A 57,671-nucleotide genomic window follows, 5' to 3' on the forward strand; every position below is an offset into this window, starting at 1 on the left:
ACATTCGCGAGCTCGACGCCTGTGCCATCCGGCTTCACGCGGATCTTCACGTTGTAGTCAACCACCCGCTTCACGGGGACGAGAATTTTCATGGGAACCCCTTTTTTGTATTTCCTGTTGCCTCGGGAACTGGTCCTAAGCGCATAACGCCCAGAAGGCGAAGAGCGGTGTGTTTAAGGATCGCATGGCGTGTTTGATGTTCGGGCGATTGTAGAAGGTTCCTCCTTTTCCCGGTGCAAACCAGGCACTGTCCCCCTGTCGGAACTCGCCGTCGGATAAAACGAGATATGTTTCTTCCGGAGCGTGATCGTGGTCCGGATAGCGCACGCCCGGCGCCATCAGAGTGACGCCCAGCCACACGTCGTCGCGGTCCTCCAGCCCGCCGGGGCCGACGATCATTGCGTTGGCGTGGCCATCGACGAAGTTCTCACTCGCATTGCCGTCGTATTTGCTGCGGCGCCTCCATTCAAGGCGCGGCTCGAAGGACTTAAAGCGTCCAAGCATCCGCTGCAGCAAAGGGTCGTCGACCTTCAGAGCCAATGCCTCGGGTAGCCATTCGCAGACGGGCAGCCGGCTGCCGGTCCCGGGCCTCTCAACGCCCTCGCGCTGCAGTAGACCGAAGATTTCGAGGATCGAGCGGCGACCGTCGGGGTCCTCGACCTGCCTGTCGAAGGCCGCGAAGGCCGCATCGATGAAAAGCTGAAGGTGCGCGCTTCTTTCAATCATGCTGTGTTCTGCCTAAGAGGGACAGTCGCCCGAAGGGACCGGCCGATCAGATCAAAGATCCTTCGCGATTCTGAGCCCATCGTAGATCGCAGCATGGGTGTTGCGGGCTGCGACCGCGTCGCCGATCCGGAACAGCTGGAACTGCCCATCGGGATTGCGGACAACCGACTGCGGCTCGCCCGAGAGGAGCTGGTCGTACGACGTCTCGCCAAGATTTTTCGAGAGAGGCTTGAGTTCGAAGTATAACTCGTCCAGCGGAATCGTGCCATGATTGACCACGATCTGGTCGACGACACGCTCCTTGGCAACGCCGCCGTAGTCGCTACCCACCTTGGCGACGATCTGGTTGTCGCTCTTTTGCGCCGATTCCAGGCGGAACGTGACAGTGAATGTCACGTCGAGCTTCTGCAGCGAACGCATGTAGGGTACCAGGTTCATCGCCATGACTTCAGGAGCGAACGATCGGTCGGGCGTCATGATCTCGACCTTCGCGCCCGCCTTGGCCAAGAATTCGGCCGCCTGAAGACCTGCGTGGTCGCCGGCGTCGTCGAAGACGAGGACGTTCGATCCGGGCTTAACATCGCCGGAGATGATGTCCCACGAGGAAACGACGAGTTCGTTCCCTTTCGACAGCACGTCGGTGTGAGGGAGACCGCCTGTCGCGATGATGACGACGTCGGGATTTTCCGCGGTGATCGTGTCGCCCTCGGCCCAGGTGTTGAATTGGAAAGTGACGCCGAGCTTTTCGCACTGGCTCATGCGCCAATCGATGATGCTGATCATCTCCCTGCGACGCTCGCTTTGCGCCGTCAGCCTGATCTGTCCGCCCGCATTGTTCGCGGCCTCGAAGACGACGACCTCATGGCCGCGCTCGGCCGCCACGCGTGCAGCTTCAAGACCGGCCGGGCCCGCGCCGACGATCACGACCTTCTTGCGGACCTCCGCCTTCTGGACAATGTGGGGCATCGTCTGCTCGCGGCCGGTCGCCGCATTATGAATGCAGAACGCCATGCCGCCTTGGTAGATGCGGTCCAGACAGTAGTTCGCCCCGACGCACGGGCGGATGTCCTCTTCGCGCTTCTCGATAATCTTACGGACAATGTGCGGGTCCGTCATGTGGGCTCGCGTCATCCCCACCATGTCCACCTTCCCCGCCGCGATCGCATGACGGGCGGTCGCTACATCGGGAATCTTGGCCGCGTGGAACGTCGGAAAATTCGTCGCCGCGCGAATCTCTCCAGCGAAATCGAGATGCGGCGAGTTGGCCATGCCCTGGATGGGAATAACGTCTGTGAGACCCGCATCGGTGTCGATATGACCGCGGATGACGTTGAGGTAGTCGATCAGACCGCTGTCGCGCAGGCGCTTCGATATCTCGATGCCTTCCGCCTTTCCCGTGCCGCCCGGAAGACATTCATCAGCGGTATAGCGGACGCCCAGAATGAATTCGTCGCCGACCCTCTCCCGTATCGCCTTGAAGACGTCGAGACAGAAGCGCATGCGGTTCTCGATCGATCCGCCGTACGGACCGTCGAGTTCGTTGGTGAGCGGAGACGTGAACTGATCGATCAGATGGCCGTAAGCCTCAAGTTCGATGCCGTCCATGCCACCGGCCTTCATGCGTTCGGCCGCGTCAGCGAAGTCCTTTATGATGCGTTCGATATCCCAGTCTTCGATCTTCTTCGGAAACGCCCTGTGCGACGCTTCGCGATGGTGGGACGGAGCGACGACCGGCAGCCAGTCGCCCTTGTCCCAACGGGTACGCCGGCCAAGATGGGTGAGCTGGATCATGATGGCGGCGCCCTGCTCGTGCACGGCATCGGTCATTTCCCTGACCCACGGAACGATCTCGTCCTTGAAGGCGAGCAGGTTGTTGAAGACCGGTGGGCTGTCTCGCGAAACTGCGGCCGATCCTGCAGTCATCGTCAACGCCACGCCGCCTTTCGCCCTTTCGACCGTATATGCGCGATATCGCTCCTTGGGCATGCCATCCTCCGGATAGGCCGGCTCATGAGAGGTGACGATGATGCGATTGCGCAGTTTGAGATGCTTGAGCTGATAAGGCTGGAGAAGAGGATCGTTCGACATGTGCCGGGCTCCCGATGAGGTATGCAGCGGGACGCTAACCATTAATGTACACACGTGTCAACTGTGCAAAACACTGACGTCATTCCTTTTGACACCAATGTACATTTTTGTTGTGCGAGCTTTAACGATTTGCTAGGAGACATCCATGGATCAGAGTGTGAACGACAGCGGTTGGCGCGGATCACAAGACGGGTGGCTGGAAGCGGCCTACGACTCTCTATTGGAGTCTGGCGTCGATTCCGTGAAGATTCTGCCCCTTGCCAAGAAGCTCAACCTCTCCAGAACGAGCTTCTATTGGTTCTTCAAGGACCGGGAGGAACTATTGAGCGGGCTCGTCTCGCGTTGGCGGGACAAGAACACCGGTGGCATCGTCAAGCAGTCGGAAGCTTATGCGGAGAGCTTGACGGAAGCGATGCTCAACGTCTTCGACTGCTGGCTGGACCAAATGCTTTTCGACAGCAAGTTCGAGTTCGCGGTTCGAAGCTGGGCCCTTCAGTCCGAAGAAATTCAGGCGGAGGTTCACAACGCCGACCGGACGAGAATGGAAGCAATCGCGACCATGTTCAGACGCTTCGGCCTTCCGGCAAATTCCGCGGACGTCAGGGCGCGTACGACGTACTTGGTTCAGATCGGATACATCTCGATGCAGTCGAAGGAATCCATCGCAGTTCGCATGAAACGGATTCCGGAATACATTGCGATCTACACCGGCGAAACACCCGCACGACGCGAACTGGATCGCTTCTACGCGAGACATGGATACAAGCCGGACTAGGAAGGTTGAAATGAGGAGATCGCTGCGTATTGGTGTGATTGGCGGGGCCGGCTGGCTCGGCGGAGCCATTGCCGGTGCAGTCCTCGACGCGGGCGTCGTCAAAGCATCTGATCTCGCCCTATCCTACCGCCGCGAAAAGCCTGGAACCCTTGCGGATGCGTTCTGGACCGCCGACAACCAGGAACTGGCGGACCGATCCGACGTCATCATTGTCTCGGTGCGGCCGGAGGACTGGCGCTCTTTGAAGGTCGATGCAAGTGGGAAGCTTGTCATATCGGTCATGGCGGGCATCAGGCTCGTTTCTCTTTGTAAAAGCCACCTGACTGAAAGAGCGGTCCGTACGCTTCCCAATGCGGCCGCAAAGGTCGGACTTTCCTACACGCCCTGGGTGGCGACTGCCAATGTTCGCGAGGACGATCGCGCGATTGTCCGGGCCATCTTCGAGGCATGCGGTGCCCAGGACGAAGTCGCCAGCGAATCTCAAATAGACTACCTGACCGGCCTCAGTGGCTCCGGACCGGCTTTCCCCGCTCTACTGGCCTCGGCGATGATCGAGCATGCCAAGGGCCAGGGGCTTTCCGCCGAAGTCGCCCATAGGGCCGTGGTGACCGTTCTTAAGGGTGCGGGCCGCCTCATGGAGCGACGGGAAGAGTGTCCGAGCGACATTGTCCGAACGTTTGTCGACTATCGCGGGACGACCGCTGCAGCGATCGAGGAGATGCGCGCATCAGGCTTCAACGACGCAGTCTCAAGGGGATTGTCGGCTGCGTTCCAGAAATCGGTTAGTATGGGAGATGCGTCCTAACGGCCGTGGGGCGGGTTTTCGCGGCAGCCCGCTCGCCAAGTAAATGCCGCAAGAAAAAAGGGAACGAGAATGAAAAAACTATTGGCATCGACGTGCATGATGTTCGGGCTGCTGGGAGTGGCCTCTTATGCGAACGCCGCCGACTGCGGCTCCCTGACGATCGCCAGCATGAACTGGCAGAGCGCCGAGGTTCTTTCCAATCTCGACAAGATCATCCTCAACGAAGGATATGGCTGCCAGGCTGAAATCACCGTCGGCGATACCGTTCCGACGATCACCTCGATGGCCGAGAAGGGTGAACCGGACATAGCTCCGGAAGCCTGGGTCGATCTTCTTCCGGATGTCGTGAAGAAGGGCACTGACGAAGGCCGCATCATCAAGGTCGGGTCGCCTCTCCCCGATGGTGGGATCCAGGGTTGGTGGATCCCGAAATATCTTGCGGACGCGCATCAAGACCTGAAGACAATCCCCGATATGCTCAAGCACCCGGAATTGTTCCCTGATCCGGAAGATTCGTCCAAGGGCGCAATTTACAACGGCCCGCAAGGCTGGGGCGGCACGATTGTCACCTCACAGCTCTACAAAGCCTTCGATGCAGAAAAAGCCGGCTTCAAGCTTGTTGATACAGGTTCGGCCGCCGGCCTCGACGGTTCGATTGCAAAGGCTTACGAGCGCAAGGAAGGCTGGGTTGGATACTATTGGGCACCGACCGCTTTGCTTGGAAAGTATGAGATGGTGAAGCTCGAGGCCGGCGTTCCTGCCGACGCCGCCGAGTGGAAACGCTGCAACACGGTCGCTGATTGCGCAGATCCGAAGCCGAACGCTTGGCCGACCGACACGATCGTGACGCTCGTCGCAAAGCCCTTCGCCGAAAAAGCTGGTCCTGACGTTATGGCTTACCTCGGGAAGCGCGCCTGGAGCAACGAAACCGTCAACAAACTGATGGCCTGGATGACCGATAACCAGGCGAGCGGCGAAGACGGCGCGAAGCACTTCCTGAAGGAGAACAAGGACGTCTGGACGAAGTGGGTGTCGGAGGACGCGGCGAAGAAGATCGAAGCTTCGCTCTAGTTCCGTGCTGAGGCGGTGTGCGCCGTGCGCGCCGCCTCTTAGAGCTCAGAAAATTGAAAAGACGTGTGACGGCTCTTTCAGAGAAAGGGAACCGAATGGAATGGTTTTACAAATTCCCGCATATGAATGACGACAGCCTGCGCGATCTCAAGAAGGCGATCGACGACGGCTTTCGGGCGTTCACGCGAGCGTATGGCGATGCGATCGAAGGCCTCTTCTCCCCTCTGCAGCACTTCCTGCTTGCCGTCGACCGGTTCATGACGCAGACGCCGTGGCCGATCATAACGGTGCTGATCCTCGTGATCGCGTGGCTCGCGAGCCGCAGTCTCAAGATCGTGCTGGGCTGTCTGGTGACGCTCCTTCTGATCGGCTATTTCGATATGTGGGAAGACACGATGCGGACGGTCGCGATGATCTTCGTGTGCACTGTTCTGTCCATCGCGATTGGCCTTCCGATCGGCATCCTGATGGCCCGCTCCGACCGGGTCCAGCGGATCGTCAATCCCATTCTCGACGTCATGCAGACGATGCCTAGCTTCGTCTATCTCATTCCGGTCGTGATGTTGCTGGGGATCGGCCGCGTGCCAGGACTGATTGCCGTCGTCATCTATGCAATCCCACCGATGATCCGCCTGACCGACCTCGGCATCCGGCTCGTGGACAAGGACGTGCTCGAGGCCGCCGACGCCTTCGGAGTCTCCAACTCCCAACGGCTCTTCAAGGTCCAGTTGCCGCTGGCGCTCCCGACCATCATGGCCGGCATCAACCAGACCATCATGATGGCCCTGGCTATGGTGGTCATTGCGTCGATGATCGGTGTGCAGGGTCTCGGCCAGCCGGTGCTCAAGGCGATCGCCAACCAGTACTTCACACTGGGCATCTTCAACGGCCTTGCCATCGTGGGCATCGCAATCATCTTCGACAGAGTCAGCCAGGCGTACGGCAAGCGGCTCCAGAAACACCGGGAGATCGTCCATGGCTGATCATCGTTTCGGCGGCATCAAGATCCGAAATCTTTACAAAGTCTTTGGACCCGAAGCTTCCAAGCACATCGATGCGGTGAAGCAGGGCATGACAAAGTCAGAGCTCAACCGCGCGCATGGACACGTGCTGGGTTTACGTGACATCAACATCGAGATTCCATCGGGCCGCATTCAGGTCATCATGGGTCTGTCCGGCTCGGGAAAATCGACGCTCATCCGTCACATAAATCGCCTGATCGATCCGACAGCTGGCGAGGTTCTGGTCGATGGTGTTGACGTCGTGACGATGAACGAGACCGAGCTCAGACACTTCCGCCGTCATCAGACGGCGATGGTGTTCCAGAAGTTCGCGCTCATGCCTCATCGCATCGTGCTCGACAACACGGTCTTTGGTCTCGAAGTGCAAGGGATCGATCGCGCCAAGGCAGTCGATGTCGCCATGAGATGGTTGGAGCGCGTCGGCCTCAAGGGGTTCGAGCAGAAGTATCCGAACCAGCTCTCTGGTGGCATGCAGCAGCGCGTCGGCCTGGCCCGCGCACTGTCTAACGACGCCCCTGTGCTGCTGATGGACGAAGCCTACTCCGCGCTCGATCCCTTGATCAGAACGGACATGCAGACGGTCCTCCTCGATATCCAGAAGGAGATCAAGAAGACGATCGTATTCATCACCCACGATCTCGACGAGGCTCTTCGACTGGGTGACCAGATTGCCATCCTCCGGGATGGCGAGGTCATCCAGCAAGGAACGAGCCAGGATATCGTCCTGCGACCAGCCGACGAATACGTGGCGAGCTTCGTCAAGGAGGTCAACAGAGGGCGTGTTGTGCAGGTCGAAGCGATCATGCAACCTTGGCCCACCGGCGCGTCGCCAGGCCGGACGACGGTGGCGGCCGGATCCACGGTCGAAGAGGCTGTTCGCAAGCTTGCCTCGGCCCCGGAAGGCGATGTGACCGTCGTATCAGCCTCCGGCCAGCCGGTCGGCGTCGTCACGTTCCGCCAGCTCGCCACCGCAATGGTGAATTCCCATGGCGAAGCCGAAGGGAGCTCCAACCCCCTCGTCGCGGCGCTCTAAACTCCAGGGAAAATGGCCGCAGATGCCGCTCCGATCCGAACATCGTCTGCGCGGGGAACGTCACAACGAGCTCCATGTGCGGCCATCCCTATACTTCGGCCGCGATACCGACGTCTGGCACGTGGCGGTCGTCGGCGAGAACGGTCCACCGCCGATCCCGACAGTGATTACACCGCACGCATCTCGAGGATAGACGATGTCTAAGCTGTTTCCGCGTCTGAATTCGCCCGTCGGACTTCGAGGACGGACGCTGCGAAACCGTATCGTGTTCGGGGCGCATACGGCCAACATGGCCCGTGACGGGATGCCGACAGAACAGCACGTCGCCTACTATGCAGAGCGAGCGATCGGCGGCGCCGCGATGATCGTCGTCGAGCCGATGCCCGTCCACCCGGCCGCAGTGCTGACTCGGGGCAACTTCCGCCCCGGCGACGACGCCGTCATTCCGCACTTCAAGCGCGTGACCGCGGCGATCAAGAACAACGGCGCCGTCGCGATCCAGCAGCTCTACCATGTCGGAGCGCATGGGGACTCCGACAACTCCTACCATGCCCACTGGTCACCGTCAGGTCTTCCGAGCTACCATGACAGCGACGGATCGCACCCGATGAGCGAGGCCGAGATCTGGGAGACCATAAGGGGATTCACCGATGCGGCGAGGCGCTGTCGCGACGCCGGTTTCGATGGCGTCGAGGTCTGGGCGGCCTACCTAGGTCTCGTCGACCAGTTCTGGACGCCCTGGTCGAACCGGAGAGAGGACAAATGGGGCGGCTCACTGGAGAACCGTACGCGGTTCTCGCGCGCGATCATGGAAGGGATCAGAGCCGAATGCGGTTCCGACTTCATCATCGGGCTGGCGATCAGCGATGAACCCGATCATAGCGTCGCCCTATCCCGTGATGAACTCGCCGAGATCGTCGCGCTGCACGACGAGCTTGGTCTGGTGGACTACGTCACATGCGGCTCGGGAGGTTATCTCGACTTCCATAAGCTCATGCCGACCTTCGTCTATCCGGAAAAGCTCGGCGCCGACCTGGCCGCCACGATCAAGCTGTCGGTCAGGCACGCCCTCGTCATAGCGGAGAGCCACATCAGGACGCCGGAGAATGCCGAGACCATCCTTGGCGAAGGGGCGTCCGACCTCGTCTCCATCGTTCGCGGCCAGATCGCCGATCCCCATCTTGCGCGAAAGGCTGGAGACGATCGTCCGCAGGACATCCGTGGCTGCATATCCTGCAATCAGATGTGCTGGGGACGTCGCTCGCGCGACTATTGGATAAGCTGTCTCATCAATCCATCGGCAGGCCGGGAGCATCTTTGGGGCGGCGACCGTTTCACGCCCACCAACGATCCAAAGCGCCTTCTGGTCGTGGGCGCCGGCCCGGCCGGCCTCGAGGCGGCACGAGCCTCGGCAGAGCGAGGTCACCATGTGATCCTGGCGGAGGCCTCCAGTCGGCTGGGCGGCAACTTCCTGCTCGCCGGCATGCAGCCGCGCCGCGCACAGATCCTTGATCTGATCGAATGGTACGACCGGCAGCTCACCAAGCTCCAGGTCGATGTACGATTGAACACTTACGTCGACGCCGCCGACATCGATGATCTGGGCGTCGACGTCGTGATCATGGCGACGGGCTCCTATTCGCCTGAGACCGGATTTCAGAAGGCGCTGCCCGCCGTCGAAGCGCTGCCTGGTATTGAGAAAGGAAATGTCTTCACAGTCGAGGCGGTCATGGCGAGACAGGCAAGACCGGGAAAGCGGGTCTTGCTTTTGGACGAAGGTGGAGGATGGCGCGGCGGCGGCACGGCATGGAAACTCGCTGAAGATGGTCACACCGTCACCATCCTGTCGCCGGACCCGTTGATTGGGAAGGAGTTGCTGCGGACCACGGCCGATGTTCCTCTTCGGAAGGCGCTGAGGAAGCTCGGCGTGACTTGGCACCTCGAAGTCAGCGTGACGGAATGGCACGGCAATGGTGTCACGTTGCTCGATCACAATACAGGAGAGACCCAGTTCGTCGAAGGCGACTGCCTTGTCCTGGCGACCACCAACCTCCCCGCAAATTGGCTCGCTGAAGAGGTTCGCCCCACAGGCCGGCGGATGATCGAGATCGGTGACTGCGCAGCGCCACGGCAGGCTCCGTATGCATTCTACGAAGGCAGGAAGGCGGCTCTCGCACTATGATGCAGGACACCATGACAATGCTTTCGGCAGATGAAGCCGTAAAGCTTACGACCCGCGCCTGCATCGCATGCGGAGCCAGCCCTGCCATGGCGGCTTCGCTCGTCACCGCCACTCTTTCGGCGGCCCGTTTCGGGCACAAAGATCTCGGATTTCCTCACTTGATGGATTACCTGGAGGCCTTAAAGGCTGGCCGCATCAATGGAAACGCGCGACCCAGCATATGGCCGGTCCTCCCCGCGTTCGTTCACGCGGATGCTGATGGCGGCATCGCCCAGCTACCGTTCGACCTTGCCTACGACGACTTCCGTAAGAGGGTATCCACTTTCGGCGTGGCCTTGTACTCCCAGAAAAACAGCTACACCGCCGGCGAACTCGGTTACTACGTCAGGCGACTTGCGCTCGATGGGATCGTGTCAATCGCCGTCGCCAACGGCCCCGCCCTCATGACGACCGCGGGGTCGGGAAAGAGAGTCTACTGCACGAACCCGATCGCGTTTGGCGTGCCGACGGGCGCCGGCCAGGCCCCTGTTGTCATCGACCAGGCATCCAGCGCCACCGCCTTTGTCAGAGTGAAACGCGCGGCCGATCTGCATCAGGAGATTCCGGAAGGGTGGGCAGTCGATCGATCCGGCCAGCCGACGACTGATGCGCGCGAGGCGATCGAGGGCGCGCTTCTCCCCTTCGGCGGCTACAAGGGCGCCAACATCGCGCTGATCGTCGAACTTCTTGCCGCCGGCCTTTCTGGCTCCTCCTGGTCGATCGACGGTGCGGACTTCCTGACCGGAGACCGCTCGCCCGACACTGGCATGACGATCATCGCGATTGCGCCCACCGCCGCTGACAAAGGTTTTTCAGAACGCGTCCGAACGCATGTCGAGCGCCTGACGGACGTCGGCGTCCACGTTCCAACCCAGAGCGTAGAAACAGACAGCGAGACATTGGATCTGGAAGTTTCGGAGGGTCACTTGAGGGTTCTCCGAGAGATAGTGTTCGACGCGTGCTAGTCGCGCGCCCTCTTTCCCTTCGCGGGACTGCGCTCGAAGGACCATCCGGCGAGTAGCTCGTGGACGTTCTTCACGTCAATTTGAACGCGCAGGTCATAGTCAATCGCAGAGCAAACCACTTTACAAGCCGACTGGGCACTTTAACGATGTTGATGAGCCCGGTAGTGCCGACAGCAAGCGGCGAGCCGCCCGTCAGAACGTCATTCTTGACTTGAATTTATCATGGGCAAGCTTTGCCCCTCGCGTGGATCCGCGATCGTCGAGGCGTGTCGAAACACCGAGCGACTGTGACCGCGTCTCAAGCCCGCTCGTCGCCATGTCAGGAAAACCTGTGCTCCTTGCCTTTCGAAGGTGACGCAAACAGCGTTTCTCCGATCGAAATCGGGCGATCGCCATCCGTGCGAACGACCAGCGATGGCAGGTCAGGGACGTCAAGATAGACAACGGTGTCTGCACCGAGCCTTTCGATGTGCCGCACGACACCACGCCACTTTCCCTCCATCGTAGAAAGCGAAATGTGCTCAGGGCGGACGCCATACGTCCGGCATCCTTCCCTTGCGGCCACCTCCCCCTCGAAAATATTCATTTTGGGCGAACTGATAAAGCCGGCAACGAACGGGGTGGCCGGGTGGTTGTAGAGTGTCATCGGCGTTCCGATCTGCTCGATTTTTCCACCGTCGAGGACGACGATCTTGTCGGCCATGGTCATCGCCTCGACCTGGTCGTGGGTGACGTAGATCATCGTCGCGCCGAGCTTGGCGTGGAGTTCGGTGAGTTCGATGCGCATCTGCGAGCGCAAAGAAGCGTCGAGGTTGGACAGCGGCTCATCGAACAGGAAGACTTTTGGATTTCGGATGATGGCCCGACCGATTGCGACGCGCTGGCGCTGGCCGCCAGACAGTGCCTTGGGTTTTCGATCCAGCAGATGGGAAAGCTGAAGAATGTCGGCGGTCTGCTTGACCTTCTCGGCGATCTCCGCCTTGGGACGTTTGGCAAGCGACAGGCCGAAGCCGATGTTTTCGCCAACCGTCAAATGCGGGTAGAGCGCATAGGATTGGAAGACCATGGCGATACCGCGCTTTGAAGGTTCGGCGTCGGTAACGTCCTTGCCGCCGATGAATACCTTTCCCGAACTCGATGTTTCAAGTCCTGAAATGATCCTCAGCAAAGTCGACTTCCCGCAGCCTGAAGGACCGACGAAGACGCAGAACTCTCCCGCATCCACCGTCAGATCGACACCTTTCATCACATCCAGGCTGCCGAAGCTCTTGCGGACATTTTCAAGCACCACGCTTGTCATGGCTTATCCTTTCACTGCGCCTGCAGTCATGCCTGCCACGATCTGCCGGTTGAAGAACACGAAAACAATGAGGGGCGGAATGGTCACCAGCAGGATGTTCATGAACAAGAGGTTGAACTGTGTCTGGAACTGTCCCTGGAAATTGTAAAGCGTGAGCTGCACCGTTACGTTTTCCCGGCCCGGCAGGTAGTAGAGTGGATTGGTGAAGTCGTTGAAGATGGCGATCGACTGCACCACGACGACGGTCACCGTGACCGGTTTTAGCAGCGGAAGGACGACCCGGAAAAAGATCTGCAGCGGTTTGGCGCCGTCGATAATCGCTGCTTCATCGAGATCGCGCGGTATCGTCGCGATGAAGCTTCTAAACAGCAGCACCGTAAATGCCAGACCATAGGCGACCTGGATCAGGATCATGCCTGATATCGACTTGAAAAGACCAAGCGACTGTAGCACCCAGATGGTGGGCACAACCGCGGGCGGTATCATCAGGCCCGCAAGAACGCAGCCATAGATCACCGCGTTCCAACGCGAAGGGCGGCGTTGCAAGACGTATCCCACCATCGCGCCAAATAGAACGAGAAGAGTGACAGCGACCACCGTGATGACCGTTGAATTGAAATAGGCCAGCAACAACATGTAGTTGCGCGCCTGAAGCACCTCGAGGAAGTTTTCCCAGAGGCGCCATTCAACAGGCAAGCTGAACATCAGCGACGCAGCGTCCTGCTTTGTCTTGGCTGCCGTGATGAAGATGAACAGGAAGGGCAGCACGAAGAGGACGCAGCAGGCGAGAAGCGCTACGACGCCCGTGTAAAGTTGGCGACGCTTCAAAGCTCCACCTCCTTGCGGTTGAACCATACCGTAAGAGGCAAGACGATTAGCCCTATGAGGACGAACAGGATGACGTTTCCGGCTGTCGACAACCCATAAAAACCGGCTTGGTACTGCTTGTAGATGACGCTCGCCAGCACATCGGAGGAAAAGCCTGGCCCACCACGCGTCATTGCCCAGATCAGATCGAAACTCCGCAGTCCACCGATCAGCGACAGCGTAATGACCGTAACGGTGGCGGGCTTCACCAGTGGAACGGTGACGCGGAAGAACATCTGCCGAGGGGTCGCGCCATCGATTCTGGCGGCTTCATAGTAATCTGGGCTGATGGAGGCGAGCCCTGCGATGAAGATGACCGTGGCAAGCCCGATGCCCTTCCAAAGATCGACGAAGACGATGGAATAGAGTGCTAGCGCCGGATCTGTCAGCCAACCCGGACCGTGAATACCTATGGCAGCAAGGGCCACGTTGATGAGGCCCCGGGTCGGGTGCATCAAAACCGAAAACGTGATCCCGACGCCGATGGTCGACACGAGGACCGGGAAGAAAATAACCGTCCGCAGGAACCCCTGCGCCCAAAGACCCGACGTCAACAACACTGCCAGGAGCAAGCCCAGAACCGTTTTCGTGCCGGAGGTCAGCACGGCATAAATGACGGTGTTGATAAGGCCCTGGATCAGAAACGGCTCACGGAAAAATTGCCGGTAGTTTTCCAGACCGATGAACTGCGTGGAAAAGAGGTCCCACCGCGTCAGGCTGAACCAGAAAGAGGCGATCGTCGGCGCCAGAAAGAGAACGGTAAAAACCACCGCCGCTGGCAGGACAAACCAGTAGGGATAAGGCGATTTGCGCGTAACCATGAGGTCTCCTTGAAAACCCCACCCGGACCAGCACCGGGTGGGGATCGGCTGGGAGGTTACCAGTTGGGCAGGCCGAGCTGCTTGGCCTGCTTCTCGACGTCCTGGTCGTAGAGAGCTGCCGCGTCCTTGGCCGAACGAATTCCTGTTCCCACTTCAACCGTGATCTGCTCGAGTGCCGGTCCCTTGACAGGCGACAGGAACTCCAATGCGGGCGCAGCACGCCCCTCGGTTTCGAAATAGGGCAACATATCGGAAACGACTGGCGGAACATCCTTCGGGAGTTCGCAACCCTTGACCAGATACGGGCCGGAAGGAACAGCCTTGGCCATGAGGTCGCACGCCTCCTTGGTGCCAACCCAGTCGAGAAATTTCTTGGCTTCCTCGACATGCTCCGACTTTGCCGAGACATACAGCGCAGAAGGCATCCACACCGTCAGCCCATTCTTTGCGGCGTCCGTGCCGGGTTGAGCAAAGAAGCCCAAGTCTTTGAGATTGTCGGGAAAGTTCTGCTGAATGTTGCCGATGCCGAACGTCAGGTTGGGATAATGGGCCGCCTCACCGGTTGCCACCATTCGCATGCCGTCGTCAAACGTCGCGGCGCCGAAGTCAGGGTTAAGCAGACCGGCTTTTGCAACCTCTTCAAGGTGCTCGAAACCGCGCGTTGCGGCTGGCGTATTGGCATATTTGAGCTTGTTGGCGGTGTAGTCGGCGGCAAAATTCGGAACCTCGGCCTGGACGTTGTAGTAGTCGGCGAGGACGAAGAGCTGCGAGGTCCAGGTCGTGCCATAGGTCTGCGCGACGGCCACCTTTCCGGCTGCCTTGATCTTCTCATTGTTGGCCATGAACTCTGCCCATGTCTTGGGCGGGGTAAGGCCGAGTTCGGCATAAATCTTGCGATTGTAAAAGATGCCGCCACCCATGGCAGGACCAAACGGCGTTCCGCGCACGTGGCCATCGGGGCTGGTGACCACCTTCTTGAAGCTGTCGAGGATGCCGGCCTGTGATGGAAGGTCAGAAAGGTCTGCCAGCGTGGATTGCGGCTTCAATGCCTGGAAAAGCGAACCGCCATTGTACTGGAAGATATCGGCCATTTCGCCGGTGGCGAGACGGGTCTTGATGATGTTGTCACCTTCCGAGCCGCCAGCACGCTGCTCCACGTCAAAGCTCACATCAGGATGCTTTTCGGTATAGGCCTTGGAGACGACGTCGAACGAGGCGATCGTTTCCGGGTTTGTGTCGATCAGGATGCTGAGCGTCACATCGGCGTGAGCGACACCCGCAGCCAGCGATGTGATGGTTGCGGCAAGGATGCTGCACTTCGTCATTCTCATAGTCGTTTCCTCCTCTTGAAGACCGGAATGATTTGGGCTGCTCGCTTGCGGGCAAGGACCGCAAGCTACCGTATCAGATGGAAAAGGTGATCGTATGCTCTCCCTTGCCGAGCCTGACTTCTTGGCCGGGCGAGACCAGGCCGCCATCCGCCGTCAGCGACTTGCGGTCCTCTGTGGCCTTCAGGCGCGCCGTCACGCCTTGCGGCAGTGAAAGGCGGCAGGTGACGGTTTTAGCCTCCAGGCTCCATCCGGCCTCGATGCGTCCGAAGCGCGTGTCATGCCACGCCGAAACGGGCGAGAGAGCGGGAAGAATCGCGGGGTCGAATGCCACTTCCTCGAAGCCGGGCTTATCTTCCAGCGGTTTTATGCCAGCCACGTCCTCGAAGAGCCATTGGCACACGGCGCCATAGGCATAATGGTTGTAGCTGTTCATGTCGGGATCGTAGATCGTGCCATCGTCAGCGAGTGCATCCCACCGCTCCCAAATCGAGGTCGCCCCATGCTCCACCTGGTACAGCCAGCCGGGGACTTTGCGGTTCAGGAACATCTTCTCCGCAAGATCCAGCATTCCGAGACGCGTGAACGCCGGTAGCAAAGCGGGGGTTCCAATGAAGCCGGTTCCGATCACGCCGTCGGTCTCTTCCGAGACACGGCGAAAATAGTCGCGACCGGCCGTCTCGTACTCCGGCGCAACAAGACCGTACAAGAACGCCAAGGCCCAGGAGGTCTGGTCGTTGTGCGCGATGCGACCCGATGGTGCAAAGAACTCATGCTTGAACGCCGCCCGGATTTCCTCTGCTCGCGCATCGAGCCTGATGGCTTCAGCGCCCTTCCCGAGGATGCGGGCGATCTTTGCGGCCAGCTGCGTCGAAATAAAATGGTAAAGGGTCGCTGCACAATCGTCCGCAACCGTCGGGCGCGGCTTGCGATTGTCGCCGACAGGCTGCAGCCAGTCGCCGAAGGTGAAACCACGGTCACCCCAAACTGCCGGCGGCCGGATGAGCGGGCCGTCGGAAATGCCCCAGAGATAGTCCAACCAACCCAGCATGGCCGGAAAACACTCGTTGAGAACCGAGGCGTCGCCGTAGTGCAAATAGAGCTGCCAGGGGATGATGACGATGGCGTCACCCCAGCCCGTCGATCCCGCCCAATCGCCGCGTCCGTCGATCGGATGAAGTCGGGTCGGGTCTGGCGAAAAATGCGAGATCGCTCCATCAGCACGCTGGTCGTGCATCACATCGCGAAGATATTTTTTAAGAAAGGATTCACTATTCGCAAGCCAGCAGGCGGTGCCGGCAAAAACCTGGGCATCGCCGGTCCAACCCAGCCGCTCGTCACGCTGCGGGCAGTCGGTCGGGACCTCGATGAAATTGGAACGCTGCGACCAGATGGTGTTCTCGACGAGCTTGTTGACCGCGGCGACGCCGCAGGTGAAACCGCCCGCGCTCATAGGCACCGAAGAGATCGGGACCATGGTGATGGCAACCAATTCAGCCCGTCCCGTCAAGGTGACGCGCGCATATCGGAACCCCATGAAGGTAAAGAGCGGCGCGTAGAGCTCTTCGCCCTCTCCGTTCAGCGTGTAGACCAGTTCGGCCCGCGCGCTTCGATAATTGCGGTTGTCGAAAAACCGGTCGGGTCCGAGCACTTCACAATGTTCAACCCGAACCTGCGCACCCGCCTCGCCCTTTACGCGAATGCGAATATAGGCGCCGGCGTTCTGGCCAAAATCATAGACGTTTCGGCCATCCGCCTCGGCCCAGCTTGCGGTCGGCGAGCGCCCATCAAGCTCCTTGACCGCCGTCGTCTCGTGAGGAACGAGCAACCCTTTATCGAAGGCTAAGACCTCGACGCCGTGCGTGTCTTTCGGTTCGATGCGTGCGTCGTAGTCCTCCCCGAAATAGATGCCATTGCGAGCAACCGGCGTGTAGCCGCTCTTCCAGGCCCCATCCGTCTTCAACAACGGTGCCCCGCCGACGCTCAACTCTGCAATCGCCGCCGTTTTCTCGCCCCAGCAGTTGATGATCGGGTTGGAGGCCCACATGAGCTGGCTGCGGTACCAGCCGTCGCCCAGCCAGATCTCGATGCGATTGTCGCCTGAGCACAGCAGGTCTGTGGCGTCATAGGTCTGATAGGCAATGCGGTCGTCGTAGCAGGTCCAACCAGGCGTAAGCAGATCGTCCCCCACGCGGTGTCCATTGATAAAAGCGCGGTAAAGCCCGAGCGCGGAAATGCGCAGTGTCGCCTCTGCCGGAACCTCGCCAAGCCAAAACGCACGGGAAATAAACGTGCCTGCCGTTCCCTGGCCACCATCGCAAGACGGTGCGACCATCGACGCTGAAAACTGGAACGCAGAACCAGCAAGGCCGCTGGCCGCGGCGGCGCCGTGGTCCATTACAATCTCCATCATGCAAACCTCCTCAACCGCATCCCCGTGGGGGACCAGAACGCGTCGTGTATATCGTTCTATGTATATCATTCTACACAAACGATTGCCGCGCAAGAGTTTTATGCCTATAGTTTCGGGAAATCCGGAGACAGAGACGTTTATGATGAAACATCAGTCAGTTAGCGCGTCACAAGACAGGATAACCATCCGCCATGTGGCAAAGGACGCCGGCGTTTCCATCGCGGCAGTCTCCAAGGTGCTGCGCAACGCCTACGGCGTCAGCGAGGTTTTGAGGAACAAGGTCGAAACCTCGATCGAGAAGTTGAACTACCGTCCGTCCGTAGCGGCACGAGGAATGCGCGGCCGCACCTACACGATTGGCGTTCTTGTGATAGAACTGTCCAATCCGTTCCTTGCTGGCGTCATCGAGAGCGCGAACGCCGCCTTGTCGGAGAGCAATTATAAATCACTTATTGGAATCGGTCGCTCGGCCAGCTCGATCGAAGCCTCCATGATTGAATCGATGATCGACAACCGGATGGACGGGGTCCTGATTACTGCTCCGCGAATATCAGGCAAGGTTTTGGAACGCTACGCCCGTCAAATCCCGATCGTTGTCATTGCGCATCACGAACCGCATGCGCAAACGTATGACACCGTCAATTCCGACGATCGGAAGGGTGCCCATCTGGCAGTCGAGGCTGCGCTGCGTCAAGGTCATCGGGACATAGCCATGTTGAGCTATGATCTCCTGGATTCGCCGCCGTCGGTCGTCGCCGTTCAGCGCGAGACGGGCTACCTGGAGGGAATGAAGCAAGCCGGGCTGGAAGGCAAAATCATTCGGCTTCCGCCCGTCGCCGCGGATCGGAGAAGCGCGATCAAGAACTTCCTTACGTCGCAATATCGACCCCGCGCAGTCTTCGTCTGGTCGGATCTTGACGCCGTGCCGTTGCTCAATGCGGCCAGAACCAGCGGCGTAAGGGTGCCCGAAGACCTCGCCATCATTGGGTATGACAATTCTCCCCCTTCCGCCATACCGCTTGTCGGCTTGACCAGCGTCGATCAAAACGCCGCCCAACTTGGCAGGACAGCCGGCGAGATGCTGCTCAGCCGGATCGACGGCCGCGAAAATGCCCAACACGTGCTGATCGAACCGCGTGTGGAGATGCGCGGCAGCGTATGATGGATGCTATGGTTCGGGCGAATTGCCGTTCGCGTAAGTTCCGCAGACGTTCGTATCATATTGAACATAACTGGTTATTTGCCTTCACGCATTCGCGGAAATTCGCGCTGCGGGCTGACAGAGCGGTGGCCGCGGCCCTTATCTCAATGGGACCAAGACCGGTCCCAAGTCCTGGCTCTTTATGTGGACTAACTCGGGGTACCCGAAGGGCAGCTATCCGCGTCTGATGTCGCTCTCCTGATCGACGACACGGCAGCGATGAAGTCCGCCGCATGGGGTCTGACGCAGATCTTGGCCGAGAACTTTTTCCGCCGCCGGCCAGGCAACGCCAGAAGCGATGGCCCTGGCGTTCATGAAGAGTGAAGGCGCTCACCTTAAAGCTTGGATCGCACGTAGAGGCGCAGCTGTAGCCGGCAGCCTACGGTCGGGCATCGGTCGCGATCTCCTAAAGCCTCGCTCAGTGCTTTGAACTTCTGCCACGGTAAGTCGCTGGCGCTGGCAACGCTTCGTGTGCCTTCGCCAGCGTCTCCAACCACGCAGCAAGTTCGGCCGGAACTTCCTCATTCCCGGCTTCTAGCGCTTCGATCCAAGAGAGCTCGCACTGCAGCGCCGATGCGATGTTGATTGGGGTCCATCGGATATGGAGCAGACATTCGCTAAATCGATCCGGGGTCATGGTCTACATTAGGCTCCTAGGTGGTGCATCTGAAACGAGGTAGCCTGTCATATAGGATTCCGTCACGAGCTGATAGAGATGGGCGTCCGGAACGCCGAACGTTGCGACCATCACGTAGCGTCGAGAAGCTTCCCAATCTCCTCGATCCTACGCCTTGCAGGCAATGTTGGTTGGGCTGCCACAGATTTTTTTCAAAGGATCCCATGTCCTCCAGACGACCGCCGACTTGTGCACCATTGAGATCGACGCCGGCGCGGCCCATCGTGACAATGTCCAATGTCTTGGACATGTCGCTCCTCAGAAACCCACTGACTTGAGAAAGGCCCGGCTAGATGCCAGGTCGTCGAGAATGGAGCCGCCGTTTTGCGGATCACGCTCCTGTTCGATCGTGATGTAGCCGCCGTAGCCGGTCTCGGTCAGCAGTCGCCGAACGGCGACATAGTCGATATTGCCCCTGCCTATCGGACACATCACACCCTTGGCGCAGGCTTCGAAGAAACGGATTCGCTCGCCCATCACCTCTTCGAAAACCACCGGATCGATATCCTTGAAGTGAACGTAGTCGAGGCGCTTCCAGTATTTCCGAAGCGTTGCTGCGGGATCCATGCCGGCATAGGCAAGATGGCCGGTGTCCAGGCAAAGGCCCGCGAGGTCCGGATCGAGATCGTGAACGAGCCGCGCGAGCTCGTCGTCGAACTCGATGTAGCCGCCGGCATGGGGGTGAATGGTCGCTCGTACCCGGAACTCGTCGCGGGCGAGTTTTGCGATCGCATTGATGTTGTTCATCATTCCCGACCATTCCGCCTCTGCTAGCCGCGGCGCGCGATCGGAATGTCCGGCGGCGTAGTCGCGCTCGTCGTGTCCCCAATCCATCACCGTTAGAAACGGTGCCGGAAAACGCTGTCCCTGGTGAGTGGTGGGTCTGGGCAGCGCCGTGATCAGCGCGCATATTTCACCAGTCTGCCGGAGGAGATTGTCTCGGTTCGACGGCGAAACGAGATCGTCGAAGATCGTGCCGGCGACGATCGCCAGTCTCCGTTCGCGAAGGGCCTCCGACATGATGGAGACGTTAAGCGGCATATAACCGTACGGACCGAGTTCGAGTCCGCCGAATCCTGCCGCCGCCGCCTCGTCGAGGACCTTCGTCCAGGAAGGGAGATTGGGATTCGAGATGTCGTCGACGCCCCAGCAGCAAGGCGCGCAGGTGACTGTGATCAGGTTGGACATCGCCAGGCCTCATCGAAAGCGATTGGAAAAAGTGAGGCGCTGGCGTGTTCTCGCCAGCGCCAGTCAATCAGCGGCTGATCGTCGCCTGCAATGCGTCGATCGAGGACTGGATGCCTGCCTCCGTCGACATGGTGAAGTCCTCCATCTCGAGGCTGACCCAGCCGTTGTATCCGACCATGCGCACGACGGAGAAGAATTCCTTCCACCATTGCAGGTCGTGGCCAGCGCCGACGGCTACGTAGTTCCATGTGCGATTGGCGACATCCGTGACGTCCTTCAGCTCCAGCAGGCCGTTGACGTCCGCCAGACCGCGCTCGATGCGCGTATCCTTGCCATGGCAATGATGTATCGCGGAGCCGAGAGCCCGTGCAGAAGCGATGGGGTCGGCTCCCATCCACATGAGATGCGACGGATCGAGGTTCATCCCGACGGTTGGCCCGACCTCGTTGCGGAGACGGAACAGCGTCTCGGGGTTCCATACCAGCATCGCCGAGAAATTCTCGAGCGCATAGTTTTCGACGCCGACTTCCTTTGCGAGCTTTACGAGGTCATGCCATAGCGGAAACGCGCGGTCTTCCCACTGGTACCGGTCGCGCTCCGGCATCTCGTCCGGCCAGCTCTTGGTGTAGACAAGCCAATTGGGGACCGTGTCACCAGGGGCAGCCTCGGGGAGCCCCGACATCGTGACGATCGTCTTCACGCCAATTTCACCCGCTAGGCGGATGGTCTGCTCCATCTCCTTGCGATGACGCTTGCCCATGTCGCCGGGATCAAGCGGATTGGCCGAGCAATTCAGAGCGGCGATCTCAAGACCGCGAGCCTCGATCTCCTTAAGCTTGGACTTGAGCAGTGCCTTGTCCTCCAGCAGCTCGTCGGCGCGGAAATGAGGAGCGCGCGACCAGCCGCCGCCTGTCATTTCAATGCCTTCGACGCCGAGCTTGACGCACTTGTCGAGCATTTCAGTGAAAGGGAGATCGCCCATTACGTCGGTGCAGATCGATAGTTTCATGGCATGGTTTCCTGTTGGAGAAGTGTCGGGGACGCGCTCTTGGGAGTAGGTTGGAGGAAAACCGCGCGCCCCCAATTCCAGGTTATTTAAAGTCGACCCAGGCCGCGCCTGCGTCAGCCGAGAGGACGCAGTTTTCGAGCCAGCGGACACCCTCGGTGCCGGCGTTAATGTCGGGGTAGTGATGGTTCTTCAGGAAGGCCTCGTCACCGCGACACTTCGCATCGATCGCCTGCGCGATCCAGAGATAGATGTTGGACCAGCTATCGCCCAATCCTTCGGTGTGAAGCGCGCCCATCCGGTCGACGGCGAGGCTCTCCTCTTCAAGGTATGGCATGCCATGGTGCATGATGCGGTTCGGCTCGCCCTGGACCTCGTAGACCAATTGGTCTGGATGGGCGTCGGACCATTCTATGGAGGCCTTCGAACCGACAAAGCGATAGCGTTGCGAGCCCATGTTCCCGGCGTTGACCGAGGACACCCAGAGTCGGCCGCGGGCGCCGTTGTCGTAATGCATCAGGACGGTCGCATGGTCTTCGAGCGGCGCGCGGGTCGGAATGAACGCCTTGCGGTCGCAAAGCAGCTTCTCGATCTTCAGATGCGGGAGTACGATTTCGGAGAGGTAGTAGAGATGCGTGCCGATATCGCCGAGGACGAAGGTAGGACCCGCCGTCTTCGGGTTGGTGCGCCACTTCACGGCCTCGCCCGCGCCCACGTCGTCGCCCGAATTGAAGCCGTGCGTGTACTGAAGGTCGACGATCCGGATATCGCCGAGCATCCCCTTCTTCACCATCGCTGCCATCTGATGAACCAGCGGGTGACCGGTGAAGCCATAGGTGACGCCGACGATCAGTCCCTTCTCATCGGCGAGCCGGGCAACCTCGTCACATTCCTCGACCGTGAAGAAGAGAGGCTTCTCGCAGATGACGTGCAGGCCGGCCTCAAGGCATGCCTTGGTGATCTCGTAGTGGGTGAAGTTCGGCGTCGCGATGGATACGACCTCGACGCCGTCCTCGCGACCGGCCTCCCTTGCGATCAGTTCCTTGTAGTCGGCATAGCACCGGTCGGCAGCAACGCCGATCTTCGTGCCGAAGTCGCGTCCGCGTTCGGCGTCGAGATCGAATGCGCCGCAGACGAGGCGATAGGCACCGTCGCGTTGCGCGCCGGTCCTGTGCTTGTAGCCGACCTGGCCCGTCCGGCCGCCGCCAACCATGCCCCAACGCAGTGGGCGCTCTATCAGTCTTTCTCCGTTGATCATTTTCCGTCCTTCCAGAAATTAAAGTCTTGAGGCCGCGCGCCTTGTGCGCCGCCAGGTAGCTCGGGCGTCACTTCGCTGCGTACTTGTCGACGTAGCGCTGCATTTCGGTGCACATGAACTTGCCGGACTGGTCAGCCTTGTCTTCCCAGGCGAAGACGCAGGACGTCATGATGCCTTCGAAGCCGATCTCGGCGAGCGTTCCGAAAAAGTCGTCCCATGGGACTTCACCCTGTCCGATGTTCAGATGCTGGTGAACGCGGGCATTGGTGCCGGGAGGATTGAGGATGTAACGGAGACCCGATGATGCCTTGTGATTGAAGGTATCGCCGACATGGACGTGGGCGAGAACGTCTTTCGCCTCGCGCAGCATCGCCTTGGTGTCGTCACCGAAGTAGAACGTATGCGGCGCGCAATAGAGGAACTTGACGTTCTTGGAATTGACTGTCCGGATGATGTCGAGCGCCGGCTGCAGCGTCTCGCACCAGTCTTCCGGATGCGGCTCGACATGGAGGTTGATGCCTTCGCGTTCGAAGATCGGAACGAGTTCCTCCATCGACCGCCACCAGGCGTCCTCGCACGCCTCGATCATCGATCCGGTGTGGCAGCAGTAGCAGGAGCCCTTGTCCGGATGCGGTCCCCGACCGAATTCGGAGTTCATCGTGTCGACGCCGAGTTCGACGGCGATCTCGATGGCGCGCTTCCAGTGCCGGACCGCCGCCTGCCGCTCAGTCTCGTCGTTGGACGCCCAACGATACATCGGCAGGAGCGACGCGATACCGACGTTGGCGTCTGAGAGCGCCTTCTTGAAGGACTTTATCCTGGACGGGAACACCCGCGGCGCCTTGAACCACTCGAGGAAGTCGGCCCGAGGGCTGAGCTCGATCCACTCATAGCCGAGTTCGGCGACTTTCGAGGGGAGTTGCTCGAGCGAAAGGTGGCGATGCATAAAGGGGTCGAGCGCGATTTTCATGACTGTTCACCCGTGAAACGGTTGCACTTGCCAGCCCCACCCGCGAGGGCGGGTGAGCCGATGTCGTTGTCTTGTTGTGTCCGTTCGGCGGCCGGTCAGACCGCTACTGGTTGTCCGCTATTGGCGGACGAGTGAGCTTCGATCTCGGCTTCAAGTTCGGCCATCGCCTCGCCGCCAGCCATGAGGTCGGTGATCTCCTCTCGAGTCTTCTCGCCCTTGCGGAAATCGGCTGCCTTCTCGCCCTTGATCAGGACGGCGAAGTGGTCGCCGACGGTCATCGCATGGATGACGTTGTGGGTGATGAAGATCACTGCCAGACCGCGACGCCGCGCCTCGAGCACGATGCGCAGAACGTGCGCGGCCTCCTTGACGCCGAGCGCCGCCGTCGGCTCGTCGAGAATGAGCACCCTCGCCCCGAAATGGACAGCGCGTGCGATCGCCAGCGATTGTCGTTCACCGCCGGACAACCCGCCAATCAGGCGGTCTCCGTCGTCGATGCGCGTGATGCCGAACTCCCGGACGGCCTTCACCGCGATCTCGTTGGCCTTCTTGCGATCGTAGATCTTGAAGGGGCCGAAGCCCTTGGTCGGTTCCCGGCCGACGAAGAATGAGCGGCCGATGCTCATAAGCGGGAAGGTACCGCCGAACTGGTGGACAGTCGCAATGCCCACATCGGCGGCTTCGCGCGGATTGTTGAAGGTCAGAGCCCTTCCTTCGAACTTCACCGTGCCGCTCGTCGGCTTGTAAACGCCGGCGAAGGTCTTGATGAGCGTGGACTTACCTGCACCGTTGTCACCGAGCAGACATAGGACTTCGCCTGGATGAACCTTCAGCCTGATGTTGTGCAGGACGTCGATCGGACCGAAGGACTTATTGACGTTCTCAAGCTCGAGAATTGGCGTTTTCATATCCTGTCCTCACTTCTTCTTGGGCGAGTAGGTCAGCGCCATGTGACGGAACGTGTTGTTCATGAGTACGGCAATCAGAAGCATCACGCCGATGATCAGGCTCGACCAGTTGCGGTCGAAGGTGGTGAAGTAGATGCCCTGGTTGACGACCGCGAAGGTGATCGTGCCGAAGAAGATGCCGATCACGGATCCGAAGCCTCCGGTCAAAAGGACGCCGCCGACGACCACCGAGATGATGGCGTTGAAGATGAACGTCATGCCTCCCGAGACCTGAGCCGAGTTAAACAGGATCGCCTGGCACATGCCTACGAACGACGCGCTCGTGGAGGAGAGAACGAACAGGATGATCGTGAGCCCGGCTGTCGGAATTCCGGCGTTACGGGCGCTGACCCTGTCTCCGCCCATCGCGAAGATCCAGTTCCCATAGGGAGACAGATGGATGAAGAAGACGAAGAGGGCGGTGATTGCAATCCACCAGATGATGATCACCTGGAAGGAGCCTAACAGGAAGTGACCGAAGAGGAACTTCGCCCAGGGATCCGCTGTTAGCGGCACGCTGGTCGTTCCTGTGACGAGAACCGATACGCCGAGCATTAGGCCCTGGACCGCAAACAGCGTGCCGAGCGTGACAATCAGTGAGGGAACCGCGGTTCGTACGACAAGATAGCCATTCACCAGGCCCACTATGAGCCCTATGCCGATGGAGCCGAGCATACCGACCCAGATCGGGAGACCATAGAAGCCGGAGATGATCGCGATGGTCATCGATCCTGCGGGGATCATGGCACCGATCGAAATGTCGAGGTCACCCGCGATCATCAACAGGCCGATCGGCAGGGCGACGATGCCGAGGTTGGCGGCGACGTTCAGCCAGCTCGCCGCTCCGGCCGGTTCGAGAAACTTGGTGCTTCCAAAGACGATGAAGAACGCAAGCACCCCGACGAGCCCGAGGAACGCGCCCGCCTCGGGGCGCCGCAAAAGGTTGCCTATTGACAGAGTGTTCATGTGCAAAATCCTAACAAGGCTTCGAACCGAAGTGCCGTCGTCTTCGACCCGCAGCGGTCCTGCGGGTCGAGCTTGACGAGAACCGATTATCGGGCGCCGCTTTTGACGCCGGCCATGGTCGCATCGATGTTGGATGCGTCGACGATGCCTGGGCCGGTGAGGACCGGCGCAGTCGGAAGGTTCGTTCCGTAGTCGAGATGCGACGCCAGCAGCGTGACACTGAGGATCGACTGCAGATACGGCTGCTGATCGATAGCGAAGGTCTGCGAGCCATCCTTGATGCGAGCCAAGCCTGACGCGTTAAGATCGAAGGTACCGTGCGATACCTTGCCGACCTTTCCTGCCTGGTTGATCCCGCTTGCAGCTGCATCGGCATCTGTCGCGCTGACGTTTATGATACCGTCAATGCTGTCGTCCTGGAGAAGCGTGGCCTTCACCGCCTCCGCAATCGCGGTCTGATCCCCGAAGCTCGTCGCAGGAAGGGGAAGCTGCTTGCCCTGTCCGCCTTTCGCCGCAATACCGTCGATCACGCCTTTGCAGCGGGCTTCCTGATTGGCAGCACCTGGAACCGTGTTGACACAAATGACATTTTTTGCGCCTTTCGATCCGAGATATTCACCGCCTGCCTTGCCTGCCACATACTCATCGGAGCCAACATAGTTGATCGCGCCTAATTCACGCGCCTTTTCAATATTGCCGGCATTCATGAGAATGACTTTGATCCCCGCCTGGACCGCAGCCTTGATCGCCTCGTCCTCGGCTTCCGGAACCCAGTCCGGCACAACGATACCCGTGACACCCTGGCTCATCGCAGTGCGAACAAGCTGGGCGGCGTCCGGACCAAGATTGTCATAGGTTTGAAGCTGGAGGTAGCTGACCGAGCCGCCATTCTTTTCGACAACCAGACGGGCATCATCCACGCCCTTCTTGATCCGGCTCCAGAACTCATCGTCTGTTTTCCCGCCAACGACGGCGATATTGGCGGCCAGCACGGTGGATGCGCCGAGCGCCACGACGGCTGCAAGGGACAGCGCCCCTTTCAGGACGGCTTTTGAAAACTGCATAGAACTTCCTCCCATGTTGCACGCGGGATGACATCTCCCTGAGCGATCCCGGCAACGCGAGAGAAGAGTTAGCAAATAGAACGTTTGTTCGAAACAGTTATTGCATTAGAATAGATATTTTGTATCTTCTATATCAAAGCCAAATGATGCGGAAAATCTCATGAAGAAACGTCCCACGATCGCCGATCTCGCTCGCACTGCGAGCGTCAGCATTGCTACCGTCAATCGGATTTTGGCGGGCTCGGCTTCCGTGCGCCCGCGGACGATCGAGAAGGTCGAACGCGCAGCCGAGCAAATTGGCTTTTATGGTCTCGGCGTCATTGAGGATCGCTTGCGGCGCGCCCTTCCAAGCTACAGGTTCGGTTTTCTGCTCCAGCAGTCGAGCCGGGATCTTTATCGACTTTTCGGATCGAAGATCATCGAAGCGGCATCGCGACGGGTCAATGAGAAGGTTGAGCCCATAGTCGAGTTTGTCGACGTCCTCGAACCCCAGAATATTGCAAATCGGCTCGCTGCGCTCGGCGAGCGGTGTGATGCGGTTGCCATTATCGCTGGAGATCACCCCCTTATAGGACAGACCATCCACTCACTGCGCACCAGCGGCAAGCCGGTGGTGACCTACATCACGGATCAATCGGCGCCTGATCGGGCGGGCTACGTTGGAACGGATAATTGGAAATTGGGGAGGACTGCGGCATGGTTTTTGGCCCAGACGATCCCCGACGCCGGCCGGATAGCCGTCTTCATTGGGAACCATCGATACCAGTGTCAGGACATATGCGATGCGAGTTTCCGCTCCTACATGCGCGAGCACGCGCCTCACCTCCAAATCGACGACAGCCGACCGACACACGAGGAGTCCCAGCAAGCCTATCAGATGGTTCGCGAGCTGCTCGCAGATACCGATGACTTACGAGGGATATACATCGTCGGCGGCGGAATCTCTGGTGTTTTGAAGGCGCTACGCGAATCCGACGATGTAAAGCGCAGCCGGGTGCGCGTCATATGTCGCGACATCGGCCCCGAGACGCGCAAGGGGCTGACCGAGGGTCTGATAACGGCAGCCTTATGTCATCCGCTGGACAAGATTTCCGAGGAGTTGATCGCAACGATGGTCACCGCACTGGAAGACCGCGGAGACACTATACTGCAGCGCGTGGTGCCGTTCGAGATCATCACGCCCGAGAGCGTATAGGCAACCGCGCGCCAAACAGTCGGATCAATTCAACACGATGCCATAGCTTGCGCGCCTGTGATCTCGACCAACGAACCACACATGAACGCGCCCTCGGCCGACGCCAGGAAGGCGACGAGTGCTGCCACTTCCTCGGGCTTACCGATACGGGCGAACGGCACGAGCTTGTCCAGATCGGCGATCGTCCGACCCGACCGCATCACGCCTCAAGCATGGGCGTGTGGATTTCTCCTGGGCAGACCACTTTCACGCGAACCCTGTTTGGAGCATAGATCTGGCAGGCACATGCAGATCTTGCCGCCTGTTTCCGCATGGCTGCGATACGGTATGGATGAAGGCGTCGGCATCCTCACCTAAAAAATGCATCCGCGGGATGCAAGCTGCATCTTTCGGCGAATGATAATGTTCATGCTCTTGCCGGAGTTCTTTGCTTTCGTCAGCAGTTTAGCGCAAGTTTTCGGGCTAAGCTTGCCGTCAGGATTTTTCGGAGTTGTTTGCTCGGAGATTGTCGGGCGCGCTGCCATGCCTTGGGCGGCGACATATGCCGGCATGAAAAAAAGGGGCGCAAGGCTGATCATCAGCACATATCTGACCTTAAGCATTTGTGGGCTTTCCTATCCTTGAGTGACGTCTGATTGAGGATGAACTCTCAATCCCCGGAGTATTGCTCGGTCAGATTGCCCCCAAGATTCGAGTTCGATAGTGGCCTGTACTTCTTAGCAAGGCGCAGTGCCCTCTCATCTTTTTCATATGTCAGATAAGGCTCCAGCCATGCGAGTTGAAAGGGTTCCAACGTCTCGCTGCCCATGGAAAAGGACTGCTCAGTTCCGGCCTTGGCCGCTGCGAGTTCCGGTTTTTCGACCGCCGAAAGCGTGAAATCCACGATCTTGGCAAGCTTTCCATCACACACGGCAAAGCTATCGGCTGCGTGGCCTTTCAGGCGTACTGCATTGACGACCAGGGGCGCCACCGCGTGCAATTGATAATGCAAGGCTTTGTCCCCTCTCTTCATTTCGAAGGGAAGCGCTCCAGCCTCGTCGGCCGAACAGACGACCATCTCCGTTGACTTCGCACCCCAGGCAACCTGCTCATCGTCATTTGTCGCCAGACCGATTTGCGCGACCGCAAGTCCGGCCCAGGCGCGAAGGTTGTTCTGCGACGCCATCGGTGGCGCGTCATTCTCGAAGAAGGATTCCAGCTTGTGGCCAAGGGGCGCCAACCACGCCTCGATTTCCACTTTCTGCTTGCTCGGCGGTGGCGTTCGGGCCTTCGCTTCATTGTAGGCAATTGCGATCCCGGCCAGGCGCGGGGAAATGGCGAGCTTCGCATTCATTGTTCCGAGATCGGACAAGGCGCCGGCATTTGCCCATGTGGCCAGTGCGGTATAGAGACACCGGCGTTTCTCGATGTCGGAGGGCTTGGTGGCAGACGATCCGTGAGAGAGTGCGGCTACTGACCTGACAAAGAGATCTATGGGTCGTAGTGCCTTGTTGACAGCTGCGTTGCTTTCCTGGTCAAGCTCTGAGCGGGACGCGTCACCCTTTTCATAACGGCTGCCAAGCTCAAGGCTTGTAACCGGCGTGGGCACTCTCGGGCACTTCTGTTCGGCCTGTGCAGGATGGTCGCCGACGGCAAGCAGCCCCAGTACCAAAAACGAAACAAGAGCACCCTGACGAAGCTTGCCAAGCCCCTTGATCCATGCCGGGCGGGAAACATACCTTCTCATCTAGTTCACCTTCATTGCCATGACAGCCAGCATTTCGTTTGCTTGCTTGTTGCCGAGACGGGCTGCCTTTTCCAGCCAGGCCTTCGCCTGAGGCAACGACGGCTGGGTGCCGATTCCGTAGGCGTAGTTCTGCGCCAGCAGCACCATTGACTCCGCATCGCCTTTGTCCGCCGCCTTCTGAAACAGATCCGTGGCGTTTGAGGCGGCTTCCGCACCGGCATTCGTTGCAAGCTTCAGCTTTGCGAATTCGCGCATCCCGATAGGGTCACCCGTATCTGCCGATCGTTCGTAGATCGACGCAAGATCAACGCGTGCCAAAACAAGTTGGTAGATGGCCTTGTGCGATCGCGCCAAGCCGGTCAGGCGGCTAGCAACCCGTTCGGCCGGAGCATGTTCGATAACATCGACCATCAGTTCGGTTGCTTTCTCAGGCGAGAACTGTTGGTTCTGTTTGTCGGTGTAGGTTTTCAAGAGGTACTGCTCGGCCTTCGCGTCGCCGCCGCGGGCCGCGATTTCGAACAGGCGCATGGCGCTGTTGCGTGCCTCTGCCGATGCAACTGCAGCATAGACTTCAGCCAACAATCGTGCTCTCCACGGCTTTCCCTCCGAGAAAGCCTCGCCAACATCCATCCAGGCGCGCGATCTCGTTGGCTGACCGAGATCCGAATAGGCATGCGCCATTGAAAGTGCCGAATCGAACGAGCAGTCCATGACGCTTTGAGCGCGCAGCAGGTAACCCTGTTTCAAATTGACATCGCTCACTTGCCGGGCCGCGAAAATCAGTGCGTCAGCATCCCCGCGATCGGCGATGGCCGGCAGGTATTGCTTGTAGACGTCAAGGGGCACAGCAAACGTTTCGGCAAGCAGTTGCATGGCCCTTCCATTGCCGTTTGCAGCTTCCAAACGCAGGTTCTTTTCGGCTGAGGCCGCAAGGGTAGGGTCATCCCTGAACGAGGACAGTATCAACTCGCCAGCCCCGACCCGCGCAGCCGGGCTGCCCCGATCGGCAGCGGCCAGAAGTCGGTCGAGCGCGGCGCGTTTCTTGCTGGCATCATCGCCCACCGCCTGCAGCATCAAGGCGGCAAACGCCGCCTCGGCGTCCGGGCTCGTTGACAAGCGCTCGTCCCACTCTTTGATAGCGTGAGCGTCCGTTCCAATTGCCTTGAGATACCAGAGGTAGGCAGCAATCAACTTTGGTTGGCCATTCAGCGCACCCGATTGAAGCAGGGCTGCCGCAGAGGTGTTCGCTTGATGAGCGAGCTCCTCGATGTCTTCGACTGACCATGCGCCGCCCTGCGTTCCCTTGGCGGCGTTCGCCCAATAGGCCGCCTGCTCGAGGCGAGGTCCGTCGGGCGCGTGACACAAGTAGGCATCGCGCAGATCATTCATGGTGTCGGTCCGGCCAAAGTTGTCAAGGAGCGCCAATAGAAGGTTGATCCCCTCGTCGAAATTCCCCTCGCCAGTACTGCCCATGCGAATGGCGGCCAGACTGTGCATGGACGTCATGTCACGACGCTCGGCTCCTTTGGCGAAGAGCTGGCTTGCCTGGTCGCGAGTTTTCCAATAGCCGTCCGTCTCGATTGCAAGATTTGCCAGCCTGGCGAAAACCCAACCGGGCGCATCGTTTAGTGACGCGAGTTCGTTCAACGCTTGAACATACTTCTCCCGGGCATCCGGCGCGTCGGAGTAAAGGTTTGCGAGCCTGATCAGGCTGCTGCGATGACCTGATGCCACAGCCTGACGATAATAATACTCGGATTTCTCAAGATCTTTCGGAACGATCGCCCCGATCTCGTAAACGTGGCCGAGCTCGGACTGAGCGGCAACCACACCATGGTCGGCCGCGAACTTGAGGTAGCGCATCAGGACTGCGTTGTCCTTGCGGATATCGGAGCTTTCCATGTGATAGCGAGCGACCTTCCAGGCGGCATTGCCGTCTCCGAGGTCGGCTGCAAAGCGTAACCACGCCTCCGAGATCGTGCGGTTCTGCTGAACCACTTCCCCCTTTTCATATTCTCTGGCAATGCGCGCGACCCGGTCGCAAATTCCACTGTCAAGTTTTCCCACCATCGCGCCGAAGGCCATTGTTATGGCGAGCGATGGGTCAACCGTCCAACCCTCGATGCTCTGTCCGTCGAGGTTTCGTTTGGCAAGCTGCAGGAGCGCATTTGGATTTCCGCCATAGGCGGCGTTGACAAGGTAGGAAAGGGCCTTTGTCGTGTCTTTCTGATCGGTAACGCCGTTCAGGATCAGCTCTGCGGCCAGGTCCAGATCCTTCGGCGTACTGGTTTCCGCGTGTGCAACGAAAGCCTCGATCGCTCCGGTGTCGTTCAGCTCATCGATCTTTCCCGCCCGAAGGTAGAGCGTGATCCTCTCCGCCTCCAAATCCTGTGGTTTCATGTCGGTGTTCAGGCCGGGCAGCAGTTCGATCATGCGTGCGATGACAGGAAAATAGACTTCCGGATCGATGTCGCGAAGTCGTTGCGCCTCGCGCTGAACCAGCCACGGTGCCATCTTCGGAAGCGACTTGCGGTCCCAGGAAAGCCATCGATCAATGACCTCTCCATCCGGCGCCCGTTGAATACATATCGGCTTCACCTCAACCTTGGGCGGCAGGAAATCGATGGCGACTGGACCTGCCCGCACCTGGCCGGCGGTCGCTGCGAGCCATAGGCACGCAGCAACGGTCCCGACAAGCGAAGAAGGAATGCGTCGAAAGGCATGAAACGACATCATTGTCCCCTATTGGCTCAAGTGGTTTTCAGCGGCGACGACGTGGTAGTCGCCCTTGCTGCCTGAGAGAACGATGGAAAACCCCGCTCGCCTCTTCAGGTCGATCTTTTCGGTTTGGGCGATCGTCTTGCCGTCCTGCTGGATAACGAAGCCGAGACTGAGCGGTGCCCTTAGAGATACGCTCTGAGAGGTTCCGGAGGCGACCGCATTGAGTGCAGTTGCATTCGCAGCAGGCACGACCAGATCGACTGTTTGCAGGTCAGTGAGATTGTAAAGATAGACCTGAGCCTTCGACGGGTCATCCTTGACGCCATCGACGTAAAGTTTCGCTTGTCCATCTGACAGCTTGGCATAGGTGTAGTATTTGCCGGGGTCGGCGGTCACCTTCGTGCTCTCTGCGCCGATGGACATGTCGACGTCACCAGGTTTGACGGTGACATAGGGTGACACTCCTTCGGTGAAATTTGCGACTTGAGCCCCAGCGATGACGGCCGACGAGGCATTCATGTCGACAATGCGGATGAACGAGCCGTTCGGGTCAACGGGCTTGCCGTAAAGCCCGGCGTCTTGCGCCAATCCCGTTATCGGCGTGGTCAAAGCCAACATCGCGACGCAAAGAGTTGCACATGTGCGAGATATGATCATTTCCATCACCTTGCTTTAGGGCTGCAGACACTGACCGCCGCGGCATCCGCAGAAAGCCGGTCAAATTCGAGATTGATGCGCTGCGGGGCCTCACGGGCAAAGTAGCGAACCGGAAAATAGAAGCGGCCGGTCGAGACCATTCGGTCCGCGCGCAGAATACTGCTCTCGAACTGGTGGCCGTCGCTCAGCTCAAAACGCAGCGTCGCTCGCCGACTATGCGCATCGCCTGAAAACGCATAAATCACCGCCGAGTCCGAGACTTCGCCCTCACCGATGGCAACGCTGATGACGTTGGCGCCGGGGTGTGAGATTTTCTCGCTATCGATCGTCCGGCAGCTTTGACGCGCCGCGGCCGAAAGCTCGATCAAAGGCGCATCGCCGAATTTGCCGAGATTGTTGTAGATCGGGTTCTCCCAAATCAGAAATCGGGGCCGGTTCGTCTGGAAGGCTTCCGATGTGAGATAGGACGTGATCGACCCGAACTGGTTGCCCCCTGAAATCGAATAGTTGGTCACAGGGGTTGAGAGGGCCTGCGAGAGAAAGCCCGCGAAATTTGAGGCAGGAAGATCAGAATAGCTCGTGCCGACCAGGGCGACGGCACCGCCCGAAGCGTCATTGCCAAAGATGTCGGCGGTGGTGTTTTCGCCACCCGTCTCAAAGGTTTCGTACCCCTGTGTCTGCGGCAGGGGCAATGCATCCTTGCAGCCGGACTGCAGCAATCGACGCATCGTGGAAATGATCGACAGGCGCGTGGTCGGCCTTGTCTGAAAACTTGCCTTTTTGAGGTCGTCCGAACCTGGAAGAGCCCGGATCGCTGCAGCGATTTCCTCTGCGGACAAGCGCGCACCCGACGATGTCCAGTGAAAATCAGCCTGGAAGAATGGCGGCTCGTCACCGGCGTCTTTTCTTAGCCTTTCCAGCAGATCAACCGTAGCGATGCCATGATCGCGCAATCGCTTGATGACATCGTCATAGGCTCTTTTTGCAACGCCGTAGTCAAAACCGTAGTCACTTTTTGCAGTTTCGGGCAGATATTGCGGCAGGACGAGGCTTTTGGTCGGTATCGGAACAAAGACAAGCGTCGTTCCCCCCGCCTCGAGCGCCTCTGCGAGCAATGCCACTTCGTCGGCGGTGTGCTCCGACAGTTGCTGCTCCATGCGCAGGTCCGCAATGACGCGATAGAAAAATCCCTTCTCACCCTCGACAACGGCAAGTTGTCTATTGGTCTCAAGGCCTGCGCATCCGAAAGCGGAGGACGCGGCATGGCCGGTCCCTGCCGACGCCAGCGCAATGGCGATTGCCGGCAAGATCCGGGAACACAAGGTCGATCGACTAATCCAGTGTATCATTGCGAAACCTCGACAAGGTTCGTTGGTTCTTTCTCCAACAGGCGCAAAACGGCGGCGGCGATCGCGCTCGTGCTTGGTTCAGCACTGTCTTTTGCGATCGTCAGGAAGTGCCTCGCCTCTTCCTTTTCCTGATCGTCCGCCAGGCCCTGGGAGATCATGGAGATCGCCAAATTGAGCGCAGTCTTCGAATCACCCCCGGCGGCCGCCTGCCGCTCAAGGCGCAAGACCTCGTCGGGCTTGGCTCCGAAAGGCCGGCCACTCTTGTAAAATTTGACGAGTTGTGCGGCTGCCACGGGATTTCCACGGAACGCATGGTCGCGAAGCGTCTTTTCAGCCTGCGCAAGGCGGGGCTCACTGACTGTCTGCGAGGTTGTGCTGAGCAGTCGGGAAAGCGGAGCAACTGCTCCTGCGCGGCCGGTGCTACATGCAATGGTGTAATAATGGATCGCGTCGGCCGTCAGCTTCGGATTTGCTGCAAGGCGTTTGGCGACGTAGATCGCCGCCACACCGTCGCCCCGGTCGGCGAGCATCTGCAGCTCTTTGTAGGAAACACGCTGGCGAGCAATCATCCGCCGACGGATTGCCTGCAAGGCGGGGTCCTTCAGTTGATCTGTTCTTGTAACGCCCTGATTGAAGCCCTGCCGATAGCGCTGAACCGCTGCCTTTGATTTCGGGTCGGCGCCCGCAGCCGCAAACGCAACATCGCATCCGTTAGTGACGCCAATGCTCAGAGCGACGAGCAATGTAAGGAAGCGCATGTGTCTACTCCTCAGCAACGGGTGGAGGTGCATCCCAAAGAGCTGGCTCGGTCAAATAGCGAACCGGAAACTCCCAAAGCACTGTTGGTTGTCCTTGAATCTGCTGGCTGGTCTCCAGGAATTTACGCATGGGAACGACTGGCCCGCGGCCGATCTCGGCGACATTCAAGACGTTGGCGCCAAGCGCGGCTTCGAGATAAGCGGAAAAGGACCAGGTATCATTGGCACTGTAGCTGGTGCCGACCAGAACGACGGGAAAAGTTTCGTCCTGGCCCAGGATATCGATGATTGACCCTGCATTGTCCGGTGACGCAGTTTGCGGGGCGACGACTTCGTTCTTCAATCCAATCGACGGCGCCAATCTTGCACCGGTCACGAATTTGACGAGGTCGCCTTCCAGCGCCCGGTTTGGCTCGTCCTTGAGGACAAAATGCGTCTCTCCCGCAATTCGCGAGGAAGCCGCGATCGCACCGGCGACGGCCTTCGCTCCCGCAGGCGTCCAATGCGTGTCAGTCTTGAGGAAGACGTTATCCTGCGGTTTTGCACGCAGTAGCGCTTCCCTTGCATCAACGACGTCGATCTGTGCCGCAGACATTGCATCGATGAAATCGGCGTATCGACGCTCTGCGATGGAGGCATATCGCTGATCCGTCAGATATTCACGGTAAACGTCGCTCTTGGCAGGCAGCGGTACGACAATCAGTCGCTGACCTCGGGACCGTAGAACTTCGGCGACCTTCGAAATCTCGCGAACGCCGCTCGAAATGCCGCTGTCAGCGTTCGCGGCGCCGCGAAACTCCTCCTCGGAAAACAACCATCCGTTTTTCCCAACGACCACTCCACGACGCCCTTCGCCGAAAAGGGCGTAGCGAGCAGCGCCGACGAATTCGACCGCAAACTCGCGGTGTGGCAACTCGGTCTTGTAGACGGCCTCGAGCGTCGTTCCGATCAGCCCGTGGCTCAGTTGGCCGACGTTTGCGGGAAGCTGCGAAACAGCGCCGAGCAATTGGGGGCGAATGTCGACATTGGCAAAGACCCCATAGCCGAACAACATCACCGGAAGCAGCAGTCTGGCAGTCGTTTGTTTAGCGTTGATCTGCATTGGCGCCTCAAAACTGAAAATAGAGAAACGGCGAGTGGTTGGCCTCGGCAAGCTTCAGGATCGTTACTGTTGCCAGCAAGGTCAGCATCAACGGCACTGTGATAGATTGACGAAGCGTCGCGGTTCCATCGGTCCCTGCCACGGCGACGCCTGTCCGATCGAAGGTCTGAAGATAAGGCTCGCTTGCAACGACTGCGCATCCAATGGCAAGACTGAGCAGCCCTTCGTGAGTGATGTCGAGGAGCACTTCCGGTCGCGCCCAAAACCCATTCAGCCCGACCATGCCGGCATAAAGCTCTAATGCGACACCGACGCTCTCGGCCCTAAAGAGGACCCATCCCAACAAGACGATCAAAAGGGTGAGTGGCAGCGCCATCCATTTCGAGGTCGCAATCTTATTCCAGCCTGTGGCGCGTTCGAGCGCCAGCCAGCCACCATGCCATCCGCCCCAGAGAACGAAGGTCCAGTTGGCGCCATGCCAAAGCCCACCGAGGAGCATGACCAGGATCAGGTTGAGATAGGTTCGAAGAGGACCGAGGCGGCTTCCGCCGAGCGGAATGTAGAGATAGTCTCTCAGCCAGTTTGACAGACTGATGTGCCATCTGCGCCAGAATTCGGTGATGCTCCGGCTGAGATAGGGCATGTCGAAGTTCGGTGCGAAGCGAAACCCGATCAACAGTCCGAGGCCTATCGCCATGTCGCTATAGCCGGAAAAATCGAAGTAAAGTTGCATCATGTAGGCGATGGCGCCAAGCCACGCCTCAATCAGGGTCGGGTGACCGCTCGAAAAGATGCTGTCGGCGATCGGCGCAATCGGATCTGCAATCAGTACTTTCTTTGCAAGGCCGATGACGAACAGAGCCGTACCGTCGCTAAACTTCTGGATGGTGTGATCGCGATGTTTGAATTGGTCGGCGAGATCCTTGAAGCGCAGGATTGGGCCAGCAATGAGCTGCGGAAACAGGGCCTTGTATGCGGCAAGATCGATGAAGTTGCGCGTGGCGGGCGTTTCCCGGCGATAGACGTCGACAAGATAGCTGATCGACTGGAAGACGTAGAAGGAAATACCAATGGGAAGGATCAGGCGCCAGTGAATACCGAGCCCGTCCGCATCAGTCCCAACGAGCGCGGCGAAACTATCGATGAAAAAGTTCAGATATTTGAAAACTCCGAGCACCGTCAGGCAACCCGCGATGCCAACGGCGAGCAGGATTTTCCCTGCGGGCCGACCTAGATTGCGCTCGACTGCGATCGCAAAGACATAGACCCACACGGTTGTTGCAAACAGGAGTGCGAGGAAATCCATCCGCCACCACCCGTAAAAAATGTAGGACGCAATCAGAATGGTAAGGGAGCGCGCGGCAATCGGGGTCGCGTAGTAGGCCAGCAGGAATGTCGGAAGAAAGAGAAAAAGGAAGACCTCGGAGGAAAAAACCATGATTTCAGGTTCCCTTCTTGGCGATGCAAGCGGAAAAATCGACTGCGGAAAACTGGGAGAAGTCATCCGGAGCGGTTGGCACGGTTGCCTTGATCTTGAATTCACCAGGCTGGTCTGATGCAGCAAACTCCAGCAATCCGCCGAGGTTGGTTGCGAAGTCTCCGTCGGCGACGCGCGGCAGTTGTCGACTGAAGTCGTTTGCAAGAAGGCTGACTTCCCCAACTGCCGAGCCACTCAATCCGAAGCGATTGTTCACAAAGTTGTTGCGCGAAACGCGAAGCGATGAATGCTCGAACTGACCTGAAATCGCCAGGCCGGCGGAAGCATTTCCGAGGAGATCATTTTTCTCCACGTTGCCGTTGAGGACGGAACGCATCGCAATGCCACGGGAACGATTTGCAAGCACTACATTGCGTTCGATCGCAACGCAGGCGGCACCATCCACGCTAATTCCGGTCAGCCTCGATCTGCCGACGAGATTGTCGGAAATCCTGACCTCGGTCGATCCGCCGTCAACAAAAATTCCGTTACCTGGACTGCCAATGATGATGTTGTGGGAAATGTCGAGATGGCTTGAACCATCGGTCACCTTGATGGCGTGCGCCCCGGATCGTTGCGACACGATGTTGTCGGCGATACGCACGTCGCGTGCTGCCTTGACCAGCACCGCTGTCTGAGGACCATCGACAAAGCGATTTCCGACGATGTCGAGCCCGCTCACGCCGGCAAGCGCGACACCAGCACCATCCTTGAAGATGTTATCCTTGAGCATGGAGCCCGTTACAGATGACGAAAACTGTTGATGTGTGAAGGCCACACCGCTTCCTTCCAGGAACCCGGGAAAGCCCAGTCCGGCAATTTCACTTCGGCTTACCAGTGCGGCTCCGCCGAAGGTTGTCAGCAGGAACGGCCGGAATCCGCTGTTCTTGGCGCCTGTCGCACCAAGGTGTGCGCCATCGATCTCCAAAACCCCGGTATTGACAACAAATGCGCCTTGGCTGCCGTCGAACGCCAACCTTTCGCCGGGGCCGATTTTCAATGCGCCGCCAGTCCAGATGAAGATGGGGCGATGGGCGACGTACCCCTCTGGACCCTTTTCGAGAACGTCGTCAAAGCCCTTCGTTTGCAGGACCTGTCTGACTTCTTCGAGGCTGAATGAGCCGCTTTCGATGACGATTGCGGCAGCCTGAGGGGCCGGCTGGGCCTTTAAACTCGCTTCCACGAAACCCTGGCTTGCCGGCAAGCCGATCCGGCGCAGGAGAATATCGACCGGCGAACGACTAAGGCGTTTCTGGGTATCTGGGAAAATAAGCTGGCCGGCCTGACCTCCGGCCCGCGACGGTTCGATACCAGCCAGTTCGTGGACACGCCTGAATATCTCGCCCGACGATATATCCAAGCGCTGCGTGTCTTGCTCGAGACGGTCCAGCCCTGGCCAGTATGAGCTCTTCTGACCCGCCGTCGCCCAGGGTGAGCCCGCGAGGCAGGCGACAAGTGTCGCGATCGCCGCAAAACGACTAGGCATAATCAGCAGCCCTCACGTCATAGGGGATGGTCGCAAAAGGTTGGCTCGGCAAGCCAAGGACGCTGGCGTTGCCACAGCTGATTTCAATGACCTCGGAAACGGTATCGGAGGTATTGACCAAGACCGCCTGTCTGCCCGTCGCAACCATGGCGGACAGGCCGGGGGTCAGCTCAGACTGCGTTTGGTCGCCGATAAGCCGCAATCCCCCGCGGATAACGGCGAGGATCCGAGACACGCCTTCCTCACCAACAAGCGTGACGGTCTTTCCGCCATCTACACTCAAGAGGTCCATGGCAAAACCCGGGCCGGCCTGCATCGACTTTATGGTGCCCCATTCGGTAACCTGGCTACGGTGGTTTTCCGCTTCGCGACGCTTGAGCGTTACGAGGTGCTCGACAATTCTCTTCACGTCCTGGGAGCTTGACTTGTTGGTGACGAGGAGTGCGTCGTCGGTATCGACGACCACCACATCGTTCATGCCGACAACTGCGACCAGGCGCTCTCCGCCTCGCACCAACGAGCCGCGCGTATCGAACAGGACGACGTCCCCGGAGGTTACGTTGCCGCTTTCATTTTTCATTCCGATCGAATGGACAGAGGTCCAGCCACCGACGTCGTCCCATTCGATTGCAGCGGGCGCCAAGGCAATGTCCTTGCAGCGTTCAAAGACCGCCTTTTCTGTCGGCTGGCTGTCGGCTGCGATAAAATGGCGTTCGTCGAGCAGCAGGCCAGCCTCGGTTTCAAGCGGTGAAGCGGACTGGAGAGCAGCACTGACGGCAGCAAATGTCGAGGGATCGTGACGCCGGTATTCCTCAATCAGCTTGCTCGCCCGAAACATGCTGATGCCTGATGCCCAGTACGCAAAACCGGTGTCGATGAGCGACTGAGCAATTGCTGTACTGGGTTTCTCAATGAAGCTTTCGACGCGGTGCAGGCCGGGATAGAGATCGAATTGACCTCCATCCATGACGTAGCCATATCCCTTTTCGGCATAGCTCGGTTGGATGCCGAAGGTAACAATAAGCCCGTCCAATACTGCACGGTGCATTTGCGCAATGAGGCGATTGAGCTCGCCCTTGATGACATGGTCAGATGGCAGGACGACCAGCACCGCGTCAGGTTTGGCGCCAGCAAGATAGAGCGATGCAGCCAGCACCGCCGGGCCCGTGTTCCTTGCCACCGGCTCCGTGATGATGTGCGCTTTGCTCTGGATTTCACGTAGTTGACGCGCAACCGTCTGCACATGGCGCGATCCCACGCAGACGATCGGATCGGAAAACATATCGGCGCGATGGCGTTGAACGGTACTCTGAAAGAACGTCAAGGAGCCTTCGCCGTTGACCGGCTGGAACTGCTTTGGCTGGTGGGCGCGCGAAAGTGGCCAGAGGCGAGTACCCGTCCCGCCGCATAGGATCAGTGGATGAATGTCGCTCATTTCGTACCCCGGAAATAGGACAGGCTATTTGTCATGGCTCTCACCCATCCGGGCGAACCGTCCAATCGCACCACAACAGGCGTTCCAGGTGGCACGTCTGGCAGGGATTCAATGGGAACAAGCGTTACCGGCAGCAGCTCACCTGAGGGGGCGCTGGCGCGATCGACAAGAACGTTGGCATCGACCTTCCTGCCATCGCGAGTCTCGATCTGTGCCGTTGCGCCCCCCGCCAATCGCCGCAACTCGAGCCCGGTCAGGCTCGATTGCACAACAAGTGGAGCCCCATGCTTGTTCACAGTGAGGATCGGTTGACCCACGAGGACGGTCGCTCCTCGCTCGATGCCGGTCGTTTGAACCTCGCAGTCGCAAGGCATGCTGACCGTTACGGCAACACCCGTGGATGCCAGGATGGAATAGGCCGGTTTGCCACTGGGAGCACTGGGATTGATGAAGTCAACCTGGCCACTCGCCGTAGCCTTCATCGTTAGACCCTGACGCTGGACAAGGGCCGGCGCATTTACTTCCGTCACATAAAGGCGGTTGTTCAAGGCAGTGGCCGTGAACAATATGAGGGCAATCGAGGCCAGGCCAACGCTGAGCGTTCCAACTGTTCTAGCCAACGCGGCGCTGCCTGGCCGCCGGACTGCGGCGGAAGTGGGTGTCTTTTCCTTCTGCAAGGCGCTCGGCGCGCCAATCAACCCATTGAAGGTCACGTGGTCGCCCGCTAACCAGCAGTTCAGGAGATAGCGTATCTGCGGCATATGCTGGCCGGTCGGGTCCCGGAAGCGCAAGGCAATTGCTCCCGTTTCACTGTCGCTTGATGCAACGACGACGTCGATTGGCAATGACAGCGAAAATCCGTTGAAATTGAACCGAAAAAGAGCAAGTTTGCTGGCGCCCGCCCAATTTGCCGCAGCAATTCCGGCAATTCGCGCTCCCACCATTGAAAGAGTAACCCCTTCATAGGCGCGTCCATCGATCGCGACGGAGAACGGTATGCGCAGGCTTGGATGTTCATTCGCGTCGGCAAAATCGGGAGCCTCACCTGCATCCCTGTCGCCTGAAAGCACTTCCTTTTCGCGATGGTCGATTGTCGTCATCAGAGATTCCTTCAGGTCACATTCTTGCGGTGGAAATCATAAAGGCTGCGAACAAGAGCCAAGCGCTTGCCAGCATGTGAACGTAGGTCGAAGACAGGTTTCGCAGTCGCTCCGACAGGGTGACGGCGCGCCTCGCACGTCGTGCCGTGGCCTGCCGGGTCCATTTTTGCCGATCGAGACGAAATAGAACGAAGGTTTTGACGAGGGCGCCGCCGATCTGGCTGAAATATAAAAGAAACGGGTAGGTGATCGGAAAAGCCGGCCGGAAGGTCGTCAACAGGCAGCAGTAGATGTACCTGGTGAACATAACCCATGCCACGTAGAGCGGCAGGACGAGTGGGCTGATCAGCACGGCCGACATCACCACGGTTGCGGGGCCGAACAGTGTTGTCCACATCGATATTCGCTGATCGAGCACCGACCACCAGGTGAACCACCCGATGCGATGGGGGCCGAGCGCCAACGCCCTGCCGTTCGTTCGAAGCATGTTTCCGAACCACCGCAGCATCAAAGCGACGGCGGAATCGACGAAGCCGGGCTTCGGCTGGCTTTCCATCGAGACGGAACGGACGTCCGGGAGATAGGCCATTTCATAGCCACGCTTAAGCAGCCAGAACCACGTCGACTTGTCGTCTCCAGTCAGGAATTTCACAGTCCCGAGCCGCCAATGCGCCAGCCAGTCATGCTGCACGTTGTCAATGAAGTCTGGGTCGCAGGCGAGCGATGCACGAAAGATCGAGAGCCGTCCCGTTAGCGTCAGCACACGACCGGAAAGTCCCATGGACGACATCATCATCTGTCTCTGGGTAAAGCGAAGATTGAACCAGTCGCGAAACAGACGAGACTCTTCGATTTCGCAATCCTCATCCGTTGTCACGGCACCTATTTTGGGATCGACAAAAAATGGAGCGCACGTCTCTACAAGATCTTCCGGAGGGCAGCTGTCACCGTCGATGAGGACGACGATGTCGTCGGGCATCGGGCATTGACTGGCAATGATGCGCAACGATGTGGCCAGCGCATCACGCTTGCCGGTTGCCGGTATTCGATCAATGATCAGCCGAACATGAGCGGCCCGGGGCTTCATCAATGAATAGATTCGTCGAATGAGCCTTTCATCAGCAGTATCGACGATGGAGGCAACAACCGTTGCACCTCCTCTTGACGCAGCAGCAGCATTGAACAGGGAGCGATAGACCCGAGCCGTGACAGCGGTGTCGACCTTGTAGGTCGTGACCAGGAAGAAGGAATGAACGGGGCGCTGCCGTTCCAGATATCTGCTGGTCACGGCAGCGCGCCGGCGCGGATGCACGATGTGAATGAATATCGTTGCGCGGACAAAGTTGATCGCCCCCCAACCATATCGCCACATCCCCAGTGTTCCGATCGTCAACACCAGGCTGGCGTTTTCGGCAAGCCGGTGAGCGGGAACCGCAACGGCTACGCTTAAGAAGACAAGGATGTAAAGGATATGGCTCAGCACGTTCAGCTCCTACCAGCAGATGCCTGCGTACAGGCCGCCGGAGCGCATCTTCGGATCGATGCGCGTAAGGTCGACAAGACTCTTGGTCGACGCCGCCTCTGTCAGAGGCTCAACTGCTTCCTCGTAGCGGTTGCCGACGAGCAGGATGTCAGCGCCTTCGATTAATTCATCAATCTCGTCGACAAGGCGCTCCTTCAGATCAGGAACAATTCCGTTCCCACGTCCCGAGCCGCCCATGTTATGTGCGTATGCAACGCTGACACTCGGGTCGTAGACCCTAAGGTCAAAGCCCTTGGAAATGAGCCGCGAGGCGAGCTCAGCGAGTGGGCTTTCGCGCAAATCGTCGGTGCCGGCCTTGAAGCTGATCCCGACCATGCCAATCGACTTTCCGGGCGCATTCTCGACCATCGTCTCTGCGCGCTCGATCTGTCCGGCATTCGCGGTCAGAACCGAGTCGAGGAGCGGTGTGGAGACTTCCCTTTCGCCCGCCAGATGCCGCAGGGCGCGAACGTCCTTGGGCAGGCATGAACCACCGAAGGCAAACCCGGGTCGCATGAAATAGGGCGACATGTTTACCTTGTCGTCAGAACACAACACTTTCAGGACCAATTGGCCGTCGATCCCGCAGGCCTTGGCGATGTTCCCGATTTCATTGGCGAAGGTCACCTTGACAGCTCGCCAGGAATTGCTCGTGTACTTAATCATCTCCGCTGTCGCCACCGGCACGACATTGCAGGCGCACGGCAGACCGGCGTTGATGTCGTGCAACAGCTGTTCCGTAACGGGATCAATGGCACCGAACACGATAAGGCCCGGATTGTAATTGTCGTCGATTGCTGTGCCTTCCCGGAGGAATTCGGGATAGTACCCGACACCGAACCCGTCGCCGGCGGTCAGTCCCGACGCCTGCTCGAGGATAGGAATGCATTCGCCTTCCATGGTGCCGGGAACGATGGTCGAGCGCACCACAACGGAGTGAAACGTCGACTTTTGCCGTATCGCCGCTGCAACATCCTTGCAGGCCTGCTTAACGTAGTTCAAACCGACAGCGCCATCTGACGCGCTCGGCGTGCCGACGCAAATGAAGGTCAGGTCTGTTTCGGCAATGGCGGAACTGACGTCCGTAGTGGCGCTCAAGCGTCCACGTGCGACATTGCGCTGAAGCAGCGGCGTCAGTCCTGTTTCGACAATCGGTGCTTCGCCGGCATTGAGCTTGGCCACCTTGGCCGGGTCGACGTCCACAGCCACGACCGTGTGACCATCTTCCGCCAGGCAGGCGGCAGAAACCACGCCGACGTATCCGATACCAAGTATACTAATTCTTGCCATGACATGTCCCCACGATAGCATTTGCTCGAAGTTGGCTTGACGTCACGACAGCGCGGTTCTCTGGCGCACCGCTATTTGGTCAGGCTCGTGGGAAGATTACGAAGGTTAATAAAGAATAAAAGTCAGGTAATTAAGAACAAATGTAGGGAAAATGAGAAGGAAGCCCGGAGGAATATATAAACACAAATAGCCGGCTAAAGTAGCCAGCTCATTTCATACTTATATTATGTGAAGAATACTCAGTTCTAATGCTGATATATGTTAAACCATCCCCTTAGGGCGCCGTATTTAACGATGGACGCGCGGGTGGAGAGGCTGAGCTTATCGGAGCCGCGTGATTTATACGTTTCAACCGTTTTTGTGCTGAGACGCATTTCGGCAGCAATCTCCTTCGTGCTGAACCCGTAGGCGATTAGTTTTAGCACGAGTTCTTCGCGCGCGCTTAGGCTGCCTTCGGGCAAACGCGATGGTGTGAGTGTGGCGCCGTTAAGAAGCGAGTAGAAGCTGCGAATATGCAGGTCTGGTAGGCATCTAAACACCGCCGGGCTGATGTGGTGTTGTCCCGCTGCAACGCGCGAAATCGCGGTATAGATATCTTTGCCATCGTCACTGGTAAAAATCACGCTTGATACACCGTCGACATAGACGTCCTGGATCAGATTCACGCTGGAGTGACTGACAGCGTAGATCAAATTGAATGGATACTCCGCCTCCGTACTGGCAACACGCCGCAGGGCATTACCAATCCCGATGTCAGCGGAAGTGGCAATTTCGCATATGACGACGGCGGGCAATGTTCGGGCGACGAATTCGTGCAAAGACTCACTGGCGCGTTTCGCGTCAACGAAACACATGCCGTGATCAATACACACGCCTGAACGAATTTTTTCGGATAGTTCACCAGATGTGCAAACTACCGAAACACGAATCCTTTTCGTTCCCATGAAAGTTCCTCAATTAAGACGAAACCTCCTCCCGGGCATTACTAATAGGAACTTACTGCATCTCCAGTACACCGAGATGTACTGCCTCCATTGACATGCAGAAAGCTAGAGAACGTACCGATAGTTTTAAAAATTACTTAATATGTCAAGAAGCATTTTCAATATTTACGGCTTGTCGTTGTATATTCTTCAATGCGCAGATATGTAACTGATCGTCTATTTGGAATTCCTATGGAGGAATTGGGGCTAGATGGGTAATTTACGGGAGCCGAATTGCGCGAGGATCCAGCTAATCCTCCCGGCCTTTCGTGACAAAAGAACTGAATTCATAGCAGGGAAGCCGCACTCAAGCGCACCGCAGGCTCCAGCCGGGTGCAAACTGTTCAGGAAGACAGCCGCGGGGTGCGCTCGCGCTGGAGTCGAAGCGATTGCGGGCACGTCTAGCGACCGTGGTCAACATGCCGATTGATGAAACCCATGGGGCCAGGCCCAGTCGTAGCTCTGACAACCGGTTGATCCACCGAGGCCTCCCCGACGTCGGTAGTGATGTTGGTGCCCGACGCAACGGATAAACTGTCAGGCGTCACAACTTGAAGCGATCGAATACGGTGAGCCGTTTGATCAGCGAATCCGGGCAGCACATTCACCTGCGTTAGTCCGCACGAGACAGCAAGGCGGGTCCGTGAAATCGAACTGAAGGCCCTATTGGTGGATTTCAGGCCGCGGCTTCCCAAAAAAGTGTGGCCGTGGTTAAGGGCCGTGATCAAGGGCCGTGGTCAAGGAGAGAGGAGCGCCCTACCTGTCGCCTAGCCTCAGCCCTCGGAGATTGCGTGAAAATAGCCACGTATAACGTCAATGGCATCAACGGCCGCCTTACAGTGCTGCTGAGGTGGCTGAAGGAAGATCGCCCCGACATTGTCTGCCTTCAGGAACTCAAGACAGTCGACGAGAGATTTCCGCGCAACGAACTTCGACGCGCCGGATATGAGGCTGTATGGCACGGCCAGAAGAGCTGGAACGGCGTTGCCATCCTGGCAAGGGGCACACTGCCAGTCTTGACGCGGCGCGGCCTTCCCGGCGATCCTGACGACACTCACAGACGCTATATCGAGGCCGTGGTAGACGGCCTGTTGATCGGCTGCCTCTATCTTCCGAACGGCAATCCTGCTCCAGGCCCAAAGTTCGAATACAAGCTTCGATGGTTTCAACGCCTGCAGGCCTATGCGGCCGAGTTGCTTGAGCTCGAAGTGCCCGTTCTGCTGGTCGGCGACTATAATGTCATGCCGACTGATCTGGACGTTTACGCACCGGAGCGTTGGCGGGACGATGCCCTGTTCCGCCCCGAGGTCAGGCGAGCCTATGCCGAGCTCGTCAGGCAAGGGTGGATGGATGCGATACGGCACTTATACCCTGAGGAGCGAATCTATACGTTCTGGAAGTATTTCATTCGAGCGCGACGCCGGTCTGAGGCTCGACCATGTTCTACTCAGTCCTGCTGCCGCTCCTTTCCTGCGCTCAGCAAGTGTCAGGCGGCGACCTCGAGGGTGGGAGCACACCAGCGACCATGCCCCGGTGATGATCGAACTCGACCTGCCGAAGGCAGCTGGTCAATCAGGACCAGCCAACCTCCGATGAAAGGATTATCCCGCCGCCTCCGTATGCGACCCAAAAACACGACCGAAAAAGCAAGCACGACGCGCCCGAGACTCACTGCTATGGGAAGGAGAACGCGTAACCCCCGGCTCAGGTTGAAGCGCGAAGCGCCACGCTGCGCTCCCGAAACCTCGCCCTCCGACGGGCCTCCCGCAATTCTTCAATCGTCGGTTGCCACCAACCACGACTATTCTCATATTCGCCCGGCTCCTTTTTCGCGGGCCAGGTGTGTATCAGCTCTTCCAGAGAAGCAGATCGCCACAGCGCCCACACGTGTTCATCGCTTAGATCGGGATAGAGATCGGCCACATTGGCGGCTTCTACCAATTCGCCCGTCACTTCGCTGACCACGATAATGCCGTAACTCGTCGTGGCCACCGGCCTGTCGAGGGGCGGCAAGTCATCTGCCGGCACCGGCATGCGGTGACGTCTCCGCTCCGATGCGCGCCGACGTGACCTTTTATCCTCATCCGTTCCTTTGCGAGCTTCAGTACGCTTGCGACGTTCTTCGGGCTCGTTGCGCTTGGCGGCCTCCTCTATCAGCTTCCAGCGGCGCAGGAGGTCGTCGTAGGAGGCAAAGGGTATATGCCAGACCCCGAGGTCGACATCCCAGCGCGCAAAAGGGACCTGTCGGAGCGCATCGACAATGGTGCGCGAATACGGCGTGCGAACACGAAAGCCGTCCTCTACTACATCCAGATAAGGACTTAGGATCGGCTCGAACTCAAAGGCGTCACGGCCTCTCTCATCGGCGAAGGCATCCGCGCGAGATGCTTCGCGAGCGAGCCACCGGTCTATTCTGCGGCGCGCGGTCGTTCCAGGTACAAACCAGGCTTTGCGTTCGTCGCTCCATCGAGCGCGCGGAAAGGTTTCCCGAAAACGCTGGACAGACATTCGGTCAAACGGAAAGGCGACGGATGCACCCGGCCGGCCGCGATCTTCTTCGTGGTGCAACTCGGCTTCGTCACCCATGGCGTCCTCTCAGGCATCGAAATAAGAACTCGGATGAAGTAACCGGGTTTCAACAATAATTTCGAACATTATACTCGCCCCCACGACTGGTTGGCGTGCGAAAAGAGCGGTCGGGCTTCGACAGGGCAAGCTCCATCGCTGTCGCCGTTGCGCGCCTTTATTTTAGCGTTTGCTGACACTGAGAAAGAAATTCATCATTGCACGACTAAGCCGGATGACCGCGAGCGCTCTCTTTATTCGGAGACGAACCTTCCGGCTCGCCAAAGGAGGCGTTTGGCCGGGCGACTGCGAGTGGCTGGCCGACACTCGCGCGGTCCTGCCCAGGGTTTGGCGACAACACCGATTTGAGTGCTACATTTTCGGCCGATTTCATCGACGACAGGCTTGTAGCTGTCGCGTACGGGTGAATCTGGATCGAGACCGGTATCTACTTGTGCAAAGTAGACCCCAGATCCAATGGTCTTCAACCAATATGATAACAAAACCGCTCCGGCGATTGAAGTCTCTCAATGAATATCAATTCAACAGAAACCGCGCCGCGGGGTTTCTGCAACTTTGCCGTGTTGGCACGTTTATATCGCACGTCGTTCGGAGCGCGGATCCTACTGATAAGATCGCACGTCGTCCATCTGATGCTGCAAGTCGTGCGCGTAGGAGCCGTGGTATTGCGCCTACCTTGATCTATTAATGTGAGACCTTGCGGGCAGACGGATGATACGTAATAACGTACCGCAAATTTCGAGCCGAAGGCTTCGAACATGACATTTGAAGTCTCTTATCGGATCAGCTGCCAACCGATCGCGGCGCTAGCGAGGCACATACAAGCATGGCAACGCCAAAAACGAATAACGACGAAACACAGCGCGCCCATGATTTCAAAGACCGCGCGGACTGCCAACTTGCGGCGGATCACGCGCATGTTCTTGCAAGTCAGGGCTTCAGCATTTCGATTTTCGCAGCCCTGCTTTTGGTCGGCGCTCAGATTGCGAATGCCTTCAGCCTGAACGCAATCTGGATCGCATTCTTCTGCAATAACGCGGCAGCGCTTGTCCTGTTCGGTGCTGGACTACGATCCGCCTACGACGTGGTCCTATGGCGCCAAGAGAAAGCCGGGCTGCCCAGCCGCCCGCTCGGTAGGTCGATGCGGTGGGTCATCGCTTTCGTGAGCTCGCCGTGGTCCTTCCCGAATACGGTGGAGCCTGATCGCATTGAGCGCTGGACCGGGAGTGCATTGTCCATAGGCCAGGCGCTCTTCTCGCGCATCGGCGCCCGCCCGCTCTGGGTGATTGGCCTTTCGCTGTTGGCATGCCTGATCGTGTCTTCCGACTGGACTTTGAAGACGGACGACATAGCGATCGGAACGCTGGCCCTCCTCATCGTCGCGGCCTGTCTGGTATTCGCCTTCTTTCTGCTGGTGACAGAGAGGCGGCTCGCCGCCATCGATGCCGAGGAATGGCCGGAGGCAAGCACAATTTCACAATTGGCACGCGTGCCCATTTTCGTGCTCGTCATGTCTTGCTTTTGCCTCTTCCTGAGCGCCCGCGGATCGGGATTGTCCATCAAGCTCTTGGCGGCGCTGGGTGGCTTTAATGCTCTTGTAGGGCTCGAGTTTATACTCCGCGCAATCGTCTCGATGTTCCGCCCGCAAAACGACAACAGCGAGCCGTCATTGATCACCAACAGTCTTGTCGCGAACCTCCTTCAGTGGCCGCCTCAGCCCTGGATTGGCATCCAGACGGAATTGCGCACCAATCATGGTATCGATCTTCGCCAGATTTGGGCCTTTTCATTCATACGCAAGGCCGCTCCCGCAATCGTTCTCGGAACGATCTTTCTGGGCTGGTTGTTGAGCGGCGTCCGCGAGATCCCCATGACCGGCCGGGGTGTCTATGAAAGGTTTGGCAAGGCGGAGGCCATCCTGCATTCCGGTCTTCACACCGGCCTTCCTTGGCCGTTTGGTCGCGTCATTCTCCTCGAGTATGGCAGCGTGCACGAACTGGCCACCTCCGTCAGCACGACTGACGGCAACGAGCCGCCGACGAATGCCGAGGGACCAGCGCCAGAAAGTAGCAACCGGCTATGGGATGCCTCGCACATCAGCGAGAAATCGCAAGTCATTGCCAGTGGCACAGGTGGCAAGCAGAGTTTTCAGATCGTCAACATGGACGTACGCTTCGTCTACCGCATTGGTCTGTCGGATCTGGCCGCGATGAAGGCGGCCTATCGGGTTGCCGATCTGCCAGGATTGATCGAGAGCGCCGCAAACCGCGTCCTCGTGCATGACTTTGCCAAAAGAACGCTCAACGACGTCTTGAGCGAAGGCCGCTTGTCGCTGGCGAATGATATTGCATCGGCGGTCCAGAAAAATATGGATGAGCTGAACAGTGGCATCGAAATCCTGACGGTCATCATCGAGGCCATCCATCCTCCCGCCGGCGCGGCCAACGCCTTTCACGGGGTCCAGGCAGCGCAGATCAGCGCGCAAGCGCTGGTGGCCCGGGAGCGGGGAACGGCAGCCGAACAGGCGAATGAGGCTCAATTAAATGCCAGCCTCCAACAGGACAGCGCGACAGCTGCTGCAAGAGAAAACATAGCAGCTTCGGATGTCGCAAAACTGCGCTTTCAAGCCGATCAGTCGGCCTACCGTTTGGCGGGTCAAGCGTTCTTGACAGAGGAATACTTCAATCAGCTGACAATGGGGCTATCGCGCTCGAAGGCTCTCGTCCTCGATCACCGCATCGGCGGAAGCATCGCTCCGACCTTCGATCTTCGAAACATGATGTTGCCGGTCGATCCAGACACAAACCAAGACACAAGTGCAAAGCCCAGCACCCCCCACCAAAGCGAAGAAACCAGCCCATGACTGACGCACACACTCATCCGGAACCAGACCATCATGGTCACGATCACCATTCTCACGATCGCGACGAGACGATGCCGTTCCGATGGTCTCGTCTGGTCGTTGCAATAGTGATCGTGTCGATCATCCTGGTGGCCGCCTGCCTCGTGCAGGTCCAATCGGGGGCCGCGACCATCATCACCAGATTCGGCAATCCGATGCGTGTTCTGACCGATCCTGGCCTGGCGTTTCGGCTTCCCATTCCCTTGGAGAACACCATCAATGTCGATCTACGCGCCAGATCGACATCGAGCGGCCTCCAGGATGTCGGTACAAAGGATGGATTGCGGATCATCGCGCAGGCCTATGCGATCTGGCAGGTGCCGCAGGATCCGGATGCAATAAAGCGCTTCGTTCGCTCGGTCCAGAATCAACCTGATCTGGCAGCAGAGCAAATCCGCACGTTCCTTGGATCGTCGCTGGAAACTGCGGCCAGCAATTTCGACCTGTCGTCGCTGATCAATCCCGATCCCGACAAGCTCCGGATCGATGCGCTGGAAGCGCAACTCAAAGCCCAGATCACACAGCAATTGCTCGACACTTACGGCTTGCAGGTTGTCGATATCGGCATCGAGCGCCTGACCTTGCCCGCAGTGACGTTGAATGCCACGGTCGACCGCATGCGGGCCGAGCGCGAGACGATCGCCACCGAGCACGCGGCGGTCGGCAAACGCAAGGCAGCCGAGATCCGCTCCGCAGCCGAACGCGACGCGAGAGTTCTGCAGGCGGACGCGACCGTGAAAGCCGCCGACATAGAGGCCAAATCCCGCGTCGAAGCAGCACAGATCTATGGGGCCGCCTACAAGAGTGCCCCGGAGCTTTATGAACTGCTCCGCTCCCTCGATACGCTCGGGACGATCGTCAACTCCAACACACGCCTTGTCCTGCGCACGGATGCCGCACCTTTTCGGGCTTTGGTCGATGGACCGCCCAAGGTCTCGTCAACAGGCGAGGCACATTAGAGATGCAAACGAGCAAGGATAGGAATTCGATGGCGCAATACCAAGCTGTTCATTTGGTATCTGTGCTGCTATCCGCAATCATGGTTCTCGCGGCCGTCTGCTGGGCAACATCCAATATCGGGGAGATCGCGCCAGAAAATCGAGCTGTGGTCCTGCGCCTCGGCGCTTTGAACCGAGTGCAGGAATCCGGCCTGTTGTGGGCCCTGCCCGCGCCTTTCGAAAAGGTTTTTCTTCTTCCGGCGTCCGCCACGGTTTTGGAACACCCGATCAATGGATTGCTGCGCTCACCCGCGGCTCGGATCGGCGATGCTGATGTCTCGACGCAGAGCGACGCCCTGGCGGGGTCAGGATATCTGCTGACGGCTGACGCCAGTGTCGTTCAGCTCGACGTCCGAGTCTTCTACAGGGTGACCGACCCGTTCGCCTACGCCCTGCAGCAGGACCACGTCCTTCCAGCGTTGGACCGCCTCGCCACCCGCAGTGCCGTTGTGATCTGCGCCTCAAGAGACCTCGACAGCATTCTAGTCGCGCGCCCGGAGTTGGTCGCCTCCGACAACGGCGCCGCCGAGCGGCGCGAACGTTTGCGGGCCGACCTGGTAAACAGCATCAACAGCAGCCTAAGCGCTCTGAAATCGAAGGGTATGGGTCTCGGGATCGAGATCGACCGAGCCGACGTGCAATCGGCACTTCCAGCAACCGCCGTCAACGCGTTTGATCAGGTACTGACCGCAAGCCAGCAGGCAGAGCAGGCGATTGCGTCAGCACAAAACGATGCGGAGAAAGACAGGCAGGGCGCCGATCAGAACGCCGACCGGATCGTGCAGGTGGCGGAGGCCAAATCCAGCGAACGGCTGGCGAAGGCGCGCGCTGATACGGCTACCGTCGCGGGCTTTGCAAGCGCACGAGGATCGGAGAGCGATCCCGGTCTTCTCTGGCGCCTCTATCGAGATCGCGTTGCACAGATCCTGTCACAGGCAGGCTCGGTGGTCACGGTCGATCCCAGGGACGACGCCCGCCTCATTCTGCAGGGAGCCGACAAATGAGTGTCGCGACGGATCATTCGCATGGCTCCCATGGCCACTCGCACCACCATCATGGCCATGTGCTCAGCACCGGCCTGCTGACGGCCAATGAAAAGCAGGCAGCGGCCGTGCAACTTACCCTGGCCATGATCGCTTTGAGCCTGCTCGCTCTCGGGATCACATGGCGCTGGTTTGCACCTGATGAAGAGGGCGTCAGTCAGCTTCTGCTCGCGGCCGCCTCGCTCATCGTCGCGGTTCCAGTCATCCGGTCCGGTTGGCACAGCCTGCGCCACCCGAGCCTTCATGGCATCACCGATCAGTTGATCGCTTTGGCGATGCTGGCCGCCTGGGCGACAGGCGACCTTTTGACCGCCGCCCTTCTCCCGATCATCATGATTTTCGGACATGTGCTGGAGGAGCGCAGCGTCATCGGATCAAAAGAGGCGATGGAGGCGCTTGCTCGCCTGACCCGCAGCCATGCGCGATTGATCACATCGGATGGTGGGATGCGAGAGGTCGATAACATCGTCCTGAAGCCGGGCGATCTGGTGGAGGTCAGAGCGGGAGACCGCATTCCTGCCGACGGTCGTGTCCAGAAAGGACAGGCAAGCCTTGACACGGCACCGATCACCGGCGAATCCGTACCTCTCGAGGTCTCTACCGGTATGGAGGTCTTCGGCGGTGCGATCAATCTGGACGGCCGCCTGGAGATCGAGGTGACTCGAACGGGCGAGCATTCCACGCTTGGCAAGGTCATCGCATTGATGCAGCGCGCGGAACACTCAAAGCCACCGATCACCCGGCTGCTGGAGCGTTACGCGCAGCAATATCTGGGTTTCGTCTTGACGGTTGCGGCGATCGCCTGGTTCCTCACCTACAACGACCAGATCATGCTGGCGATCCTGGTGGCGGCCTGCCCGTGCGCGCTCGTCCTGTCCGCGCCGGCGACGGCGATTGCCGGCATTGCGGTCGCGGCCCGGCACGGCATCCTCATCCGCAGCTCGGCATTCCTGGAGGAACTGGCCGATCTGACGTCGTTGGTCATCGACAAGACCGGTACCCTCACCTTCGGCCGGCTTCGGCTGCAAGAGGTCCGACTGACCGGGAATGTGGATCGGGACGCCGTTCTGGCTTTGGCCGCATCTTTGGGCGCTGCCAGCAGCCATCCGGTTAGCCGAGCCATGGCTTCGCTCATCAGCCATGACGCATATTATCCGTTGACGGATGTCAGGGAGATCCAAGGTCTGGGTGTGGTCGCCGTCGGAAGCGCAGGCGAAGTCGCTCTTGGACGCCCCGAACTGTTCGAGCGCATGTCCGTCAGCGCTCCCTCCGTTCCTCTACACGACGGTCCGCTCGCCGGGATATCCATCGACGGAGCCTTTGTTGCCTGGTTCCTCCTGTCGGACACCATCAAGCCGGAAGCCGCGGACGCGATGACGGAATTGCGGGCGCTCGGGCTCAACCGTCAGCTTCTGCTGACCGGCGACCGTCATTCGGTCGCGCAGGCGTTGGCGCGCGAGATTGGCATTAGTGACGTTATGGCTGAGGCCCTGCCTGCCGACAAGCTAAAACGTGTGTTGAGCGAGACGAAAAGCGGCTTCAAACCTCTTGTCGTCGGCGACGGGATCAACGATTCGCTCGCCCTCAAGGCGGGTGCCGTCGGGATCGCGATGGGCGCCGGCGGTGCGGACATCGCGCTGGCCTCTTCGGACATCATCCTGATCGGCAGCGATTTGCGACGGCTCGGCACTTGCATCCGCCTCAGCAGACTATGCCGCCAGACATTGAAAACGAACGTTATCGTCGGCCTTGGCTGGACCGTGGCGATCGTCGCATTGGCGGGATTTGGCTTTCTTGGAACGGCGGGAGCCGTCGTCGCAGCGATCCTGCACAATTTCAGCACCTTGCTGGTGCTCGCCAACGCCGGCCGGATGATGAGATATGACGAACCACTGACGGCATGAGGCAAGATCTGCTTACGTCATCGCCTTACCACCTCAATTGAAGCGGGGGATTTTTCGACGGCGGGCAACACGCCACCGAATCCGCTGGCATCCGAAGGCGTTAGTGATTGCTCAACAATGCCTGCTAGAGCAGCGGCGACGCAGATGCTACGATTCAGATCGGAAAATCAGCGATACCCCGGAATCTGAGAGCAAGCACTGGATATAAGGGGAGTAATGGTGGGTTTCGAAGAAATCTTCAGAGAAGCTGAGGTTTGGGTCCGCACGGTTCTTCTAAATGCATGGACACTCTACCAGTGCGGGTTGATTGTCCTGGGGTTCCTATTTTCGACATTCGCTGCAAAACGCGTCGAGCCCCTTTTCGAAGCGCGAGCCCGCAAGATCAGGGGAAACCCGGACCTGCTACGCGTTATTGTCGCCTTTCTCAGACGCTTGCGTTGGCTTTTCCTGATCGTATGGTTGTGGCTGGTGGAAGGTGTGCTATCGCGCTATGCGTGGCCCTCGCATCGATGGCTCATTACAACGGCGCTAGCACTCACGGCTGCCTGGTTCGTCGTAGCGGTGCTGACGAGGATTATCCGCAATCAGAGCCTCGCACGCGTCGTTGCGATTGGAAGCTGGTGCTACATCGCCCTTTACACGGTAGGACTCGATGGCCCGGTCCTTGCTGGTCTCGACAGCGCTGCGGTGAATATCGGCACGGCAAGACTTTCACTGCTCTTGATCATAGAAGCCATCGTTCTGGCGGTTGCCCTGGTTTGGCTTGCCGTACTGATTGGAAACGTTTCTTCTCATTGGGTTCAGCGGTCCACGGACCTTTCCCCCTCGTTCAAGGTCCTCATCAGCAAGCTGATCAAGATCGGCTTGATCATTCTGGCAGGGACGATCACGCTGTCGACCACGGGAATCGACCTTACCGCTCTGACGGTGTTTTCGGGTGCGGTGGGCGTCGGTGTCGGTTTCGGTCTACAAAAGGTCGTGTCGAATTTCATCTCCGGCGTCATCATCCTGCTCGACAAGTCCATCAAGCCAGGCGACACGATCTCACTCGGCGAAACGTTCGGCTCGATCAGGGATCTGCGCTCCCGTTTCGTGTCGGTGATTACCAGAGACGGCAAAGAATATCTTATCCCGAATGAGGATTTCATCTCGCAGCAAGTGGTCAACTGGTCGTTCTCCAGCGACTACGTCCGTATCGAAGTCGATTTTGGAACGTCCTACGACAGCGACCCGCATGATGTCGTGCGCATCGCAATAGAAACGGCAAAGAGCATTCCTCGCATCGCAAATACCTATTCTGCGCCGGTGTGCTGGATGACGGCCTTCGGATCCTCTTCGCTCGATTTCAAGCTGAGGTTCTGGATTTCTGATCCAAGCAACGGGCTGACCAATATTCGCGGCGAGGTCCTCATGGCTTTGTGGGACGCCTTCAAGCAAGCGGGAGTTTCGGTTCCCTTCCCGCACCGCGAGATCATCATGAAGACGCCTGTCGAAATTGCTCGGCGCCCCTCCGAACCGTGATAGAGGACCCCGCATCGACGACGTCGGTTGTGCAGCGCGGGGCCAAAAGGTTTTCGCAGGCGCGCGGCGGGATCTTCTACCGCCGGCGATATCTCACGCCGAACGAGAGCCGGAGACGCTCGCCCTGCCCGGCGGTGTACTGAACATCTTGCAGCCAATGCCAACAGCCCGCCACTCGTGCAAGATAACCGGTCCTAATCACCCGCTTACTCAGACCAAAACGCCGTCACGACGCCGGGGCGACGACTTCCCTTTTCCGGCCATCGCGCAGCCTGGCAGATGCGTACCAGCCATCCCACTGCGAGAATTGTTCGAAGACGCGGCGATAACCCTTGTTCTCCAACAATTTCTGTATCGCGGCTTCGGTCTTGGGATTGTTCTCTACCGATATCAGGTCGAACTTGCGGTCAAAGCTGAAGGCGGACAAAATATCGAGTTCACTGCCTTCCGTATCGATCGACAGATAATCCACCACAGGTGGCGCATGGTAAGTTTCCAGCAAATCGTCCAGCGAAATTGTCTCTACCTGTATTTGCCTTCCCTTCTGGCGCACCTCGGAGAAATGATCCCCTTGAGAGAAATCGGCAATTGAACTCAGCTCCGGGTCGACGTCGTCGGTCGCTATAAAGTTGACCGTATTATGGGATTGAGATGAGACGCACCGATGGTCGATAGAGGCATTTCGGTTTGCGGCCAATTCCGGATGCCAAATCGGGTTGGGTTCAGCGAGGATACCGGACCAGCCAAATTGCTTCTCAAGCAACCAGGTATTGCTATTTTTCAGACCGTTCGTCGAGCCGAACTCAACGAAGAAGCCATCTCGGTTTTCGTATGATTCGTAGCAAACCCACAGGTCCTGTAAAATCTGTGCTCTCGACCAATCACGCCGTGATAGGCAATAGCCGATAAACTTGAGGTCATCATCCAATATGGCGTCGGCGACCTCTGGCCTGTTGAGGCGAATTGCATTGAATACTGCTTTCTGCAAATTCTTGTTCTGGTGCAACCTATTGAAGATCATCGCCATACCCGAAAATACAAACTTTCTTGCGTCCAGCATATCGCCTATCCGTATGAAGCGTTGAGCGACATTGTCGTCGCATGGTTTTTTTACATCAATGATGCGTCGGGTGGCCGCAGGGACAGAAAGGCATCTGTTGTCAGCCACTAAAGCAACCCTTATGGGTTACCGTTTCCGTCCCGGT

At 58.6% G+C, this 57,671-nt stretch carries 45 protein-coding genes and 4 pseudogenes; 16 read left to right on the plus strand and 33 right to left on the minus strand.

The genetic code is table 11. From position 1 onward, the window contains the following. From BSG20_RS35640 to BSG20_RS17405, 3 genes and pseudogenes are all read right to left on the minus strand, one after another. A pseudogene (locus tag BSG20_RS35640) lies at positions 1-92 on the minus strand (electron transfer flavoprotein subunit beta/FixA family protein); the annotation flags it as partial. Between the two features lie 43 nt (positions 93-135). Next, positions 136-726, minus strand: a complete 591-nt coding sequence (locus BSG20_RS17400) for a dimethylsulfoniopropionate lyase (protein WP_072377522.1) — start codon at positions 724-726, stop codon at positions 136-138. Between the two features lie 51 nt (positions 727-777). Beyond that, positions 778-2,814: an NADH:flavin oxidoreductase gene (locus BSG20_RS17405; RefSeq protein ID WP_072377520.1), complete on the minus strand. Its 2,037-nt coding sequence runs from the start codon at positions 2,812-2,814 to the stop codon at positions 778-780. A gap of 145 nt (positions 2,815-2,959) precedes the next feature. Here BSG20_RS17405 and BSG20_RS17410 point away from each other — a divergent pair, with 145 nt between their 5' ends. The 8 genes and pseudogenes from BSG20_RS17410 to BSG20_RS17440 all read left to right on the plus strand — a co-directional run bounded on the left by BSG20_RS17410 (position 2,960) and on the right by BSG20_RS17440 (position 10,706). Further along, a complete protein-coding gene (locus BSG20_RS17410; RefSeq protein WP_072377518.1) occupies positions 2,960-3,589 on the plus strand; it encodes a TetR/AcrR family transcriptional regulator in 630 nt (209 codons plus the stop codon). 10 nt (positions 3,590-3,599) lie between these two features. Next, positions 3,600-4,394 carry a pyrroline-5-carboxylate reductase family protein gene (locus BSG20_RS17415; RefSeq protein WP_072377516.1) on the plus strand — a complete coding sequence of 265 codons (795 nt, stop codon included), beginning with the start codon at positions 3,600-3,602 and terminating at the stop codon, positions 4,392-4,394. A 69-nt stretch (positions 4,395-4,463) separates the two neighbouring features. Continuing rightward, positions 4,464-5,465 carry an ABC transporter substrate-binding protein gene (locus BSG20_RS17420; RefSeq protein WP_072377514.1) on the plus strand — a complete coding sequence of 334 codons (1,002 nt, stop codon included), beginning with the start codon at positions 4,464-4,466 and terminating at the stop codon, positions 5,463-5,465. A gap of 95 nt (positions 5,466-5,560) precedes the next feature. Then, positions 5,561-6,448 carry an ABC transporter permease gene (locus BSG20_RS17425; RefSeq protein WP_072377512.1) on the plus strand — a complete coding sequence of 296 codons (888 nt, stop codon included), beginning with the start codon at positions 5,561-5,563 and terminating at the stop codon, positions 6,446-6,448. Next, positions 6,441-7,520 (plus strand): quaternary amine ABC transporter ATP-binding protein, encoded by a 1,080-nt coding sequence (locus BSG20_RS17430; protein ID WP_072377510.1) that lies wholly within the window; start codon positions 6,441-6,443, stop codon positions 7,518-7,520. The genes BSG20_RS17425 and BSG20_RS17430 overlap by 8 nt, the downstream gene beginning before the upstream one ends. Before the next feature lie 22 nt (positions 7,521-7,542). Continuing rightward, positions 7,543-7,680, plus strand: a pseudogene (locus BSG20_RS37500) (DUF3422 domain-containing protein); the annotation flags it as partial. A gap of 36 nt (positions 7,681-7,716) precedes the next feature. Next, complete coding sequence (locus BSG20_RS17435; RefSeq protein WP_072377508.1) at positions 7,717-9,702, plus strand: oxidoreductase; 1,986 nt, start codon at positions 7,717-7,719, stop codon at positions 9,700-9,702. An 11-nt stretch (positions 9,703-9,713) separates the two neighbouring features. Beyond that, a complete protein-coding gene (locus tag BSG20_RS17440) occupies positions 9,714-10,706 on the plus strand; it encodes an Ldh family oxidoreductase (protein ID WP_244541359.1) in 993 nt (330 codons plus the stop codon). Between the two features lie 319 nt (positions 10,707-11,025). On the opposite strand, the gene BSG20_RS17445 is transcribed toward BSG20_RS17440, so the two are convergent. From BSG20_RS17445 to BSG20_RS17465, 5 genes are all read right to left on the minus strand, one after another. Then, on the minus strand, positions 11,026-12,006 hold the full coding sequence (locus BSG20_RS17445; protein ID WP_072377504.1) for an ABC transporter ATP-binding protein: 981 nt from the start codon (positions 12,004-12,006) through the stop codon (positions 11,026-11,028). Positions 12,007-12,009: 3 nt separating this feature from the next. Then, a complete protein-coding gene (locus BSG20_RS17450) occupies positions 12,010-12,861 on the minus strand; it encodes a carbohydrate ABC transporter permease (RefSeq protein WP_208610996.1) in 852 nt (283 codons plus the stop codon). Next, positions 12,831-13,694: a carbohydrate ABC transporter permease gene (locus BSG20_RS17455; protein WP_072377500.1), complete on the minus strand. Its 864-nt coding sequence runs from the start codon at positions 13,692-13,694 to the stop codon at positions 12,831-12,833. The genes BSG20_RS17450 and BSG20_RS17455 overlap by 31 nt, the downstream gene beginning before the upstream one ends. 56 nt (positions 13,695-13,750) lie before the next feature. Beyond that, positions 13,751-15,025, minus strand: coding sequence for an ABC transporter substrate-binding protein (locus BSG20_RS17460; RefSeq protein ID WP_072377497.1), 1,275 nt, complete (start codon positions 15,023-15,025; stop codon positions 13,751-13,753). A gap of 73 nt (positions 15,026-15,098) precedes the next feature. After that, on the minus strand, positions 15,099-17,432 hold the full coding sequence (locus tag BSG20_RS17465; RefSeq protein WP_072377551.1) for an alpha-L-rhamnosidase: 2,334 nt from the start codon (positions 17,430-17,432) through the stop codon (positions 15,099-15,101). Positions 17,433-17,577: 145 nt separating this feature from the next. On the opposite strand from BSG20_RS17465, the gene BSG20_RS17470 reads away from it, so the two are divergent. Continuing rightward, the gene (locus tag BSG20_RS17470; protein ID WP_072377549.1) at positions 17,578-18,597 is read left to right on the plus strand and encodes a LacI family DNA-binding transcriptional regulator; all 1,020 of its coding nucleotides are present in this window, start codon (positions 17,578-17,580) and stop codon (positions 18,595-18,597) included. Positions 18,598-19,054: 457 nt separating this feature from the next. On the opposite strand, the gene BSG20_RS37505 is transcribed toward BSG20_RS17470, so the two are convergent. From BSG20_RS37505 to BSG20_RS17510, 8 genes are all read right to left on the minus strand, one after another. After that, positions 19,055-19,273 (minus strand): hypothetical protein, encoded by a 219-nt coding sequence (locus BSG20_RS37505; protein ID WP_037119081.1) that lies wholly within the window; start codon positions 19,271-19,273, stop codon positions 19,055-19,057. 297 nt (positions 19,274-19,570) lie between these two features. Continuing rightward, positions 19,571-20,500, minus strand: a complete 930-nt coding sequence (locus tag BSG20_RS17480; RefSeq protein WP_072377495.1) for a TIM barrel protein — start codon at positions 20,498-20,500, stop codon at positions 19,571-19,573. Positions 20,501-20,567: 67 nt separating this feature from the next. Then, the gene (locus BSG20_RS17485; RefSeq protein ID WP_072377493.1) at positions 20,568-21,509 is read right to left on the minus strand and encodes a sugar phosphate isomerase/epimerase family protein; all 942 of its coding nucleotides are present in this window, start codon (positions 21,507-21,509) and stop codon (positions 20,568-20,570) included. 82 nt (positions 21,510-21,591) lie between these two features. Then, on the minus strand, positions 21,592-22,764 hold the full coding sequence (locus BSG20_RS17490; RefSeq protein WP_072377491.1) for a Gfo/Idh/MocA family protein: 1,173 nt from the start codon (positions 22,762-22,764) through the stop codon (positions 21,592-21,594). A gap of 67 nt (positions 22,765-22,831) precedes the next feature. Then, positions 22,832-23,734 carry a sugar phosphate isomerase/epimerase family protein gene (locus BSG20_RS17495; protein WP_072377489.1) on the minus strand — a complete coding sequence of 301 codons (903 nt, stop codon included), beginning with the start codon at positions 23,732-23,734 and terminating at the stop codon, positions 22,832-22,834. A gap of 95 nt (positions 23,735-23,829) precedes the next feature. Next, positions 23,830-24,642 (minus strand): ATP-binding cassette domain-containing protein, encoded by an 813-nt coding sequence (locus BSG20_RS17500; RefSeq protein WP_072377487.1) that lies wholly within the window; start codon positions 24,640-24,642, stop codon positions 23,830-23,832. Positions 24,643-24,651: 9 nt separating this feature from the next. After that, positions 24,652-25,647, minus strand: a complete 996-nt coding sequence (locus tag BSG20_RS17505) for an ABC transporter permease (protein WP_072377485.1) — start codon at positions 25,645-25,647, stop codon at positions 24,652-24,654. Between the two features lie 86 nt (positions 25,648-25,733). Then, the gene (locus BSG20_RS17510; RefSeq protein WP_072377483.1) at positions 25,734-26,711 is read right to left on the minus strand and encodes a substrate-binding domain-containing protein; all 978 of its coding nucleotides are present in this window, start codon (positions 26,709-26,711) and stop codon (positions 25,734-25,736) included. A 160-nt stretch (positions 26,712-26,871) separates the two neighbouring features. Here BSG20_RS17510 and BSG20_RS17515 point away from each other — a divergent pair, with 160 nt between their 5' ends. Beyond that, the gene (locus BSG20_RS17515) at positions 26,872-27,906 is read left to right on the plus strand and encodes a LacI family DNA-binding transcriptional regulator (protein ID WP_072377481.1); all 1,035 of its coding nucleotides are present in this window, start codon (positions 26,872-26,874) and stop codon (positions 27,904-27,906) included. A 29-nt stretch (positions 27,907-27,935) separates the two neighbouring features. On the opposite strand, the pseudogene BSG20_RS17520 reads toward BSG20_RS17515, so the two are convergent. The 15 genes and pseudogenes from BSG20_RS17520 to BSG20_RS17590 form a co-directional block, all read right to left on the minus strand. Then, positions 27,936-28,177: pseudogene (locus BSG20_RS17520) on the minus strand (SDR family oxidoreductase); the annotation flags it as partial. Between the two features lie 82 nt (positions 28,178-28,259). Next, positions 28,260-28,484: a hypothetical protein gene (locus BSG20_RS17525; protein ID WP_143147498.1), complete on the minus strand. Its 225-nt coding sequence runs from the start codon at positions 28,482-28,484 to the stop codon at positions 28,260-28,262. A 71-nt stretch (positions 28,485-28,555) separates the two neighbouring features. After that, the gene (locus BSG20_RS17530) at positions 28,556-29,632 is read right to left on the minus strand and encodes an alginate lyase family protein (RefSeq protein ID WP_072377477.1); all 1,077 of its coding nucleotides are present in this window, start codon (positions 29,630-29,632) and stop codon (positions 28,556-28,558) included. Beyond that, positions 29,633-32,368 (minus strand): tetratricopeptide repeat protein, encoded by a 2,736-nt coding sequence (locus tag BSG20_RS17535; protein ID WP_072377475.1) that lies wholly within the window; start codon positions 32,366-32,368, stop codon positions 29,633-29,635. A gap of 6 nt (positions 32,369-32,374) precedes the next feature. Continuing rightward, the gene (locus BSG20_RS17540; protein ID WP_167371578.1) at positions 32,375-32,962 is read right to left on the minus strand and encodes an alginate O-acetyltransferase AlgF; all 588 of its coding nucleotides are present in this window, start codon (positions 32,960-32,962) and stop codon (positions 32,375-32,377) included. Positions 32,963-33,015: 53 nt separating this feature from the next. After that, positions 33,016-34,359, minus strand: coding sequence for an alginate O-acetyltransferase AlgX-related protein (locus tag BSG20_RS17545; protein ID WP_072377471.1), 1,344 nt, complete (start codon positions 34,357-34,359; stop codon positions 33,016-33,018). Next, a complete protein-coding gene (locus BSG20_RS17550; RefSeq protein WP_072377468.1) occupies positions 34,356-35,117 on the minus strand; it encodes an SEL1-like repeat protein in 762 nt (253 codons plus the stop codon). The genes BSG20_RS17545 and BSG20_RS17550 overlap by 4 nt, the downstream gene beginning before the upstream one ends. 4 nt (positions 35,118-35,121) lie before the next feature. Further along, entirely contained in the window at positions 35,122-36,219 is a 1,098-nt protein-coding gene (locus BSG20_RS17555) for an alginate O-acetyltransferase AlgX-related protein (protein ID WP_072377467.1), read from the minus strand. Between the two features lie 7 nt (positions 36,220-36,226). Beyond that, complete coding sequence (locus BSG20_RS17560; protein WP_072377465.1) at positions 36,227-37,657, minus strand: MBOAT family O-acyltransferase; 1,431 nt, start codon at positions 37,655-37,657, stop codon at positions 36,227-36,229. 4 nt (positions 37,658-37,661) lie between these two features. Next, positions 37,662-39,182 (minus strand): right-handed parallel beta-helix repeat-containing protein, encoded by a 1,521-nt coding sequence (locus BSG20_RS17565; protein WP_072377463.1) that lies wholly within the window; start codon positions 39,180-39,182, stop codon positions 37,662-37,664. Continuing rightward, entirely contained in the window at positions 39,175-40,617 is a 1,443-nt protein-coding gene (locus BSG20_RS17570; RefSeq protein ID WP_072377460.1) for a mannose-1-phosphate guanylyltransferase, read from the minus strand. Before BSG20_RS17570 ends, BSG20_RS17565 begins: the two co-directional genes overlap by 8 nt. Next, the gene (locus BSG20_RS17575) at positions 40,614-41,717 is read right to left on the minus strand and encodes a hypothetical protein (RefSeq protein WP_072377458.1); all 1,104 of its coding nucleotides are present in this window, start codon (positions 41,715-41,717) and stop codon (positions 40,614-40,616) included. The genes BSG20_RS17570 and BSG20_RS17575 overlap by 4 nt, the downstream gene beginning before the upstream one ends. A gap of 16 nt (positions 41,718-41,733) precedes the next feature. Continuing rightward, positions 41,734-43,200, minus strand: coding sequence for a glycosyltransferase (locus tag BSG20_RS17580; RefSeq protein WP_072377456.1), 1,467 nt, complete (start codon positions 43,198-43,200; stop codon positions 41,734-41,736). Positions 43,201-43,209: 9 nt separating this feature from the next. After that, a complete protein-coding gene (locus BSG20_RS17585) occupies positions 43,210-44,529 on the minus strand; it encodes a nucleotide sugar dehydrogenase (RefSeq protein ID WP_072377454.1) in 1,320 nt (439 codons plus the stop codon). A gap of 245 nt (positions 44,530-44,774) precedes the next feature. Continuing rightward, positions 44,775-45,473 (minus strand): response regulator transcription factor, encoded by a 699-nt coding sequence (locus BSG20_RS17590; RefSeq protein WP_143147499.1) that lies wholly within the window; start codon positions 45,471-45,473, stop codon positions 44,775-44,777. 830 nt (positions 45,474-46,303) lie between these two features. On the opposite strand from BSG20_RS17590, the pseudogene xth reads away from it, so the two are divergent. Next, a pseudogene (gene xth, locus BSG20_RS17595) lies at positions 46,304-47,108 on the plus strand (exodeoxyribonuclease III). A 108-nt stretch (positions 47,109-47,216) separates the two neighbouring features. Here xth and BSG20_RS17600 read toward each other — a convergent pair. Further along, positions 47,217-48,098: a hypothetical protein gene (locus tag BSG20_RS17600; protein WP_072377450.1), complete on the minus strand. Its 882-nt coding sequence runs from the start codon at positions 48,096-48,098 to the stop codon at positions 47,217-47,219. 826 nt (positions 48,099-48,924) lie between these two features. Here BSG20_RS17600 and hflK (BSG20_RS17605) point away from each other — a divergent pair. The 5 genes from hflK (BSG20_RS17605) to BSG20_RS17625 all read left to right on the plus strand — a co-directional run bounded on the left by hflK (BSG20_RS17605) (position 48,925) and on the right by BSG20_RS17625 (position 56,466). Continuing rightward, complete coding sequence (gene hflK, locus BSG20_RS17605) at positions 48,925-50,961, plus strand: protease modulator HflK (protein WP_072377448.1); 2,037 nt, start codon at positions 48,925-48,927, stop codon at positions 50,959-50,961. Then, a complete protein-coding gene (gene hflC, locus BSG20_RS17610; protein ID WP_072377446.1) occupies positions 50,958-51,959 on the plus strand; it encodes a protease modulator HflC in 1,002 nt (333 codons plus the stop codon). Before hflK (BSG20_RS17605) ends, hflC begins: the two co-directional genes overlap by 4 nt. Positions 51,960-51,988: 29 nt before the next feature. After that, positions 51,989-53,002, plus strand: coding sequence for a protease modulator HflK (gene hflK, locus BSG20_RS17615; protein WP_244541358.1), 1,014 nt, complete (start codon positions 51,989-51,991; stop codon positions 53,000-53,002). Then, a complete protein-coding gene (locus tag BSG20_RS17620) occupies positions 52,999-54,945 on the plus strand; it encodes a heavy metal translocating P-type ATPase (RefSeq protein ID WP_093041237.1) in 1,947 nt (648 codons plus the stop codon). Before hflK (BSG20_RS17615) ends, BSG20_RS17620 begins: the two co-directional genes overlap by 4 nt. Positions 54,946-55,161: 216 nt before the next feature. Next, positions 55,162-56,466, plus strand: coding sequence for a mechanosensitive ion channel family protein (locus tag BSG20_RS17625; protein WP_072377441.1), 1,305 nt, complete (start codon positions 55,162-55,164; stop codon positions 56,464-56,466). A gap of 226 nt (positions 56,467-56,692) precedes the next feature. On the opposite strand, the gene BSG20_RS17630 is transcribed toward BSG20_RS17625, so the two are convergent. After that, positions 56,693-57,526 (minus strand): FkbM family methyltransferase, encoded by an 834-nt coding sequence (locus BSG20_RS17630; RefSeq protein WP_072377439.1) that lies wholly within the window; start codon positions 57,524-57,526, stop codon positions 56,693-56,695. Positions 57,527-57,671: the final 145 nt, after the last annotated feature.

It is taken from the genome of Rhizobium tibeticum, assembly GCF_900110205.1.
GTDB lineage: Bacteria > Pseudomonadota > Alphaproteobacteria > Rhizobiales > Rhizobiaceae > Rhizobium > Rhizobium tibeticum.

Coding starts and splice junctions, on each gene's coding strand:
- hflK (WP_072377448.1), top strand. CDS start 48,925: ATGGCAACGCCAAAAACGAATAACGACGAAACACAGCGCGCCCATGAT.
- BSG20_RS17630 (WP_072377439.1), bottom strand. CDS start 57,526: ATGCTGGACGCAAGAAAGTTTGTATTTTCGGGTATGGCGATGATCTTC.
- BSG20_RS17495 (WP_072377489.1), bottom strand. CDS start 23,734: ATGAAAATCGCGCTCGACCCCTTTATGCATCGCCACCTTTCGCTCGAG.
- BSG20_RS17435 (WP_072377508.1), top strand. CDS start 7,717: ATGTCTAAGCTGTTTCCGCGTCTGAATTCGCCCGTCGGACTTCGAGGA.
- BSG20_RS17600 (WP_072377450.1), bottom strand. CDS start 48,098: ATGGGTGACGAAGCCGAGTTGCACCACGAAGAAGATCGCGGCCGGCCG.
- BSG20_RS17515 (WP_072377481.1), top strand. CDS start 26,872: ATGAAGAAACGTCCCACGATCGCCGATCTCGCTCGCACTGCGAGCGTC.
- BSG20_RS17470 (WP_072377549.1), top strand. CDS start 17,578: ATGAAACATCAGTCAGTTAGCGCGTCACAAGACAGGATAACCATCCGC.
- hflK (WP_244541358.1), top strand. CDS start 51,989: ATGGCGCAATACCAAGCTGTTCATTTGGTATCTGTGCTGCTATCCGCA.
- BSG20_RS17485 (WP_072377493.1), bottom strand. CDS start 21,509: ATGAAACTATCGATCTGCACCGACGTAATGGGCGATCTCCCTTTCACT.
- BSG20_RS17535 (WP_072377475.1), bottom strand. CDS start 32,368: ATGATGTCGTTTCATGCCTTTCGACGCATTCCTTCTTCGCTTGTCGGG.
- BSG20_RS17625 (WP_072377441.1), top strand. CDS start 55,162: ATGGTGGGTTTCGAAGAAATCTTCAGAGAAGCTGAGGTTTGGGTCCGC.
- BSG20_RS17555 (WP_072377467.1), bottom strand. CDS start 36,219: ATGCAGATCAACGCTAAACAAACGACTGCCAGACTGCTGCTTCCGGTG.
- BSG20_RS17525 (WP_143147498.1), bottom strand. CDS start 28,484: ATGATCAGCCTTGCGCCCCTTTTTTTCATGCCGGCATATGTCGCCGCC.
- BSG20_RS17565 (WP_072377463.1), bottom strand. CDS start 39,182: ATGCCTAGTCGTTTTGCGGCGATCGCGACACTTGTCGCCTGCCTCGCG.
- BSG20_RS17585 (WP_072377454.1), bottom strand. CDS start 44,529: ATGGCAAGAATTAGTATACTTGGTATCGGATACGTCGGCGTGGTTTCT.
- BSG20_RS17460 (WP_072377497.1), bottom strand. CDS start 15,025: ATGAGAATGACGAAGTGCAGCATCCTTGCCGCAACCATCACATCGCTG.
- BSG20_RS17415 (WP_072377516.1), top strand. CDS start 3,600: ATGAGGAGATCGCTGCGTATTGGTGTGATTGGCGGGGCCGGCTGGCTC.
- BSG20_RS17445 (WP_072377504.1), bottom strand. CDS start 12,006: ATGACAAGCGTGGTGCTTGAAAATGTCCGCAAGAGCTTCGGCAGCCTG.
- BSG20_RS17405 (WP_072377520.1), bottom strand. CDS start 2,814: ATGTCGAACGATCCTCTTCTCCAGCCTTATCAGCTCAAGCATCTCAAA.
- BSG20_RS17620 (WP_093041237.1), top strand. CDS start 52,999: ATGAGTGTCGCGACGGATCATTCGCATGGCTCCCATGGCCACTCGCAC.
- BSG20_RS17530 (WP_072377477.1), bottom strand. CDS start 29,632: ATGAGAAGGTATGTTTCCCGCCCGGCATGGATCAAGGGGCTTGGCAAG.
- BSG20_RS17590 (WP_143147499.1), bottom strand. CDS start 45,473: ATGGGAACGAAAAGGATTCGTGTTTCGGTAGTTTGCACATCTGGTGAA.
- BSG20_RS17465 (WP_072377551.1), bottom strand. CDS start 17,432: ATGGAGATTGTAATGGACCACGGCGCCGCCGCGGCCAGCGGCCTTGCT.
- BSG20_RS17420 (WP_072377514.1), top strand. CDS start 4,464: ATGAAAAAACTATTGGCATCGACGTGCATGATGTTCGGGCTGCTGGGA.
- BSG20_RS37505 (WP_037119081.1), bottom strand. CDS start 19,273: ATGACCCCGGATCGATTTAGCGAATGTCTGCTCCATATCCGATGGACC.
- BSG20_RS17400 (WP_072377522.1), bottom strand. CDS start 726: ATGATTGAAAGAAGCGCGCACCTTCAGCTTTTCATCGATGCGGCCTTC.
- BSG20_RS17560 (WP_072377465.1), bottom strand. CDS start 37,657: ATGGTTTTTTCCTCCGAGGTCTTCCTTTTTCTCTTTCTTCCGACATTC.
- BSG20_RS17455 (WP_072377500.1), bottom strand. CDS start 13,694: ATGGTTACGCGCAAATCGCCTTATCCCTACTGGTTTGTCCTGCCAGCG.
- BSG20_RS17410 (WP_072377518.1), top strand. CDS start 2,960: ATGGATCAGAGTGTGAACGACAGCGGTTGGCGCGGATCACAAGACGGG.
- BSG20_RS17425 (WP_072377512.1), top strand. CDS start 5,561: ATGGAATGGTTTTACAAATTCCCGCATATGAATGACGACAGCCTGCGC.
- BSG20_RS17440 (WP_244541359.1), top strand. CDS start 9,714: ATGACAATGCTTTCGGCAGATGAAGCCGTAAAGCTTACGACCCGCGCC.
- BSG20_RS17545 (WP_072377471.1), bottom strand. CDS start 34,359: ATGATACACTGGATTAGTCGATCGACCTTGTGTTCCCGGATCTTGCCG.
- BSG20_RS17430 (WP_072377510.1), top strand. CDS start 6,441: ATGGCTGATCATCGTTTCGGCGGCATCAAGATCCGAAATCTTTACAAA.
- BSG20_RS17450 (WP_208610996.1), bottom strand. CDS start 12,861: ATGGTTCAACCGCAAGGAGGTGGAGCTTTGAAGCGTCGCCAACTTTAC.
- BSG20_RS17510 (WP_072377483.1), bottom strand. CDS start 26,711: ATGCAGTTTTCAAAAGCCGTCCTGAAAGGGGCGCTGTCCCTTGCAGCC.
- BSG20_RS17575 (WP_072377458.1), bottom strand. CDS start 41,717: ATGACGACAATCGACCATCGCGAAAAGGAAGTGCTTTCAGGCGACAGG.
- BSG20_RS17480 (WP_072377495.1), bottom strand. CDS start 20,500: ATGTCCAACCTGATCACAGTCACCTGCGCGCCTTGCTGCTGGGGCGTC.
- BSG20_RS17490 (WP_072377491.1), bottom strand. CDS start 22,764: ATGATCAACGGAGAAAGACTGATAGAGCGCCCACTGCGTTGGGGCATG.
- BSG20_RS17500 (WP_072377487.1), bottom strand. CDS start 24,642: ATGAAAACGCCAATTCTCGAGCTTGAGAACGTCAATAAGTCCTTCGGT.
- BSG20_RS17505 (WP_072377485.1), bottom strand. CDS start 25,647: ATGAACACTCTGTCAATAGGCAACCTTTTGCGGCGCCCCGAGGCGGGC.
- hflC (WP_072377446.1), top strand. CDS start 50,958: ATGACTGACGCACACACTCATCCGGAACCAGACCATCATGGTCACGAT.
- BSG20_RS17550 (WP_072377468.1), bottom strand. CDS start 35,117: ATGCGCTTCCTTACATTGCTCGTCGCTCTGAGCATTGGCGTCACTAAC.
- BSG20_RS17570 (WP_072377460.1), bottom strand. CDS start 40,617: ATGAGCGACATTCATCCACTGATCCTATGCGGCGGGACGGGTACTCGC.